33 protein-coding genes, 1 tRNA gene and 3 pseudogenes (1 of these 37 running past the window's edge) are annotated in these 42839 nt (G+C 38.1%); 19 read left to right on the forward strand and 18 right to left on the reverse strand.

Translation table 11 applies throughout. The features are described from left to right. Nucleotides 1-1226 carry the 5' portion of a M20/M25/M40 family metallo-hydrolase gene (locus Q4574_RS11300; protein ID WP_303474227.1) on the reverse strand. Its footprint begins 1111 nt before the window's first position, so the window shows 1226 of its 2337 coding nt (coding positions 1-1226); the start codon lies at nt 1224-1226; its stop codon lies off the left edge, out of view. Between the two features lie 233 nt (nt 1227-1459). Here Q4574_RS11300 and rpsO point away from each other — a divergent pair, with 233 nt between their 5' ends. After that, on the forward strand, nt 1460-1729 hold the full coding sequence (gene rpsO, locus Q4574_RS11305) for a 30S ribosomal protein S15 (RefSeq protein ID WP_216047418.1): 270 nt from the start codon (nt 1460-1462) through the stop codon (nt 1727-1729). Between the two features lie 70 nt (nt 1730-1799). Here rpsO and Q4574_RS11310 read toward each other — a convergent pair whose 3' ends face one another. The 4 genes from Q4574_RS11310 to Q4574_RS11325 all read right to left on the reverse strand — a co-directional run bounded on the left by Q4574_RS11310 (nt 1800) and on the right by Q4574_RS11325 (nt 5953). Continuing rightward, nucleotides 1800-2141, reverse strand: coding sequence for a hypothetical protein (locus Q4574_RS11310; RefSeq protein ID WP_303474228.1), 342 nt, complete (start codon nt 2139-2141; stop codon nt 1800-1802). A 30-nt stretch (nt 2142-2171) separates the two neighbouring features. After that, the gene (locus tag Q4574_RS11315) at nt 2172-2393 is read right to left on the reverse strand and encodes a DUF3820 family protein (RefSeq protein ID WP_303474229.1); all 222 of its coding nucleotides are present in this window, start codon (nt 2391-2393) and stop codon (nt 2172-2174) included. Nucleotides 2394-2407: 14 nt separating this feature from the next. Next, nucleotides 2408-4195: an ABC transporter ATP-binding protein/permease gene (locus Q4574_RS11320; RefSeq protein WP_303474230.1), complete on the reverse strand. Its 1788-nt coding sequence runs from the start codon at nt 4193-4195 to the stop codon at nt 2408-2410. Nucleotides 4196-4330: 135 nt separating this feature from the next. Next, nucleotides 4331-5953 carry a tetratricopeptide repeat-containing response regulator gene (locus tag Q4574_RS11325; RefSeq protein ID WP_303474231.1) on the reverse strand — a complete coding sequence of 541 codons (1623 nt, stop codon included), beginning with the start codon at nt 5951-5953 and terminating at the stop codon, nt 4331-4333. Nucleotides 5954-6406: 453 nt separating this feature from the next. Between Q4574_RS11325 and Q4574_RS11330 the strand changes: the two genes are divergently transcribed. From Q4574_RS11330 to Q4574_RS11350, 5 genes are all read left to right on the forward strand, one after another. Further along, a complete protein-coding gene (locus tag Q4574_RS11330; RefSeq protein ID WP_303474233.1) occupies nt 6407-8617 on the forward strand; it encodes a hypothetical protein in 2211 nt (736 codons plus the stop codon). Then, on the forward strand, nt 8602-10668 hold the full coding sequence (locus Q4574_RS11335) for a hypothetical protein (RefSeq protein ID WP_303474234.1): 2067 nt from the start codon (nt 8602-8604) through the stop codon (nt 10666-10668). Before Q4574_RS11330 ends, Q4574_RS11335 begins: the two co-directional genes overlap by 16 nt. Then, entirely contained in the window at nt 10601-11635 is a 1035-nt protein-coding gene (locus Q4574_RS11340; protein ID WP_303474235.1) for a hypothetical protein, read from the forward strand. Before Q4574_RS11335 ends, Q4574_RS11340 begins: the two co-directional genes overlap by 68 nt. Before the next feature lie 53 nt (nt 11636-11688). Then, on the forward strand, nt 11689-12480 hold the full coding sequence (locus tag Q4574_RS11345; protein ID WP_303474236.1) for a hypothetical protein: 792 nt from the start codon (nt 11689-11691) through the stop codon (nt 12478-12480). 311 nt (nt 12481-12791) lie between these two features. Next, nucleotides 12792-13016 (forward strand): DDE-type integrase/transposase/recombinase, encoded by a 225-nt coding sequence (locus tag Q4574_RS11350; RefSeq protein ID WP_303474237.1) that lies wholly within the window; start codon nt 12792-12794, stop codon nt 13014-13016. A gap of 590 nt (nt 13017-13606) precedes the next feature. Here Q4574_RS11350 and Q4574_RS11355 read toward each other — a convergent pair. Next, a complete protein-coding gene (locus Q4574_RS11355; RefSeq protein WP_303474239.1) occupies nt 13607-14272 on the reverse strand; it encodes a hypothetical protein in 666 nt (221 codons plus the stop codon). 745 nt (nt 14273-15017) lie between these two features. On the opposite strand from Q4574_RS11355, the gene Q4574_RS11360 reads away from it, so the two are divergent. From Q4574_RS11360 to aldA, 7 genes are all read left to right on the forward strand, one after another. Further along, nucleotides 15018-16172: a mandelate racemase/muconate lactonizing enzyme family protein gene (locus Q4574_RS11360; protein ID WP_303474240.1), complete on the forward strand. Its 1155-nt coding sequence runs from the start codon at nt 15018-15020 to the stop codon at nt 16170-16172. Between the two features lie 21 nt (nt 16173-16193). Beyond that, entirely contained in the window at nt 16194-17507 is a 1314-nt protein-coding gene (locus Q4574_RS11365) for an MFS transporter (protein WP_303474241.1), read from the forward strand. A gap of 50 nt (nt 17508-17557) precedes the next feature. Beyond that, nucleotides 17558-18220 (forward strand): bifunctional 4-hydroxy-2-oxoglutarate aldolase/2-dehydro-3-deoxy-phosphogluconate aldolase, encoded by a 663-nt coding sequence (locus Q4574_RS11370; RefSeq protein ID WP_303474242.1) that lies wholly within the window; start codon nt 17558-17560, stop codon nt 18218-18220. 234 nt (nt 18221-18454) lie between these two features. Next, a complete protein-coding gene (locus tag Q4574_RS11375; protein WP_303474263.1) occupies nt 18455-19579 on the forward strand; it encodes a mandelate racemase/muconate lactonizing enzyme family protein in 1125 nt (374 codons plus the stop codon). Between the two features lie 11 nt (nt 19580-19590). Then, nucleotides 19591-20613, forward strand: coding sequence for a zinc-binding dehydrogenase (locus tag Q4574_RS11380; RefSeq protein ID WP_303474243.1), 1023 nt, complete (start codon nt 19591-19593; stop codon nt 20611-20613). A gap of 36 nt (nt 20614-20649) precedes the next feature. After that, complete coding sequence (locus Q4574_RS11385; protein WP_303474264.1) at nt 20650-21414, forward strand: 2,5-didehydro-3-deoxy-L-galactonate 5-reductase; 765 nt, start codon at nt 20650-20652, stop codon at nt 21412-21414. A gap of 4 nt (nt 21415-21418) precedes the next feature. Continuing rightward, nucleotides 21419-22882, forward strand: a complete 1464-nt coding sequence (aldA, locus tag Q4574_RS11390) for an aldehyde dehydrogenase (RefSeq protein WP_303474244.1) — start codon at nt 21419-21421, stop codon at nt 22880-22882. Between the two features lie 79 nt (nt 22883-22961). Here aldA and Q4574_RS11395 read toward each other — a convergent pair. The 3 genes and pseudogenes from Q4574_RS11395 to Q4574_RS11405 all read right to left on the reverse strand — a co-directional run. After that, nucleotides 22962-23319 (reverse strand): annotated as a pseudogene (locus Q4574_RS11395) (IS3 family transposase); the annotation flags it as partial. A gap of 370 nt (nt 23320-23689) precedes the next feature. Further along, complete coding sequence (locus tag Q4574_RS11400; RefSeq protein ID WP_303474245.1) at nt 23690-24658, reverse strand: 2-dehydro-3-deoxygalactonokinase; 969 nt, start codon at nt 24656-24658, stop codon at nt 23690-23692. Between the two features lie 71 nt (nt 24659-24729). Then, nucleotides 24730-25392, reverse strand: coding sequence for a GntR family transcriptional regulator (locus Q4574_RS11405; RefSeq protein ID WP_303474246.1), 663 nt, complete (start codon nt 25390-25392; stop codon nt 24730-24732). A gap of 284 nt (nt 25393-25676) precedes the next feature. Here Q4574_RS11405 and Q4574_RS11410 point away from each other — a divergent pair, with 284 nt between their 5' ends. The 3 genes and pseudogenes from Q4574_RS11410 to Q4574_RS11420 all read left to right on the forward strand — a co-directional run. Next, the gene (locus tag Q4574_RS11410; protein WP_303474247.1) at nt 25677-28511 is read left to right on the forward strand and encodes a TonB-dependent receptor; all 2835 of its coding nucleotides are present in this window, start codon (nt 25677-25679) and stop codon (nt 28509-28511) included. Nucleotides 28512-28647: 136 nt separating this feature from the next. Then, on the forward strand, nt 28648-30102 hold the full coding sequence (locus Q4574_RS11415) for a sulfatase (RefSeq protein WP_303474248.1): 1455 nt from the start codon (nt 28648-28650) through the stop codon (nt 30100-30102). Nucleotides 30103-30271: 169 nt separating this feature from the next. Next, nucleotides 30272-30421, forward strand: a pseudogene (locus tag Q4574_RS11420) (IS3 family transposase); the annotation flags it as partial. A gap of 237 nt (nt 30422-30658) precedes the next feature. Here the strand turns inward: Q4574_RS11420 and Q4574_RS11425 are convergent. Beyond that, a complete protein-coding gene (locus Q4574_RS11425; RefSeq protein WP_303474249.1) occupies nt 30659-31084 on the reverse strand; it encodes a FadR/GntR family transcriptional regulator in 426 nt (141 codons plus the stop codon). A gap of 15 nt (nt 31085-31099) precedes the next feature. On the opposite strand from Q4574_RS11425, the gene Q4574_RS11430 reads away from it, so the two are divergent. Then, a complete protein-coding gene (locus Q4574_RS11430) occupies nt 31100-32347 on the forward strand; it encodes a sulfatase-like hydrolase/transferase (protein WP_303474250.1) in 1248 nt (415 codons plus the stop codon). On the opposite strand, the pseudogene Q4574_RS11435 reads toward Q4574_RS11430, so the two are convergent. The 4 genes and pseudogenes from Q4574_RS11435 to Q4574_RS11450 all read right to left on the reverse strand — a co-directional run bounded on the left by Q4574_RS11435 (nt 32340) and on the right by Q4574_RS11450 (nt 36876). Then, nucleotides 32340-33834 (reverse strand): annotated as a pseudogene (locus tag Q4574_RS11435) (IS66 family transposase). The gene Q4574_RS11430 and the pseudogene Q4574_RS11435 overlap by 8 nt on opposite strands. An 86-nt stretch (nt 33835-33920) precedes the next feature. Continuing rightward, on the reverse strand, nt 33921-34091 hold the full coding sequence (locus Q4574_RS11440; RefSeq protein WP_303474252.1) for a hypothetical protein: 171 nt from the start codon (nt 34089-34091) through the stop codon (nt 33921-33923). A 95-nt stretch (nt 34092-34186) separates the two neighbouring features. Next, a complete protein-coding gene (locus tag Q4574_RS11445) occupies nt 34187-34396 on the reverse strand; it encodes a hypothetical protein (protein ID WP_303474253.1) in 210 nt (69 codons plus the stop codon). A 233-nt stretch (nt 34397-34629) separates the two neighbouring features. Continuing rightward, a complete protein-coding gene (locus Q4574_RS11450) occupies nt 34630-36876 on the reverse strand; it encodes a multiheme c-type cytochrome (protein WP_303474254.1) in 2247 nt (748 codons plus the stop codon). 386 nt (nt 36877-37262) lie between these two features. Between Q4574_RS11450 and Q4574_RS11455 the strand changes: the two genes are divergently transcribed. Further along, nucleotides 37263-37466, forward strand: a complete 204-nt coding sequence (locus tag Q4574_RS11455; protein ID WP_303474255.1) for a hypothetical protein — start codon at nt 37263-37265, stop codon at nt 37464-37466. Continuing rightward, nucleotides 37450-38871, forward strand: coding sequence for a sulfatase-like hydrolase/transferase (locus Q4574_RS11460; RefSeq protein WP_303474256.1), 1422 nt, complete (start codon nt 37450-37452; stop codon nt 38869-38871). Before Q4574_RS11455 ends, Q4574_RS11460 begins: the two co-directional genes overlap by 17 nt. Before the next feature lie 330 nt (nt 38872-39201). Here the strand turns inward: Q4574_RS11460 and Q4574_RS11465 are convergent, their stop codons facing one another. The 4 genes from Q4574_RS11465 to Q4574_RS11480 all read right to left on the reverse strand — a co-directional run bounded on the left by Q4574_RS11465 (nt 39202) and on the right by Q4574_RS11480 (nt 42838). Beyond that, complete coding sequence (locus Q4574_RS11465) at nt 39202-39588, reverse strand: SRPBCC domain-containing protein (RefSeq protein ID WP_303474257.1); 387 nt, start codon at nt 39586-39588, stop codon at nt 39202-39204. Between the two features lie 326 nt (nt 39589-39914). Beyond that, nucleotides 39915-40538 (reverse strand): HDIG domain-containing metalloprotein, encoded by a 624-nt coding sequence (locus Q4574_RS11470; RefSeq protein WP_303474258.1) that lies wholly within the window; start codon nt 40536-40538, stop codon nt 39915-39917. 63 nt (nt 40539-40601) lie between these two features. After that, a complete protein-coding gene (locus Q4574_RS11475) occupies nt 40602-42227 on the reverse strand; it encodes an NACHT domain-containing NTPase (RefSeq protein WP_303474259.1) in 1626 nt (541 codons plus the stop codon). A gap of 535 nt (nt 42228-42762) precedes the next feature. Beyond that, nucleotides 42763-42838 (reverse strand) — tRNA-Val (locus Q4574_RS11480). Nucleotide 42839 lies beyond the last annotated feature (1 nt).

Raw genomic sequence — 42839 nt, forward strand, 5'->3', positions numbered from 1 at the left:
GGGAAACCTTGTTCAATGTCATTGAGCTGTGGGTAAAGCCAAAGCAAGCCGTGCCAAAGAATTAGTCCAAGTAATATGGCGAAGACGATATTTATGCACAGCGGGAGAGTCGCGATGAAAAGAGACTTAATGTTGATGTGCTTTTTGTTAATGGCGTTTACGCTCATCATCACAAACACAAATGCCACTAGAATACTCATTGGCAGTACCCATAGAAAGGGATATTCATATAAGGCAATGTTGGCGAAATTAAAATACACCATATCTTTGTTAGAGGTGAGTTGGTCTAAATTCGCCTTGGCAAAATAGGGCAGTAAAACGGACAAATAACTGATTTGATGATTTAAACTGGCTGCATCCAATCTATCCGGTGTATCTTGAGCAGAGTGATAATCAAAATGATCATCTATAAACGCAAAATTAATACCGTTGATATCCCTTTGTTCTCTAAATACCGTAAGATCAGTATCATTTGGTAACATTTTATAGATGCTATACATTAACGAATTCGCTGCTGGATAAACTACATTTGCATCTACCAAACTATCAATTAATTTTTTATTTCCTTGATTGGTTTCCAAAAGTACAAAGCTCGCCCCGCCGGAACCGCGAGCTTCAAAATTTAAAATCAAGCCAACCTTATCTGCTAACGGATGTCCTTTAACAATCGCTTCTGCGCCAAGTAATCCTTGCTCCTCTGCGTCAGTAAAAATAATGTAAATATCATTACTGTGCGCGATTCCGCTTGCCAGAAATGCACGTACTGATTCCAATATTACAGCTACGCCGCTACCCGCATCACTTGCACCGGGCGAATAACCATTAGCGGCATCATAGTGGCTCATCAGGGCAAGAGCTTTGGTTCTTCCTGAGGGAGCTGAGGCAGGGATTTTGGCAATAATGTTAGATACATTTGCAGCGACGAAATAGTTTGAAGACAGGGCTAGGGTGGTTTGCAGTTCCACTTCTAAACCTAACTCTTCCAACTGGTTAACTAAATAGTCGCGCACCTTGGGATGATTTGCTGACCCCGTGTAATGGGGGAACTCTGATATTTTAGCAAGATGAGCTTGTATGTTAGCTGCTGAAATACCCACATGGCCTATTGTGTATTGGGCGTCATTAGTGGGCTTTTGAGCATTCCATGTCCAAACAAGCGTAAATACAATAGCCATAACTACTAGGAAACTATAGAGTCTTGAAGCGGTCTTTTCGTAATGGGGCATAAACATTCCTTGCTCAAATTATCGTAGCGTTGCACGATTTTTTCGGAATTGATAATTAGTAGCTTAATGTAAAATAGAAAAGAAACAAATTTGTGTGGGATTTATTAGAGTCACTGCAATCAGTATTTATCGGTAATTTACCTTGATAAAAATAGCTACATCGCTATAATACGCGCTCTTTCGACTCCGCTGAATTAGTGATCGGCGAGTCTTTATTAAATTTGGAGAAAAATATGTCACTAACTACTCAAGAAACAGCACAAATTATTGCCGACTTCGGTGTTAAAGAAGGTGATACAGGTTCACCTGAAGTACAAGTTGCTTTATTGACGAACAACATCAATAAGTTGCAAGGTCACTTTGCTGATCATAAGAAAGACCATCATTCTCGTCGTGGTTTATTACGTATGGTTAGTCAACGTCGTAAGTTGCTTGATTACCTTAAAGGTAAGAACGTTGAGCGTTATCAAGATCTTATCAAACGTTTAGGTCTACGTCGTTAATTCGATTAGATATCACAGAAAAGGCGCTTAACAGCGCCTTTTTTGATCCTGTATAAAAAGTGCGATTGTTTTAGGTATGATTTTGCTGCTGTCTGAAAAATTCCTCGCGCTCAGCCTCCGTAAGAATGCCAACGAATGGCGAGTGACGTCGTATTTTATTCATTCGTTCACTTTCGACACAAAGTTGCGATATTAAAGTTGCCATATCATTTTTCAGTTCCAGTATTGACCACCAATCTAAATAAACTCCGCGATAAATCAGACCTTGTTTAAATCGAGATTCAAGTTTATCTTCAACTTGCTGAATTAAGTCAGGACATTGCAGCAGCTTTTCGCCTATACGTTTATGGATAGCTAATAAATTTTCATCAATGGCACTGGGTTGTTTAGGCTTGGTTCGTGGTGCTCTCATAGCTAATTCTCAAAAGGAATGTGTTGCTAGTTATTGGTTTTCATCTAATAACGGGGCAAGCATTGATTCTAGACCATTAAGTTTAATTTCATACATTAACGCCAGTTGCTCGCCTAATTTTCCTGCAGGAAAACCTTTTTGATGAAACCAAACTAAATAAGGCTCTGGTAAGTGCAGCAGTTTTCGGCCTGCGTACTTGCCAAACGGCATTGTTTGGTTTACTGCTTGTTTTATGACTGTTGGATCAAACATTCGCTTGTTTCATTCTAATTGTGTTGTATTGAGTTTTGTTGTGTATCCCAAAGTTTTTTATACAAACCTTGATGGCTTAAAAGTTCAGTATGTGTACCTTGTTCGGCGACTTTTCCCTTATCAAGTACCACAATTTTGTCGGCATCTATAATAGTGGAAAGGCGATGGGCAATGACCACACTTGTATGTCCTTGGGATACGTCTTTAATCGCGTCTAGGATCGCTTTTTCTGACTGACTATCCAACGAAGAGGTGGCTTCATCAAAAACTAAAATGGGGGGCTTTTTTAAAATGGTTCTGGCTATTGCTACCCGCTGCTTCTCACCACCTGATAGTTTCAGACCTCGTTCACCGACTTGAGTGTCTGATCCATTCGGTAAACTGCTTACAAATTTGCGTAAATGGGCTAAATCGATAGCTTGCTGTACTTCTTCATCGCTCGCTGTAGGTCGACCATAGCGCACATTCTCAAATATGCTGTCGTTAAATAAAACCGTATCTTGGGGCACAATGCCAATAGCTTTTCGTAAGGACTGTTGTGACACTTGACTGATATCCTGATCATCTATCAGTATCTTTCCCTTTGTCACATCATAAAAACGAAATAACAGTTTAACGATTGTCGATTTTCCAGCGCCACTTTCACCTACCACCGCGACTTTTTTGCCTGGGCCTATGCTGAATGATAAATCATCCAAAATAGGACGCTCATTGTGATAACTAAACCCCACGTTGGAAAAGGTGATTTCTGCGCCAGCCACTTTTAGAGCTTTATCTTGATGTTCATTTTTCACGCTGGCAGATTTCCCAAGCAAGCCAAATAAATTTTCAATGTTAGCTAGTGAACCGCGGATTTCTCGATAAACAAACCCTAAAAAATTCAGCGGCATAAATATTTGCATAGTGAATGCATTAATTAACACAAAATCACCTATGGTCATGCGTCCATCCGCAACCCCATAAGCCGCCATTGCCATCATCGACGTCATGGCAATGGCAATGATTAATGCCTGTCCACCATTTAGTGCAAACAATGACAGTCGATTTTTCCGTCTCGCTGTTTCCCAACCTGCTAAGTCACTATCATAGCGATTAGCTTCGTAGGCTTCGTTATTGAAATATTTAACCGTTTCATAATTGAGTAAGCTATCGATGGCTCTTGTATTGGTGCTGGAGTCAGCAAGATTGACTTCACGTACGTATTTAGTTCGCCAATCTGTAGCCTTCATGGAAAATGTGATGTAGATCACCACAGATAGCAGAATCACAATGGCAAAATTGAAACCATAATTGTAAAACAACAGGCTAACTACCATGGCGATTTCTATTAATGTTGGACCAATGTTAAAGACCATAAAGCGCATTAGGAAGCTGATCCCACTTGTGCCTCTTTCAATATCTCTAGTCAATCCGCCAGTTTGCCGATTAAGATGAAAATCTAAATCCAGACTGTGCAGATGTTCGAATACACGCAAACCCACTCGGCGCATGGCCCTTTCTGTGACTCTACCGAATAAGGTATCTCTAATCTCGCCGAATAACACATTGGCTAGGCGTAACGTGCCGTAGGCTACAATCAGCGCAATAGGCGCTGAAATGAGTTGTTCTGTTTTAGAATTTAAACTATCGACCGTGTGTTTTAGCACAAAAGGAAGGCCGACACTGGCTAGTTTAGCAGCCACCAAACAAACGAAGGCGAGAAAAACCCGCTGTTTGAATTCTAATAAATAAGGCCATAATTGTTTAAGAACCAGCCAATTAACTGGAGTATCGGGATCTATTGGTATTCTACGTGAACGCATATTATTGCTGCAGGGATAAAACGTGGGTCCAGTTTATCAGAAAAGCTGAGCAACTAATTGACGGTTTTTGATTAGAATATGGCTATTATTAGTTGGGGAAAGCCAAATTTAAGATTGAGAGTCAGTTATATTCCGTTAAGCACTTTCGTGTAACATCTCTCTTACTTTTTGATAGCGCTCGAATTGCTCATCATTGAGCTCACCGTTTTCAATCACCCGAATGCAATTATCGATTAGCTTTTTAATGGAAATGTCTGCTTTATTAGTATTTTCATTCATCGTGATAGCTTGTAGTAAATTTAAAGCGATTGCGATATTTTTGGGCATTACTGTAAAGGCTTGTCTGAAAACACGCAATGCATCTTCTAAATCACCTCGGCGATAAAAGGCTACGGCAGTATTATTAAGCTCTTTAGGCGTTTGCTTAATGGTTGAACGTTCTTGCTTTTCCTGTTTTACATAGTGCAAAAATAGACTACCTTGCTTTTCATCCTTTTTACACCTTTGTTCAATCACATCCAAAATATTATTCGATTTTTCATACAAGCCCAACTCGTGAAATGCTTTCGCTTTATCTAAAAGGGCATCCATACTTTCTAGTTCCCAATTTTCTTCCGCTAGCTGATCAAGTAAGGCTTTGGCATTTTCTTTTTCGTCTTGTAAATAAAGTAGTCGAGCATCGATCACTTTGATTTGATCGTGAAGCTCGGCTTTAGGAAATGCCGATTTAAATTGTTTGACGTACTCGTTTGCTTGTTTAAGCAAATTATAGGTTTCACTTTCATCTGCTGTCATGGCGAAGTCAATACCTGCGCGAGCTACATTTAAATAGTTTTCAGGTTTATCGTGAATTGAGTCTTTTGCGAAACGTACTATTTTTTTCGCAGCGTCAAATTGGGTTTCATAGTCATGGGTGATGCGAGACAAATCCAGCGCAGTTTTGTGGCGTCGAATATTTCGAGGAGATATTTCCGTCGCCATCACAACGCATTCTAAGGCCACATCAAAATCTTTTTGTTTAATATGTAGTGCAGATAATAAATCATAAGCTGCCAACTGCGAGTCGGATTTAAAGGCTAATTCAAGTACTAGCTTTTCAGCTTCATCATCTTCATTTAAACGAATATGGGCATTCACTAAGCCTAATTGTGCCCAGGTAAATGACTGAACATTAATAATGGCTTGATAAAATTCTTTTGCTTGATCATGATGGCCGCAAGCCAATAATAATTCTCCCTTGGTTTTTAGCGCTAAGGGGAAAAATTCTGCATTTTTCGGATCAGACAAGAACAACTCTACCTCAGCTAGTGCTTTGGAAAGTTGTCCTTTACCCATGAAACGATAGACTTTTTTAAGGGCACGTTTTCTCACTAACACTTTTGTTAAACGCTTGTCTAAATCATTTACAGTGAAAGGTTTGGCTAGAAAATCATCGGGTTGTAATTCTACTATGCTATGCACTAAATCAGAGGTGGTATCGGCACTTATAAAAATAAATGCGGTGCTTGGTTCGAGTTCGCCATTGTGTTTTAGCTGATCATAAAGGTGATAGCCGTCATGATCCTTTTTCAAGTTGTAAGAGCAGATGATCAGGTCATAGTGTTCATGCCGGATCATATTTAAGGCGTGCTGGGCTCTATCCACATAAGTAATTTTGTTAAAGCCAAGCTCTTCCAAAGAATATTTCATATATCCCTTAGCCAAAACTTGATCATCAACAACCAGTACTTTTGTATCTTTAGATATTTGCGGATTCATAAATTAATTATTTTGCGAACATATGCTTAGGTTATCGTACTTTAGCGCAATTTAATAAGGGCTTTTTGGTTTACGAGGTTAAAAATTTTGACCTATAGCACCGGAGCACCGTCATGGTAGTCAATCTAGTTAATGACAGAGTAGGGGGATAAGAACTAAAAGTATCGCTAACAGAGTTAAAACATGGGGAAAGTGGTGGACGCTACTGGGCTTGAACTCGCCTTGTAAGGCTCCGAGTATATTAATAATTGTAAATTACATTAAATCACATAAATTATATATATTAGTTTAAAGTTATATTTTTCAATGATTTATAAAAATTCAGTGTGACGTAGTGGCGATTTTGCGAATATAGTAACAGTCTATCAGTGTCACATGTCAATATTATAGTCTATATCTAAGGGGGAGGGTACTGCGTTTACTGCAGAATAGTTCTAACCTAGGATATAGATTGTGTCTTCCAAGCGACAATATAGTTTTAATACTGACCATGAAATTTTACCTAAGCTAACGAAAAAGCTGTCTACTGAAGAAAGGTTTTTATTCTTCGATATACTTGAGGCAATTCAGGTTCTTAGTGATCTACACAGCCTAGAAGAGGGTATTTATGCCCTAAAAGAGTGCTCTTCAATTACAGCAAAGTTCGTCAAAAACTTAATTGGTATACCCAAGTTTTTGTGTGATGAACTTGACGCAATATTTGATGTGTTAGAAATCGTATCAATAGAATTAGAAGGCTGCGAGTTACCAAAATGGAATCCTGTGAGAGGACAATATGAAAAGCACCCTCTTTTCGCGCTGCTGTGTACTAAACCTCATAAAGCTCTGCATGCCAGTCATGAAAACATCATCAAAATTATCACGTTCTTTTTGTTTCTTTCTTCACTGAAGCAACTAGTAGATAGTCGAAATTTTTATAAGCACAACTGCAGAGAGTTACGCCATTATTTAAAACGTGAAAAGTTACCTGGAAATGGCAAAGTTCATCAAAGTCGCAATTTTGATGATTTACATAAGGTGTTTTCCTCTATTCAATCTTTGGTGTTTCCGACTATTCAGAGCTCATTGCCAGAGATATTATTTTCAGCTGCGAAAGATAAATCTTTGTCTACAGTTTTTGATGATGTCGATGATAAAGAAGCTGTTAAGGATTGCGGTCCGTCATCAGATTCGAAGACTTCTCACGCAACATCTATTTCAAGAGAACATACACATTCTTCTCCTATTGCCAATATTAAGACCAGGTCAAAATACATCCAGACTCAAGACGAAGACGAACCGGCCTTCATTGAATGTGTAGATATTGATGTTGGTAATGAGGTACCCAAAAGTTCCAATCTCAATGAGCAATCTGTTCGATATGGCACACGACTTGATGTCTTGCAAAAGCTGTCACTTCAGCTTTGCTCACATATTCTGACTGAGACTGAATGGTCTATTGTTCGAGATTATTTAATCAGAAGCTTAGACGGCGATTTGGAGGAAAGTGTTATTAGTGTATTGCTACTTTTTACGTCCATCACATCTAAACAACTCAGTTATATATTGACGCTTGAGATTGGCTTTGACGATTTAGGGCAGAAAGAAGGAATTGATTTGAATCGTGGAGTGTGGCGTAGAGCTGACGTTCGGATGCCGAACGCTTACAGGGCTGACGAAACCTGTAAACAACTCCTAAAAAATCATCATCCTTTTCTCGACTTGCCGCTTCCAGAGCTAATTACAGATACACTCAAAAAACTAGACTTTTCAACGGGTAATCGCTCGTTTGGTAGCTGGATTAAAAACCCACCGGAACTGTTCAAATCGTATTTTCAAAAGATGAACACGGCTAACCCTGCACTTAACCGTTGGATAAGTATCGCATCAATCAGGTCTGTGATGTTTAATCGACTTTCATTACGTGAATCGGTCGGCATTGCCGGATTAACATTAGCCAACACTGAATATTTTAATCCTACTCACCTCTATTATCTAGCAGCACAGCAAGAAATCCTTCAAGTGAAGTTTCACTCTTCGTTAGTTTCTCTGGGTTTTCAAGCAAGTTTGAAACCCTGTGTCGAATACAAAAATAGATATTGCGGAAGTCAGCTGTTGTTAGATGAGCAACAATTAAAAACATTGATAGCAGCCAAGTATTCTGAGCTATTAGATGTTCAGAGCTACGACAATTTATTGATGGATGAACTGATAGGGCACCATAATCGATTCGTTAACTATACCATAATGTTGATCCTTATTTGCACAGGCTATCGACCAAGAAAGGAATACGCCGTTGAGTTTCTAAACCTAGATCTAGAAACTGGTCTGATAATGATTGCAGATAAGCTTAACTTTATCGATAGTGCTGTTAGATTTGTGCCCCTAGCAACGGCAATTCAAACTCAAATTCGGTCTTATTTGGCTCATCTTCGAATACTTGCTAAACATCTTTCGAGACACAATTCAGAGTTAGCCAGTGTTGTCAGTGCGAATAGCCATATTGATAGTAAGGTGGGCTATAGCCTATTTGGCATAATCAAAAATGAGAGATGGATCCCTGTGGGAGCAGGCCATGTTTTTGAGTACTTAAACGAACTAGGCGCTTTACCACATAATGTGTTTAGACATTTTTTTGTCAAAAGCTATATGAGGTGGGGGCGGGCAACGTGGCGTTCCAATTGATGGGGCATACAGGAAATGCAGAAGCGCCAATTGATTCATACTCATTGTCCACTTTGTCTGAAATTGCTCGTCTAAAACATTACACAGACACAATTGCGGATACGCTAGAAATAAAAACAGTTGAGTTGTCTTTTAAAAAGGGAAAACAGTACAGTCCCGCTAGAAAATTTTTACAAGACTCACCGTATCAACCAGAATATTTCAGTGAATATCAGGCCCGTGATGTCGACGCTAAACGTTTAGCTTCGGCTTGTTTACGAAAAAGTTTTGATTTAAACAAAACCGCTAATGGGGACCTCGATTTTGCAAAATTTGCGCAGCAGTGCACTGACTTGGCATTAGATGAAATCAATACGCTTAGTCTCAGAGCGAAAACAAGTGATGTGATGTTCCATGTTAACAGAGTACTCCACAGAGCAAGCCACTACATTGGTGACAGAGTTCAGCCCCTCACTTATGTAGCGCCATATTTAAATCGAGCTATTGATTTAAATATGCTTTATACATCAAGAGTGATTGAGCAATTTAGAAAAAACGCTTCACAATATCTGATCGACATGGTTACTAGTTCACTGCCACAGGATTTGGTGGGGCCACTCATTGTAATAAGTGCACTTGTACATAATCAGGCTGCTTATATTTCAAAACAGTCTCCCAACGGCAGACTAGAGTTAACGCTCGAAAGTAAAGGAGGCCTATTTTATTTGAAGTGGAGACAAGGAGGAGAAACTCAAACAGCGGTATTAGACTCTGTAACAGCGTTGATTGCTTATCAGTATTTATCACCTGGAAAGAAATACCTTTTTGAAAATCCAAATAAAAAGTGCAAGAAAATCTTTTCTGAATTGTGTCGCATATACGGCAAAGGCATATTGGACATACTTGGATTAGATTCCGCTCACAAAGACTCATTTAAGAATTTTTCTAGGCTGTTGCAAGACAATATGTCGATACATACCTCTGGACTGGTGATGGGATATCGAGCCCAACACTTCCAGACCACCAATCTAGAAAGCACATCACTATCTAGACTGCTGTCAGGAGTGGTTGAAGGTGGTGATGAAAAAACCGAAGATATTGCCCTCTCTATGCCACGTTTGACCAACTCAAAATATGCGGTGAATGAGGATAAACAAACACAAAATAAGTTGATGGATGGTCTATCAATGCTCCTCAAGCGTTTTGAAGGCAAATCCGCCGGTAATTCATTTAGGAGCGCTGTGCTCGCTATATGGCGGGAGAATATAGGCGCTCCTGACCAATCTACCAAAAGTCTCTTACGTTACTCTGACAAGCTTTCTGATCTAACCATTGCCGGACTCATCTACATTATCGATTTGACGCGAAGAGAGGAAAAACGTCGAAAGAATGTAGCAATAAGTACGGTTAAAACGTACATGTCTAAAATACTTTCACCCCTTCTAGAGCTATATAGTGACTGCGCTTTTCTTAGTCTTGATGAAGATGAATTTGAGGAAGTTTATAAATCGGTGCTGAGTTATCGAAAAACACAAGATAGAGCGGAAGGGGCAAAACGCTTAAGGGATTTTCATCGCGTTTTAGAAAAAAACTTTGGTGTTGAACATGTCAACTGGTATGAGATTGAGCCAAACATAAACCACGTAAATGAGAATGTGAATGCCAATCTGTTAACGCCAACTGAGTACAATAATGCATATCGCGTTATAACTCACAACGATGCTGAAATTAGTTATGACCAACGATGTAGCGCGATAATTCTTATGTTGAGTCATCGCGCAGGTCTTCGAATAGGTGAAATCTGCTCATTGAAAGTGAATGATATAGATATGACTGACTGGATGCTTCATGTTAGATCCAATAATTTACGTAGACTTAAAACTGTCCTCAGTAATAGACGGTTCCCATTGTTTCTATTTTTATCCGATGAGGAAAAGTCACTAATAATAGCGCAAGTGAGTATAGTACGACGATTACATCCGGACGCAGTCAACCCTCCACTTTTTGCTGGCTATTCTATGCAATGTTCATCAATCTGGGGTGTTAAAAGAGCACCTGCGTCAATGGTGTAGAGAAGACGATATTCAGGCTTTTATCGATGAAGTTAATAGGGTTACTGCTGGTCAAAGTTATGAGATTAGCATAAGACCTTTGTATCAGATTTCTCAACTTCTAGGCCATGCTTCCCCTAAAACCACCATGAAATATTACATGCATTTTATGGATATAGTTGCTGTTGCTGAATCAGAGCGTTGGATAGATAGTTACGTGAACTTATCTTCATTGGCCAAACTAGGAAATTTCAGCGCGATCCAGGTGAGAAAATGGAAGCAAAGGTATAAAGGCCGAAGTGCAGTAGGGGTAGAGGTGCTTAGACGATTATGTCTTCGAGATGGACTATTGATCGAGGCATTACCAAACATGTGCGTAAGTCACTTACCTACTTTTGAATCTATTGCTTCTGACCAGTATGCGATGATGTCTGACTTTATAAAGGTTGAGGGAATCATGCGCGATACATTTGCAAGGTATCCGCAGTTGGATGCAGCGGAGGTAAAGAATGTCAGTGATAGTAAATTTGATAAAATTATCTCAATCTTGCAAAGAATCTCTGAAGCTCAAATTGAAAATATAAAGGGGGATATTGACTGGACTTTATCAGCTGAATCGCGAGTTAGGCAGGCTAGGAGTTTTATTCACACGCCTTTTTTCAAATCTGTTCTCACGAAGTGGATCTCACTTAAAAGTGGAAATGCTGAAGCGTTTGCAACGTTTGTGTCAACAATGACTGAAGCAATGCAATTCGATGAATTCGTGGTGCACAAGTCTTCGCAATCCAATATCACTCTCGTTTGCAATAAACTGGAGTTAAACGTTAAGTATTCATCGATATCAAGGGTTAAAAAGAAATGGATGCAATTGAATGAACCGTGCAAAGTGGATTTTTACAAGGATGAGTCATCCGAGCGTAGTTGGAATAACAAGATTGCTCATATTCTGGTTATCGAAAATATTGCCCAAACACTGAGTTGTTCATAATTTGTACAATCTGTGGTAGTGTCGCACACATTTTGAGTAACCCGAGATAAAGTTTGAATACATTCACCATCAAGTTAAATGAACTTCATCTGTTGGCTGATGGCGCGATTAGCGCTGACGCACATGCGATCATAGATAACCAATTTCAAACTCTTCAAAAGCTTATTTATTTGTCTAGTGAAAGCAGTAAAGATAGTAAAACACTTGGTTATATTGCTTCGGAGGGAAAGCTTGAGTTGCGTTCATACAGCGATAACCTTGAGTTACTGGATGAAAGTGAGAGAGGGGAGGTTATTTTCAATGACCTTAAAAACTTGCTAGAGAGTGTCGATGACTATGGTGAATTACAAACTAAAGGGCAAACGCAGAAAGCAACAGAATTAAATAAAGAGAAAAATGGTGTCCCTCGAAAGGCGTGGGAAGTTCTTCGGAAGCTTAAGTCATCTATTCCGCTTTCTTTGTCCAAAGAATCAGCGACAGATACTATCGATATCACACCTAAACCAAAAATTCGGCACCTACCAAAGGAAAAAGGCGAGTTAATTTATTTGGAGGATTGTTTTATCGAGAACATCGACTATTACGAAAGAGATATAATCAGTTTTGTTTATTTCGACGAAGGGACAAAGAAAAGGGGTAAAGTTGAGATAACAGAAGAGCAATTACCCCTTCTGAGTCACTATGGATTAAATAGACAGAACGTAAATATTGAAATTAACGGAAGCCTAAAAACAACTAAGGAATATCGAGGTGTTCTTGAATCTGTTGTAGCATCTGAAAACAATGATACCATCGAGGAAGAGAGCTTGGCACTATTTGCTGACTTAGGCGACGAGGACAAGTAAAAAGTTGGATACTAGAGCTGTTTGGTACTGTCAACTTATCGACCTTATTCCAAATTGTGAGATAATCCGGACATGAAAACACCAAAATGTACTCCGGATATCGCTACCCATCTCAGGTCAGTAGCCATGCTGTGCGGCTTTACCATCGATTTACTCTAAGTTTTCGATATGTCGAAGAGCTATTGGCAGTCATAGGGCTCACTGTCAGCTAAGAAACCATCAGAAAATGATGTCTAAAATTCGGTCAACAATACTGCAGCCAAATAAGGAAAAATAGCGGTCAGTTAGGCGATACACGGCTCTTTGACAACGTGTTCATTAAAATAAATGATGCCATTCATTATCTATGGCGGGCAGTCGATCAAGATGGCGATGAATTCGATATTCTCGTTCAAAAACGTAAGGATAAACATGCTGCTGAGCGTTTTTTCAAAAAGTTATTAAAAGGCGAGCAAGCTGCGCCAATCAAGATAGTCACTGATAAATTGCGCAGTTATTCAGCATCAAAGAAAGAGCTGATACTCGGTGTAGAATAATCCACCCAGCATAACGAAAACACCCGATGTGAATTATATCATCAACTTCGTCGGCAACATGAGAGGCAGATGAGGAAATTTAAATCACAAGGCCAGGCTCAATGATTTCTCTTCTGTCATGGAGTGGTTAAAAATCTATTTCGGCAAGGTCGCCATTCCATTCATCCGAATTCGGTAACTTATGACTCATTTGCTATTGAAAACACGAAGACTATAATTGAAGAAACTCTGGTGGAAGTGATATTCATATGCAATCTTGGGCGATAATAGGATTTATATTAATAATTGTCATTTCGTTGGCAATGATGGTGTTAACTGAAATTTTTTATCCAGTGGATAAAAGTTCTCAGGTACGTCATTTTAAAAATCCTCTTTCAGCTAAGAAGCATCACACCACGCAATAACTTCAACTACAGCATCTCTCTCCAAGCCAAATATCGCCTTTGTGCCATTTTTAGAAGCTGAACTGAAGTGATCTGCTTTAATTAAACAGGACACTTTAATAATGGAATATAATCCAAGTATTGAGGTGTTAAAGGAACGTATCAGGTTCGACAATATGTTCTATAGCAGCATCTAAATTATATTGGTCAAAAATGGTCATGAGATAATGTTCCCACCATGCTTAAAGCAGTCTTAGTATCACCTTTACGCAATGTGCTTAAAATTGAGTCACCATCAAATTCTTCTAGAGGTAGTTCAATTTTGGTGCAGGCATCTACACCATCTACACCACTTTCAATAAATTTCAGGAGTACATCTTCAAGGCCAGATAATGGTTTTTTACCTTTAAATTGCCAGGCTGGAAGCATTAACTTTTTATCATCCTTGTAGCCTGCATACTTAAATGCCTTAACCCATGACTTAATAGTGTTTACTGCTTGCCCAGTGTGTTTTTTAACTTCAAATACTGTCAACATTTGCTCGTTATCTAGCTGTTGAAATTCTTCAAACTCTATTTTTTGAGGAAGGTAATTTGGAGTTCTATTAGTTGAGATATTTGCATCCCTAATGAATGACATTAAAAACTCTTCAGGCGATGTATCCTTTTTTTCAAGGGTCAAAAGCCTTTCTGTTTTCTCTATCCATCCGATTTTATTATCTACCGCATAAAAATGTTCGATTAAAATGTTTACCTTTTGATTAAGCACATCACGAAGCAACTGCTTGTATGGTTCAGCCTGCTGGTTGGATTGATTTTTGGGTACATTTTCATTCTTTATTTGAGCTGTCGATGAATGACGGTCTTCTAACACTATTATTCTCCAGTCGCACTATAGTTAATTCGAATACGTCTTAAAAATACGCCAAGCTTTATTTTGTGTCAATGACATGTCAGTGGCGCTTATTCGCATGTCACTGATATGTCATTTGTGTGTTGAGTTTTTGTTTTACAATCAGTTTGCCATATGTTTCGGGTGGGGTTGATGAAAAATTCTGATGAGTTATATAAAAATAATGACTGGCAGCTGAGTAACAAAAACGGTTCGACGAGTGGCAGTTGCCAAACAATTAAAATGGCTGGTTTTAGTCATTAAAGCTTGGTAGCCATACTTCTGTTTCTAATTTAACAGTGTCTATTGGTTTAGGGGAAGATCATACCCCGTTGTCGCAATACCTGCAGCAAAAAATTTCAATACAGAAATACGAGAAATATTCTCATCCATAATTGTGACTTACTTAAATTAACATCGACAATCCAAAATATTGCACAAATTGTAAACAATAAACATAATTGTTTCTTATCTTATTATTAATAAATTAATCATAGATAAAGCATCATTTATAAATATCCCCCCCCTAAGATAATAACTATCAACATTTACTTTTATAGGTACAAATCACTCAAATTTTTGATCTTTCATAAAAATAAATGTTTAATATAGGTTTAATTGTGTGTAATTTGTTGTATATTGGGTGGTATGTTGTTGCTCTATATTTATTTAACCAATAAACTTTGCCATTAAATCGTTAAATTTTATTTGGTTTTGAAGGAATTATATGAAAATTATAAATATAAAAGCCTATGGTTTTTGGGCTGGTTTCAGAAATGTTTGTTTAGTTAAAGTTGAGACAAATGACGGTTTCTACGGTTGGGGGGAATCAGGTTTGTCTGGACGCGAGCAAGCAGTAATAAGCACTATTGAGCATTTTAAAGAATTTTTGATAGGTAAAAACCCAATGCATATAGGTGCCCTTTGGCAGGAGATGTACAGGGGACAATATTTTGAAGGAGGTCGAGTACTTGCCGCTGCAATATCAGCAATTGATATCGCATTACATGATTTAGTAGGTAAAGCCCTAAATGTTCCAGTTCATCAATTATTAGGTGGTAAGCAAAGAAAGCATATTCCTTTATTTGCAACAGCAGTACAAACTATGGGTCCTGAACTCATTGATGAGATGCTACAACTTAAATCACAAGGATGGGATGTTATTAGAGCAACAACAGGTGTTCATGGAAATCCAAGAAAGCCAGAGTTATTTGAGCCTCGTCAATCAATTATAGAAGCTTCAACTTGGTTAACTAAAGCAAGAGACGCTTTAGGCAGTGAAGTTACTTTAGGCATTGATTATCACCATCGCTTATCTGTGCCTGAAACTGTTTCATTACTTCAACGTATGCCAATAGGTACTTTAGACTTTATTGAAGAGCCTATTCGAGATCAGTCTCCACAGGCATATAAAAGCTTAAGAAGTATGTGTGATGTACCTTTTGCAATCGGGGAAGAATTTACCAGTAAATGGGATTTTTCCCCTTATACCGAAAGTGCATTAACTAATTTTGCTCGTATTGATATATGCAATGCAGGCGGTTTTACAGAAGGCATGAAAATAGCAGCAATGTGTGAAACCCACTATATAGACATGATGCCTCATAATCCTCTTAGTCCTGTGTGTGCTGCTGCATCAATCCATTTTTGTGCAGCCATTAGCAACATGACTTGGTTAGAATTACCTCCTTATGATGGCGACATGAGTGATTACGACAAATTCTTTATTGGACGTCCTATAGTTGTTAATAATGTATTTAAAGTTCCAGACTCTCCAGGTTTAGGTATCGATGTTAATGAGTCCCTCATTAAAGACCTTTCATTCAAATATTGGGAACCACCTCGTCTGCACAAAAACGATGGTTCTTATACAAACTGGTAGATGAATTAGGGGGCAATTTTTATGATAACTAATGAGCAAACTACATCAATGAAAAAATTAAATAAGCCAACAAGAAAACGATTTCAAATATTAGCATTAATATTCATAAGTGTTGTGATTAATTATATGGATAGAACTAATTTATCCGTCGCTGCTGCCGCATTATCTGATGAATTAAGCTTAAGCGCTATTCAAATGGGGCTCTTATTTTCTGCTTTTGGCTGGACATATTCTATTTTACAAATTCCTGGTGGTATGGCCGTGGATTTAGTAAAAACACGTTTATTATACCCTTTCATATTAACTGCTTGGTCATTGGCTACATTAGTGCAGGGATTTGTATCATCTTTTTCTGCATTGATTGGTTGTCGGCTTGCCATTGGAGTATTCGAGGCGCCCTCTTACCCTTGTAATAACAAAATAGTGACCGCATGGTTTCCTGAAAATGAAAGAGCGTCAGCGATTGCTGTTTATACTTCTGGACAATTTATCGGTTTAGCTTTTCTTATGCCCGTCTTAGCGCTTATTCAAAATAGTTTTGGTTGGAGAGGTTTATTTATTATTTCGGGGGGGGGCGGTATTCTTTGGGCCTTTATTTGGTATGTCTTTTATCGTGATCCCCAAGACCATAATTCAATTAACATAGAAGAATTAGCACTAATTGAAGGTAAACAAACGGAGCAACCAAAAGAGCCTAAGAAAAAATATACGAAAGATGATTTTAAATCAGTTTTTACAAACAAAAAACTATGGGGTATTTACATAGCTCAATTCTGTGTAGGTGGAATACTCATGTTTTTCTTAACATGGTTTCCAACTTACCTTGTTGAATATCGAGGATTAGATTTTATTAAATCTGGGTTTTTAGCATCTGTACCATTTTTAGCTGCTTTTTGCGGTGTATTGATTTCTGGGTTTACCTCAGACTACCTAGTAAAAAAAGGCGTTTCTAAAGAATTTTCTCGCAAGGCGCCTATCGTTATAGGAATGGCTTTATCAACCTGTATTGTTGGCGCAAATTACACTAATGATACTTTTTGGGTTATCACTTTTTTATCTATTGCTTTTTTTGGTAATGGTTTAGCTTCAATTACGTGGGTGTTTGTATCTTTATTAGCCCCTAAAAACTTGGTTGGTTTAGTTGGAGGGTGTTTCAACGCAATTAGTGGCCTTTCGGCAGTATGTATTCCTGTAATTATTGGACTACTCGTTAACGATGGCGATTTTAAACCAGCGCTTATATTTATTGCAGGCTTAGCCGTTGTAGGCTCATGCTCTTATCTTTTTCTTGTTGGAAAAATTGAGCAAATAGAGACCGTTTCAACCCCCAATTAATACCAAAGTTAGTGTGAAAATTAAGTTTAATCTCTATTTTAGGATGCACAATGAGTAAAAAACGAAATGACGAAGATAAACTGAGAGCCAATACAGCTGAGAAAATAGCTGCTAGTCAACTTGTTGCTATTATTCGTTTACCCCATCAGAGTGAGGTGACTAATGTTGTTCAATGTTTAGTGATTGGCGGTGTGAGTACACTTGAAATCACGTCAAATACACCAGGATTTGCAACAGAAATAACTAGCGCAAGAGAAAAACACCCCAACGTTTTGATTGGCGCAGGCACGATCATTAATTCAACATTAGCTAAAGAAGCTATTAAAGCTGGCGCACAATTTTTAGTAACACCAAATACCGAAAAATCCGTAATAAAAACAGCGCATAAACATGGCATTCCGGTATTAATGGGGGCATTGACACCAACCGATATTGCTAACTGTATCAAGTATAAAGCTGATTTTATAAAAGTTTTTCCTGCTGGTTCTTTAGGTCTAACTTACTTTAAAGGCTTGCAAGGCCCTTTTTCAAATACCCATCTCATGCCAGTTGGAGGGGTTAACATTAACAACATTGAAGAGTGGTTTGAAGCCGGTGCCATCGGTGTGGGTGTGGGTAACGATCTAACACGTGCTGCAAACACAGTTGCAGAACAAAAAACATTGATTGAATTAGTAAAAAAATATGTTTCTAAATTACCTAAAAACAAATAAGTAATCGACCTCTAGCTAGTTTAGTTGATCATTAGAAAAATTAGGTAACGTAAAATACGTAACTAGTTATTCAATATATCGCAACATCTTATGATCGCAAGGACAATAATTGGTATGAGATAGTCTCATACTTAACTGATTTGTGAGATGTCCTAATAACTAAAAGTGAACTTTTAAAAAAAGCCTTTAGTGAAAGTTATTAATAATCAATTATTTAAATAACATAGGCTTATGATGGATTTATTAATGAATATTACCCCCAATAAAATAAAAACATTAGCAATTGAATATTATCAAGTGCCTTTAGCTGAAATATTGTCTGATGCTAAGCACGGCGATCACACTCACTTTGAACTAATTCTTTGTAAGGTCGGCTGTGAAGATGGAACTGAAGGTGTTGGCTATACCTACACTGGCGGAAAAGGCGGTCGGGCTATTTATTCTCTTTTAAATGATGAGTTTAAACCTTTGCTCTTGAATCAAGACGCTTCTCAAATTGAAAATATTTGGGACGAAATGGAGTGGCACTTACATTATGTCGGTCGCGGTGGTTTAGTCAGTTTTGCTATGTCTGCAGTCGATATCGCTTTATGGGATGTGCGTTGTAAACGTTTAAATAAACCGCTTTGGCAAGTAGCTGGTGGCGCAAATAATACAACGGCATGTTACGCCGGTGGTATTGATCTTAACTTTTCGCAAGACAAGCTATTAAGCAACATTCAAGGTTACCTTAATAAAGGTTTTAAAGCTGTTAAAATTAAGGTAGGTAAAGAGAATTACCTTGAAGATGTTGAGCGTGTTGCTGCGGTTAGAGATCTTATCGGTTCTGATGTTGTATTTATGGTAGATGCAAACTATTCGTTATCGGTAGAACAAGCCATTGTTTTTGGTAAAGCAATTGAACAATACAATATTACGTGGTTTGAAGAGCCCACAATACCTGACGATTATTTAGGCTTCGCCAAAATTGCAGACAATATTAATATTCCACTCGCAATGGGCGAAAATTTACATACAACACATGAATTTGGTTATGCCATCGCACAAGCTAAGTTGAGCTTTTTACAACCCGATGCTTCAAACATTGGTGGTATTACTGGATTTTTAAGGGTTGCAAAAATGGCTAAGGAAAATAACTTACCTCTATGTAGCCATGGTATGCATGAATTACATGTGTCTTTGTTAGCTTCTCAAGCTCACTCAGGCTACTTAGAAGTACATTCGTTTCCAATCGATCAATACACAAAGCATCCTCTTCAGTTAGATGAAAATGGAAGAGCTATTGCTCCAGATGTAGCAGGAACAGGCGTTGTATTCGACGACGCGTTACTTGGTCAATATTTAATTAAACATTCTTAAGGGTAAAAAAAATGGTTGCTGCTCGTTATATAGGTAATAAAGGTTTTGATTTAGTGGCTGGTGAAGAACTAGCCCCTCAAGCTGGTGAAGTACGTTTAAACGTAGGTTATGTAGGTATCTGTGGTACAGATATGCATATTTATCACGGTGTAATGGATCAACGTGTTTCTATTCCACAAACCATAGGTCACGAAATTTCAGGTGTTGTTGCTGAAATTGGTGCCGGTGTTACTGGTTTTACTGTGGGTGAAAAAGTTGTTGTTCGTCCTCTTGATTGGTGTGGTGATTGTCCTACTTGTAATGCGGGACACACGCATATTTGTCAAAACCTTAAATTTATGGGTATTGATACTCCTGGTGCTTTCCAGTCAAGCTGGACAGTAAAATCGCGTACATTACATAAGTTACCTGCTGGCGTTGATTTAAAACAAGGCGCATTAGTTGAGCCTTTATCTGTAGCTTGCCATGACGTACGTCGTTCACGTTTAGTTGCGGGCGAAAAAGTTGTTGTATTAGGTGGTGGCCCCATTGGTCAATTGGTTGCTGCTGTTGCAAAAAGTGTTGGTGCAGAAGTATTAGTGTCTGAACCTAATGAAAGTCGTCGTGCATTTGCTGACGAATTAGGGGTTAAATCAGTTAACCCTATCGAACAAGACCTAGCAGCTTACGTTGATGAATGGACAGCAACTAAAGGTGCTGACGTAGTATTTGAAGTGTCAGGCGTTAAACCTGTAATAGATGCAATGACTCAAATAGCAGGACGTCGCGGACGTATTGTTATGGTTGCTATTCATAGCACTAAACCTGAAATTGATTTATTCCAATTTTTCTGGAAAGAGCTTGAGTTACTAGGTGCTCGTGTATACGAAGCCGCAGACTTTGATTGGGCAATTGAATTAATTGCTTCAGGTCAAATTGATCTTAAGCCATTTATTAGTTCAGTCAGTCCATTAGCTGAAATTGGTACTGCATTCGCTAGTATGGATGGTAATCCAGAAGGCATGAAAGCGCTTGTTGAATGTAACGCAGAATAGTTTGATATTAGAGACAAGGTTTTAATAATGAATAACATGTTTGAAAAATTTAGTTTAGAAGGCAAAGTAGCCTTAGTTACCGGTTGTAAACGTGGTATTGGTAAAGGTATTGCTTTAGGTTTAGCAGAAGCAGGAGCTGACATTATTGGTGTTTCAGCCTCGTTAGAACTTGAAGGTTCTGACGTTGAAAAAGAAGTAAAAGCACTCGGTAAAAACTTTAAAGGTTACCAATGTGATTTTTCTGATCGTGATTCTTTATATGCATTCATCAAAGAAGTAAAAGCTGACTTCCCTAAAATTGATATTTTAGTGAACAACGCAGGCACTATCTTACGTGCTCCTGCAGCTGAACATGGTGATGACTTATGGGATAAAGTGATTGATGTTAATCTTAATTCACAATTTATTCTTAGCCGCGAAATTGGTAAAGAAATGGTTAACCGTGGTTCAGGTAAAATCATCTTTACGGCTTCTTTATTAACATTCCAAGGTGGTATTACCGTTCCAGGCTATGCTGCGAGTAAAGGCGCTATTGGCCAATTGGTCATGGCTTTGTCTAACGAATGGGCTGGTAAAGGCGTAAACGTAAATGCTATTGCACCGGGTTATATCGACACTGATAACACGGAAGCACTTCGTGCAGATGCAGAACGTAATGCGGCTATATTAGGTCGTATTCCACAAGGTCGTTGGGGTAATCCTGAAGACTTTAAGGGACCAGCAGTATTTTTAGCTTCTGAAGCTGCTAGTTATGTTAACGGCGCTATCTTATTGGTAGACGGCGGCTGGATGGGGAGATAATTCCATGACACCGCAAAATTTTAAATTTCAAAACAATGTAAATTTCATTAATGGTGAATATATTTCATCAAAAGTAGACGGTAAAATTGATATTTTAAGCCCGTCTACCGGTGAAGTGATTGGCGCTATTCCAAAAGGTTGCGCTGAAGATGCACAACACGCGCTAGAACTTGCAGATGTTGCTCAAAAAAAATGGGCTAAATTAACAGCGCGCACACGTCAAAATATTCTTCGTAACTTTGCGAATAAAATTCGTGAAAATAAAGATATTCTTGCGCCAATGTTAGTAGCTGAACAAGGTAAGTTATTATCTGTTGCGCAAATGGAAGTAGACGTTACGGCTACTTTTATTGATTATGCATGTGATAATGCGTTAACGATTGAAGGTGATATTCTTCCTTCTGATAACGAAGACGAAAAAATTTATATCCACAAGGTACCACGCGGTGTTGTAGTAGGGATTACTGCTTGGAACTTTCCGTTGGCGCTTGCCGGTCGTAAAATTGGTCCAGCATTAATCACTGGTAATACTATTGTACTAAAGCCAACACAAGAAACACCATTGGCTACAACAGAGCTAGGTAGAATAGCGAACGAAGCGGGCATTCCAGCTGGTGTACTTAACGTCATTAATGGTTCTGGCTCAGTTGTTGGCCAAGCATTGTGTGACAGCCCAATTACTAAAATGATCACCATGACAGGTTCTACTGCTGCAGGTAAGCAAATTTACAAAACGTCTGCTGAATTTATGACTCCAGTAATGTTAGAGCTAGGTGGTAAAGCACCTATGGTTGTAATGGAAGATGCTGACTTAGACGCAGCCGTTGAAGGCGCTCTTTGGGGGCGTTTTGCTAACTGTGGTCAGGTTTGTACTTGTGTTGAACGTTTATATGTTCAAGAAAGCGTTTATGAAAAATTCATGGATAAATTCTTACCGGCTGTTAAAGCGCTTCGAGTTGGCGACCCTATGAATCCTGATACACAAATGGGTCCTAAGTGTAACCAACGTGAAATTGAAAATATTGATCATATTGTTCAAGAAAGTATTAAGCAGGGCGCAACCCTAGCTACGGGTGGTAAAACTGCTAATGTTGCTGGCTTTGAGGGTGGTTGTTGGTATGAGCCAACGTTATTAGTTGATGTGGCACAAGACAATATTGCTGTTCACGAAGAAACCTTTGGTCCAATTTTACCTATCATTAAAGTTAAAAATATGGCTCAAGCCATAGCATTTTGTAACGACAGTATATATGGTTTAAGTGCTTATATTTACACTGAAAACTTCTTCGACATTAATAAAGCAATTAATGAGTTGGAAGTAGGTGAAGTTTATGTAAACCGTGGTATGGGTGAGCAGCACCAAGGTTTTCACAACGGCTGGAAGCAAAGTGGCTTTGGTGGTGAAGACGGAAAATTTGGACTTGAGCAATATTTAGAAAAGAAAACAGTTTATATGATGGAAAAATAATTTTATTGTCATTTTTTTATAAAATCTTTTTTATAAAATTCTTTTGTTGTTTGTCCCGTCCTAAAATAAGTTGCCGGTTTTAATGGAAGGTCAGTAGCTTTTGCTCCTGGCCGTTTTTGTGTACTTGGTATGTTGTTTTCATTCCCAAACTCAAGTAGGGCTTCATTTATTGTATATTAATAGTGATTCATCAACGAGTGGATTCAGTTCTTCTAGGTTTTGGTATTTATATAACCAAACTATTGCTTCAATATGCCTATTCACACGTTCAGCTTGTGCATTTTAATAACAATCATAGATGGAATTATACCATTTTTATTAAGCTTTACTTGGCATACCTGCAACCCTCTATCTGAATGATGAATCGCACTAAATTGATACTGACGATTATTGATTGTCATATCCAATGCTTTAATAACATCAGTCGCCTTCATTTTACACTGAGTTCATAGTCCATATCGCGTTCGGGGCGTAGTAACTGCTAAAAGGTAAGTTGTTTCCACAAGATAACTCGGCTAAAAAAGTTATTTTCTTAGCTATTAAACAGGCATCGGAAAAATGGACGATGCCGATAATAAATTGGTAAACGGCCTTGAATCGGTTTACGATTAAATTCCAAGACCGTTTGAAAGATGTTATTTAAACTTGGCAATTACATAAAATGCGTTACAGAGTATAAAGAAAGAAGATTTTGTTTGACTGCTCACCATGAGCTACGAAGTTTAGCGTTAAAATAACCAACTAAACTAAATATATCACCGTTAGTAACTAGTTATTAGCGGTGATTTTTAGAAATGACAACGACTACTAACAATTATTTCTAGAAGTAATGTTTTGTTTCAATTTTACCATCCCCGCTAGAAAGCAATCGTCACCATCAACTATGGTTACAGGTATTGCCAGAGCTTCACAGGCAAGTTGATATTTACTGCAAAGGTTAGGGCTACCTATTAAGAAGGTATGCTGTTTTTTTACTAATTGAAGTTCATTTCCTATTAATAAACCTGATAGGTAACTTTTGATATATGTCGCTCCAATGCTATTAAATAATTTGTGTGTTCTTGTTTGAAATAACATCTGTGTTAACTGCGTTGTTTGTCCTTCTCGGACACCTAAATCAAAGGCGTCAGTATTAAATTGTTGTGGCGGGAGATCTTTGCCAAGTATTGTATGTTGGCTAATAACAGAAAATAACTCACCAGTCATGAAAGAGGATAATTCGGTAATTGTTTTGTTAACTACCTTAACGTGTTTACTGTGCGTACCAGGCAATATAATGTTTAAATTACTAGCGTAGGTGTTGTTATTAAGCTCTTTAACGAAAATATCACTATAATATTTCTCAACTAAGCCAAATACCTGTACTTCTTCACCACGCATAACGTCTTTAGTTTTTTTACTCTTATCGACGTGTAATACACCAGAAATAATTGTTGCTGGTGCCAACCATGGTAATTCAAAATGAAAACTTCTCTGACTTAGTTTTGCCACATTAACGTATGTTTCAACATAATCAACAGAATGCCAACCGTTAACTGACCCAACCATACCAGCCATAAAAACGGGAAGCTTTTTAAAATTTAGTAACCAAGGCGATAATATTTTTTCAAGAGCAGCTGCAAAATCCGCATTTTCTACTCTTAATAGCCCCATGGCGGATTCTGTTTTTTTGATTAATTGATCATCATGGCTCATTAAGAAAATGCGAAGGTTGCTAGTGCCCCAATCAACAATTAAATAGTTGCTAGTGTTTGTTTTTTGAATGTTATTGTTCATATTTTTCCTATTCAGTGTGTGGCTGAGATAAGAAAGTAAATAGTTATTAACGAAATGAAGAATTGCTAGTGTTAAGAATGTCTAGACCAATATTTTCCACTATTAGAAATATGTTTTCTTAATATTGATAACGACAGTTCAACATCTCGTTTTTCAATAGCAGACATAATTTCTCTGTGCTCAAGTAAACTTTGTTGAACACGTGCTTCGCTTATGGGTAAATTGACATGCATAATTTGTAATATGAGCCTTTTTTGTCGCCATAAATCTACCGCACTTTTATTATAGTGTTGACTATACATAGTCCAATGAAAATAAGTATCTAAATTGCGATAGGCAGCATGATCACCAGTTTCAATGTTATCCATATCATTCAATATTTCATAAAGCGTTTTTATTTGCTCCTTCGAGTGTTCTAAAACAAACCATTCTATAAGGTAAGGATCAAGTAACTGCAATATTTCAAAAACATCACGCATAGTATTGTGTTCAAATTTAGTGACGTTTGCACCACTGTTAGGGCTAACAGTTACAAATCCCTCTCCTTGAAGTTGTTTTAGAGCTTCTCTGATAGGATTAACACTTGTGCGATATCTTTTAGCCAGCTTTGTTGTGACTAATCTATCACCTGCAACAAAAACGCCATCTGCGATATCTTTGATTATCAAAGTATATATTGATTTGTCATCAAACAATAATGGTGATAACAAATCTTGATTCTTAGTTAAGCTCATACTTTTAAATACCGTATTTTTAAACATATAGTTTGATTATGGATATTAATATTCTAACAAATTAGTCAATTTAACAACTATTAACTTTGTTTTATCCCTTATTAAATATAATTAATTATTGATTTATAGCACATAAATAAAACACGTAACACAATAAAATGTTTATTTTGGTGGTTGATCTATGTGAAATTGTGTGCAATATTTCGTTTAGTTAAATATAGTTTACTTATAATTTACTTATAGTTTACTTATTCATATCAAAAAACATAAATAACGGGGTAATTGTGAAAAATTGTAATAAAATACTTAAATATAACAAGGTAGCGTCTGCGATGGCGTTAGTGATGTTGGGGGCAATCGCGCCATCGTCTTATGCGTTTAATGAAAACAGTCAAGAGAATGAAGTTATTGAAGTACGCGGTATTCGTGGCGCTTTAGCGAGTGCAGCTAATATTAAACGTGAATCGAGCGGTGTGGTTGACGCTATTACTGCTGAAGATATAGGTAAATTTCCAGATACCAATTTAGCAGAATCTTTACAACGCATCACGGGCGTTTCTATTGACCGTGCTAATAATGAAGGGAATCAAGTGTCCGTACGTGGCTTCGGTCCAACCTTTAATTTAGTAACATTAAACAACAGACAAATGCCAACCTCGTCAACTTTATTATCAAATGGCATTAATCGCAGCTTTAATTTTAGAGAAATCGCAGCAGAAAGTGTCTCTGGTGTTGAAGTTTACAAAACAGGTAAAGCCCATGTAGCCTCGGGTGGTATTGGTGCCACAATTAACGTGCAAACGGCTAAACCGTTTAATTATGATGGTTTTAAAGCTGTTGCAAGTGTTAAAGGGGTTGTTGATACCAGTGTAGATAAAGGTGATAGCGTAACACCTGAGTTGTCTGGCATGATAAGCAATACATTCATGGACGGTAAGTTTGGTGTTTTACTTGCTCTATCTCATGCTGAAAGAGATAGTCATAAAGAAAGAGTTGGTTCACAGGGGTGGATTCCTGAACGTGGTTCAAATGTCAATAAAAGTGGTATCGATTCTTCTTTAAATCCAAATGGAACCCATTGGGCGCCATTGACTATGGATGCTGATAATCATGATTACGAACGCGAAAGACAAAACGGTCAACTAGTACTTCAATATGCACCTACTCATACGTTAACAGCAACAGTAGATTATACAATGTCTCGTTTCAAAGAAATAGACAATATGACGCGAACTAGCTTTTGGTTGGATGGTGATACAGGGGGCGATGCGGATGCAAATGGCACCGTAACTAATCCATTTAGAAATGATGATGAATTAAACTTTTGGGCGTTTCACTTTCTTAATGAAACAGAGAATGATTCAATTGGTTTAAATTTAGAGTGGATTGCCTCTGATTCATTGAGCTTTAATTTTGATTATCACGACTCAACATCGCATGCTCAACCTGATGGACAAAATTCAGAATTTATTATTAATTTAAAAAATCCACGCGTCAACGATACCAATAATGACGGAATACCAGATAGAGGTGGTGTTGATGTTGGTTATACAACAAGTCCTGATGGTCGTCCGAATGTTTTTTTTGATGCTGCAGATTTAACAGGACAGGATCCCTTTGCAAAAGAAAATATTGAATTTGATTTATTCCAGAATCGTGGTTTAGAAATTGAAAATAATATTAAGCAATTTCAACTGCATGGCGAATGGGTTAATAACGGTGATGGTGCCCTGGCTAAAATTAGCTTTGGTGTAATGAATACTGATTATCAAATTGACACTAAAAGGAGGAAAACAAGTGCATTTGTACCAGTAGATATATCGACACTCGATCTTCAGTTTAGATCAAGTGAGGGATTTGGAAGTCAAATTGGAGGAAACCAAAACCTTTTTCCTTTACTTGCTGATTTTAATGCACTTGAGGCGTTGGATTTAGTCAAAGAACAAGGTTACTTTTTTGAATTAGACCCAACATTTAACTCTGTGCAAGAAGAAACTTTCTCAGCCTTTGTCGCCTTTGATTTTATCGGGGATTTCAATAATATACCATTCACTCTCAATGTTGGTGTACGTTGGGAAGATACCGATGTTAAAGCCGTGTCATTGCAACGTGAAAGAATAGCACTTAATTATGTGAATACTGCCGGTAGGTTTCATGAAGTCTTTGCACCCGATGTAAATAATGTGAGCCTTGAAGGAGGCTATACACGTTTATTGCCGAATGTTGATTTCAGCTTAGAACTTACCGATGAAATAATGGCAAGATTTTCTTATAGTACAACGTTAAGTCGACCGGATATATCGTCTCTGTTCCCATCAACAACTATCGATGCTCGTCCTACCGGACCTTATAATGCTTCTATCGGTAATCCTAATTTAAAACCGTTAGAATCTCAGAATCTAGATTTAAGTCTTGAGTGGTATTACGACGAAGGAAGCTATATTTCTGCGGGGTATTTTATTAAATACGTAGAAAACTTTATTGGAGTTACGACTAGAGAAGGCACAATGCCTGATGTCAATGGTAATCCGTTAACTGATCCGAGTATTAATCCTCGTACTGGTTGTCCAGATGAAGTGGTAGGTGGTAACCCTGCTTGTTTCTCGACCCAAGATGATCCTGCTATAAACTTTCAAATTGCAACACCGGGTAATCTAGATGATGCCCAAATTGATGGTTGGGAATTGAACTTACAGCATATGTTCGGAGAATCGGGCTTTGGTGTTGTTGCAAACTATACCGCGGTTGAAGGTGATGTTGTATACGACGTATATGATGTTAATAATACTTTTGCTTTAACTGGTTTAAGTGACTCAGCTAACCTTATTGGTTTTTATGAAAAAAATGGATTGCAAATTAGGCTTGCCTATAACTGGCGAGATGATTTTTTATTAGCTTTATATCAGCCACAACGAGCTGGCGAACCCACATTTGTTGAAGAATATGGCCAATGGGATATCAATGCGAGTTATGAGGTATCTGAAGCAGTGTCTGTTTTTGTCGAAGGGATAAATATTACGGAAGAAGTTACAAGACAGCATGGACGTTTTAAAGATCAATTATTAAGTTATGATCAATACGGTGCTCGTTATAACGTAGGTGTTACAGTTAAATTTTAATAGTTAGCTTATAGCATGTGCCCTAGCATGTTTTTTTTAGGTTACTACATTGGTGTAGTAACCTCTTTTTTACTCAATTACGACTACCAACGTTGTACCATTATTTCTAATGTACGCAGTAAATAGGACAATGAATATGAATAAAAAGCCTTATACATTTCGAACCTTATTAAAACTTGTTAGCTTGTTAAGTTTTGTTTTTATTTTTTCAATTCAGGCACAAACACAACCAAATATCATACTAGTAATTGCTGATGATTTAAGTTGGGATGATTTAGGTGCGTATGGTCATGAAACTGTAAAAACACCTAATTTAGATAAAATGGCTGAAAAAGGAATGAAATTTGACAACGCCTACTTGACTGCTAGTTCATGTAGCCCTAGCCGTTCAAGTATCATCACAGGCAGATATCCTCATAATACTGATGCAGAACAGCTACATTGGGCGTTACCTGCTGCACAAATAACCTTTAGTGAAAAGTTACAAGAGGTGGGTTATTGGACTGCTGCTGCAGGTAAATGGCACTTGGGTGATGAAGTTGTTGACCGGTTTGATGTTGTTCATGAATCTCGTTTCGGTAAAGATGAACCTTCAGGAACTGATAAGTGGTTAGGTTTACTTGATGAACGCCCTAAAGATAAACCATTCTTTCTTTGGTTAGCTTCTTGGGATGCACACAGACCCTTTTTTGAAGGGGAACATCCGGTTAAGTACGCTCAAGAGGATGTAAGAATGCCACCTTATTATCCTGCAACTGAATTATATCTAAATGACTTTGCCGCTTATTATAATGAAGTGTCTCGTTTAGATTATGTTGTTGGTCAAATTGTTAAAAAATTAGAAAGCCAAGGAATAGCGGATAATACATTAATTGTATTTATTGCTGATAACGGCAGGCCATATGCTCGAGATAAAGCAACATTATATGATTCAGGTGTAAAAACACCTTTTATTGCTTATTGGCCTGATGGGATCTCTGCTGGTATAGTCAGCAAAAGTATCATTAGTTCAATTGATATTGCGCCTACCTTTCTTACTTTAGCGAATGCTGAGCTACCTTCTACACTCGAAGGTAAAACACTAACGCCATTATTTAAAGCTCCTAATACACCTTTTAGAAAATATGCATTTTCTGAACGTAATTGGCATGACTTTGAAGATCATGGTCGCTCTGTTCGATCAGAAAAATATCGTTACATTCGCAATAATTATAACGATTTACCTGCAACTCCAAGTGCAGACACTGTATATCATAAAACATGGGCAGAACTTGTTAGATTAAATAAGCAAGGAGCTTTAACTAACGCCCAGTCAAGACCATTCTTAGCACCTCGTCCTAAAGAAGAGCTATACGATCTTACAAGTGATCCTTATGAATTAAATAACTTAGCAAGCAATAAAGAATATTCAAATATTTTAATGGAGCATAGCGAAGCGCTAGAACAATGGATAAAACAAACAAATGATTTTATTCCAAGCTTCAGAACCCATGATGATTTTGATAGAGAGACGGGGGCTATAACTAAATATAGAAAGAGGAATCCTCGCCCATCAAAAATGGAGATGTATAACGCATCAGGAAAATACTAAGTTATTGTCATGATCATAAACTAATTTTAATTATGTTAAATTGGAGGTTTAGCGCTGTTAGCTAAAATAATTACTTTAGTGAGAGTACTAGGTTAAAGACATTAGCCGATTGTTAATCGAAGAAATTAGCAATGGGCTATTTTATTTATCTTAAAATACATGCTGTACATTTTCGATCAGTGAAACCTGTTGTCGTTAACAGCAAAAACTAAGTCGTGATAATGAACTCATCGCAGACTTGCTGCTAGGTTTAGTGCAAAATCAGCGTAACTGGGGATTTGGCTTGTGCTTTTTGTATTTACGCAATGTGAAAGGTTATCTGAGGAGCCGTGTCATCTATCAAACTGAATAATATTAAATAGACATCAATTAGATCACAAATTTACTTTAATTTATATTACCTTAAAATCTTTTATATGCATCAAGATACTAAGAGTGCTCGAAACACCCTAAATATTAATATGAACTAAGAATAATATTAAGCCGTTTTTTCTTCCGACAACACTTCATCATAGCTAATAAATACCAGAGATAATTGCTATTCAAAGTCTCAGATCTAGATGAGAAATTCCGTGAAATTGGCCTGTTTCAATTGTTTTTCTATAGAACATAATACAATATTACGCATCTGTTCTCGGGCTTCTTCAGGCTTTCTTAAGCGGACAGATTCGAATACATTAAAATGCTCTTGTAGTGCTACGTTATGTGGAGATAATTCTTCTTCTAACGTTGCATCGAAGGCTACAAGCATGACTGATGACAGAAGATCTCCTAACGCAATCATAAAAGAATTATGGGAGGCTTTTAGTAGCGCTCTATGAAACAATAAATCGTGATTATTAAATAATTGGCGAGCTTTGTTGTTAGCACCTTCTTTCATTTTTAAATAATGTTTTTCAATATCAGCTAGATCCTGTGCAGTGGCATTTAGTGCCGCTAATGCTGTTGCACCAGGTTCTATACTTCGCCAATGTGTTCGCAAACAAGAGCCGGATTTATGACAGGGCGATATCTTTTTCGATTTGGTTTGGCACGGGCAGTAATTTCCCCTTGGCTGCCCTATGGAGTACCAAAATCAGAAATTACTCTCGGTGAACGACTCGCAAAACTAGGGTATGAATCAAGAGGAGCATTCGGAAAGTGGCATTTAGGACACCTTCAGCCTGAATGGCATCCATTGAATCAGGGGTTTACTGACTTCGAGGGACAATATAACGGAATGGCTTACTATTGGACTCGGCACCGAGTAGGGGAGCCGGACTGGCATGTTGCAGATAAGCCAACCGAAATTACGGGATATACAATTGATCTCGTGGGTTCTGCTGTATCAGAGTTCATTCGGAATCATGCTGCGGATGACAGCCCCTTTTTTGCTTACGTGCCTTTCACCGCCCCACACCTTCCTTTGCAGGCACTTCAGGAGCTAGTTACAAAATACCGCAGCCTAGCAAACGATTCGGATGAGCTGGGACGCATGTCTAAACCTACTCTGGCGGCGATGATTGATAGTTTAGATGTAAACATAGGCAAGATCCTGTCCCCAGTTGACGAGGCCGGAATTCGAGAAAATACTGCAATATGGTTTTTCAGCGATAACGGGGGAATCGGAGCTATTCCAGATAACAATGCTCCGTTACGTGGAGAAAAGAGGACTACTTGGGAAGGCGGCATACGAGTTCCTGCTGCAGTGATGTGGCCAGGGAGTATTCGTGGTGGACGAGTACTGAACCAGCCAGTGATTAATACTGATCTCTTGCCAACGTTGTTGGCGGTAGCTGGACATGTATCAGAAAAAGATGAAGCACTGGACGGACTGAATATTATCGATTCACTATTGGATCCGGATAAAAAACTACCAGCCCGCAAACTGTTTTTTTACCGTGGTAAAGGCGGACCTGAAAATGAGTGGGGTGGAGTCATTTCTGAGAGTGATTGGAAACTTGTTGTAAGGGGGCCAGATGTACGACGAAAAGTCCGATGGCAGTCAAAAAGTCACGAGGTTGGTTTGTACAACCTTAAAACAGACCCAAACGAAACTACAGACCTGTCATCTTTGTACCCCGATATTGTGGAAGAACTGGGGGGAGAGTTAGTCGAATTTCGGAGATTGCAGCCAGCTAACGGTATTCCTGCAACAGGGGGAATAATGCCCGATGTTTATATTCCTCCAAAAAAATGGGAACGTCACTTGAAACGACTGGAGTCACTAAATGACCGTGAAGGTCTGGGTAAAGCACTTAACTAAGTTTTACATTCCAGGGTAATAATGTGTCGATATCAAGTGCAGGTTTGGTCAATTGCTCTAGGCAATACATGAGATAGTCGAATGGTATTAATCCATTCGCTTTTGCCGTTTCTATTATCTAGTACAGTATGGCACTGGATCTTGCACCACATGCTGTATTTGAGAACATCCAGTTCTTGCGGCCGATAACAAACGCTTTAACCGCTTGCTCTGCTCGGTTGTTGTCGATATTAAGGTCGTATCTTCAATATAGCGACTGAGCTTATGCCATTGATTTTTATAATATTGGATTGCTTTACCTAAGGCTGTTTTTTGTGGTTCGTTCGCTTTCTCTAACTATTGACAAAATTGTGCTAACAAGGGCTTCGCTTTTTCTTGGCGACCTTGGTATTTTTGCGTTGGAGTTTACCTTTTAATGCTATTTCTAACCGATACAATTTTTGAATCTGATTAAGCGCCATATTCGCTTAACCCTTTTTACCTTTAGGGGGGGCGATTTCTGCCTCTTTAAATTTTCGACTTACATGTGCCCAACAACCCGCTAACGTTTCTGCTGTTTTTTCATAGCTCACGTAACCATCAACTAGCAAATAACCCGTGTAGCCGTCGAGATAATCTACCGCACATTGCCCCGCACGACCGGATTGGTAATCATATAAAACAATATTGGGGATATCATTTTGTGTAGGTGCATCACTGCTCGTGCAGTAGAGCCACATATAGCACTTAGCTTTTTCTTCGTTAATGACTTTAAGCGTCGTTTCATCTGCTTGAATAACATGCTGCTGAAAGAGGGTTTTCTGCAATTGCGCATAAAGTGCCTTAAACAGCTCACTTCATTTCATCATCCACTCACTCATCGTCTTTCGACTCAAGGCAATACCGTATTGCTTAAATAAGCTTTTCTGTCGATAAAGTAGCAGCGCATACTGATATTTACTGGTAATTATTTGGCTTAGCAATGAAGGTGTAGCAAATCCTTTAGGGATTGGGCTGGGTGGAACAGGTGCACTCTTTACTTTAGTGCTAATGCATTCTTTTTCACACGTTCGGCAACTGTACTTTAATCGAACATGCTCCATGACTTTAACTTTCGCGGGGATAAATTCAAGTTTTTCACTGCGCGATTCACCCATTTGATGTAGTTGATAACCAAAACAAACACAGGATTTTTCTTCATCACTCAAATCATGAACGATAACTTCACGCTCAAGGTCTTTGGGGAGCCTTTGTCGAATAGGCTTTTTCTTAACTGTGGTTGGTGTTAATTCAACCACGTCTTCAATAATATCAAGCTCTACTTCTGCTTTGTTAAATAAATTACCTTGCGAGGGGTGACTTTCACTCTGTGCACCAAAGAGTTGCTGCTGAGCAAGACGAAACTGCTCTTCGAGAAACACTAATCTAGCCGCTTGCTCTCGTTCAGCTAAGAGCATCGCTTTTAGCTTTTCAATATCATTGGGTAGGGATTTCTCATCATCAGTCAAAAAGCTATTTTGTCAATAATTCACGCTAACTAATTGGCTTTATATAGATTATTTGGTGATCAATAAATGCTACTTATGATCACAGGTTATAAGGAAACGGTTTCATAACTAATCGCTTGATGCCCAAGTACATCGAACCCGTCAAACAGCCAATGCAATTGCTGCTCGACAATCACCACTAAACCATTTATCGATTTCCTAATATCAACAAAATCACGATAAAGAAAACCCTCGGGAACATCACTAAGCATCTTCATACGTTAGCCCATTGAGCAGCTCAGCTATAAAGGCAGGAGAAATATCACGAGGAAATGATAATTTACCAACGGGTAAATTCAGTTTGATGGGGTATTCAACGGGTTTTGTGATGAAAGTAGTTTGTTTGGTAATAATGTTTTTTTTTGATAAAACCAACATTATTGTCTTTAGCTATAATGGCTTTAAGCGCATAAAAATACTTAGTGCTTAATTGGTGCTGGTCACAGAACTTAGGTACTGATAGACCGCTAGTGATTTGTTGCTCTACAAGGTTTTTCCACTCACCAGAAGTTTTACGGCTCATACATTGCTCCTTTTATTACGTTGGAGCAAGTCTAGGGTTAATGCTTAGCTTAGGATATGTGCATTTGGCTAGACGTTCACATTACAAATCCTACTTTGTCCCAAGAAACAATTTACTAGCTTAGAATTAAGGACATCAATCGTCGTTTTATCGCCATAGAAACTTATGGGACAAAAAGTTTCTATAGCGATAAAATCTAAGGCGGAATCGCCCCCAAAGCTTGTTATAAATACTTATAGTTTCATAAACCAATTGTATTCTGCTCTCAAATTCAGTTTCTGTGATAAATACAACCCCAACTCTTTTAGTTGAGCATTATCTTGGTAATTTATTATTAACGTTTTTAATTCTGTTAATGCTTGATTACTCTGTCCTGCACTATCTAATGCTAGAATATAAGTATAAGCATATTGAGCATCATCCGGCATTAATGTCATTGATTTATCAAAAAGGACAAGCGCTTTTTCAATTTTTTTCTGACGGACAAAATGTAATCCATAGGAATAGTGCAACGCAGCTGAATTAGGATTGTTTTTAATGCCTTTTAATAAGACTGATGCAACCTGAAATGGACGTTGTTGTGCTCGATAAATATCAGCTAAATTGATATAGCCTGATTCAAAATAAGGCTCTATGTTTATTGCCTTTTTAAATGATTTTTCTGCTTGTGTTAAATCATTCATTTCAATTGCTAACACGCCTTGGTTAGCAGCACCTTCACCACGCCAACTATTCACTTCATTAGTATGAATTAGCTCTTTAAACGCTTTATCGAAAAGTGATTGGTCTTTTTTAGCTATATCACTGGTAACCAAACTACGTGCAGCAGCCACTCTTATTGCTTTATATCGGTCATTTAATAAAGGACTTATAACTTTTATTTTATCAGCTGATGGTAACTGCGTTGCAACAGTAACAGCGCTTAACCTAAATAGTGGCTCGGCATGTGTTAAATAAGGTGTTAGTGACCTAGCTAATAACACCTCTGAATTAGGTGATTGGGTTGTGTAACTTAATAACTGAATAGCGGTCGCTCTGCTGATAACATCAAGCTTATCATCGCCAATAATCGATAAGTGTTGTTTTAACGTGAGAGTTTGTCCTGAGTTTAAAGCCATCAAATATTCTTTGTTAACATTTAAATGAGCTGGTTTACCATGCCATTTTTCTAGATTGGTACTTGCCCATTGATTAGATTTACCATCATGACAGATTACACAAGCATTAGGGGTACCAAAGGCTTGAGAAATATCAGGTCGAGGAATTTTAAAACTATGATCACGTCTATCGTCCACCCCCATATACCTATTTTCAGGCATATGACAATTAACACACTGAGCGCCAGAAGAGTCTTCATTATGTTGATGATGCTCTTTTACATTATAAACCTCAGCTCCATGACACTGAAGACACAAACCATTTCCTTCAATCTTGAGTTTCATTGTGTGCTTGTCATGACAATCTAAACAATTAACATCAGCTGTATACATTTTACTTTGTAGAAAAGAGCCATAAACATAGACCTCCTCTTTTATCTGACCATCAGCATGATAATTAGGGAATTCGAGGAATTGCGGCGTAAACTGATCCAAAAAAGGCACTTTAGGTTGAATACCATCGGTCAGTGGCCCTCGAAGTGAATGGCACGCAAAGCAACCATCCATAAAGTCATTATCTCTCTTATCACCTTGCCAATGTGCTGTTTTTTCGCCAATACTGCGTAGCCATTGCCCTGTTGGGGACTTTATAGACGTCACATCACCTATGGCTGTTCGTTTAGTTTTTGTGTCTGAACTTATAATCGAATTTGTATTTACATGCTCTGACATATCACCATGACAAGAGAAACAGCCAACATTAATATTATCAAATTGACTACTAAAACTGTTTTTCTCAGCATTATATTCTCGAACCAAACCATCTGAATGACAATCAGCGCACATGCCATTCCAGTTTTGTAATGGTTGACGCCAATGTAATCTATCTTCAGGGCGAATTTCTTCGTGGCTATAGTTATGATACCAACGCTGACCTCCAACGGCTTTTGTTCGGCTGTCCCATGCAAAAGGTAAAACTTGTAGCTTTCCTGGCTCAGTTTCAACTAAATACTGTTGTAGCGGGAAATGACCAAAGGTGTATTTAATCGGGTAAGTATCAGCTTTACTGTCAGCACTAGAATCATATGAAATGGTCACTTGATAGCGATTATCTTTAATAAAAAAATGGGCTTTTTGGCCATAATGCTCAACATCTACATTATAAAAATCAGCAAGCACCGATTGTTTATCTGCAATAGCCATCGATTTTGCGTGATCTGATTTTTTCCAATCATGTTGAGATTGCTCATGACAAGAAATACACTGTTGATTATTTACCGATTGACCTTTTTGAAACTCATGCATAGCTATTTCAACAGCTTGGACAGGTAAAATAGCAAGAAAACAACTAAAAGCTAAACTACATAAATAAAAAAACTTCAAAATTTATATTTACCTTAAAGAACTAAATTAATGATTTGCTTCGCATAATAGTTAACTTCCTAATATTAATTGATTATAAACTTTCACGTGAGGAAAACTCTATTGAAATTTGATCTATAAATGGGGTGGTTACACATCAACATTAACACACAAACAACAAATAATAAACACAAAGCATTAGATAATAACCATTGATTTAATTTAAATTGTGTGTGATATTTTTAAAGTGTCACTTTATATCTTATTAATAGAATATTATTTAGTGGTAAATGAAAATGAGATAAAACGATTAAAATGGGGTAATAATGAAAAATTTATATGTCAAAATTAAACTAAGTAAAATATCACGCTAGCTTTATATAAGTATTGCTCTAGGAGCATTATATATGAAATCAAGATTACTTTTTGGCAGCTTGCTGCTAGTACTATTTAACATATCAACTCAGGCTGGCGTTACCTGTAATAAAAGTGAGCCCTGTCAGATAACAGGCATTCGGCAAGCTGAGGGGATTAATATCGGAGAAGTGACTGACGTTCAAGCATTGCGTCTTACTTTGAATCAGGAGAGAGTAAATGCCCCAGAAAAATAATATGAAACATACACTATTAATACTTTTAGTTACTTTTATTATAACAGGGTGTTCCGTAAAAGGAGACAGTCCAAATATTGTAAAAGGAGACAGGCCAAATATTTTATTGATCATGGCTGATGATATAGGGATAGAAGGTTTTGGGAGTTATGGCGGAACAGATTATAAAACCCCCCATATTGATAAATTAGCTGCTGAGGGTATCCGGTATACACATGCTTATTCACAACCCTTGTGTACACCCACCCGGATACAAATTATGACGGGAAAATATAATCACAGGAATTGGCAGTATTTCGGGATATTACCTAAAGGTGAGAAAACATTTGGACATTTGATGAGTGACCTAGGTTATAAAACACTATTGGCAGGAAAATGGCAATTGACCTCTTACGATCCGCTGGATTTTCCAAATGCTGAAAAAAGAAGAGGTACGGGGACACATCCTAGAGATGCAGGGTTTGACGAATACTCTTTATATCATTCCGAAGAAACCGAAGACAAAGGATCCAGGTATGCTGACCCTACTTATATGAGAAATGGTGAATTAATAAAAGAAGTGAAAGGAGAATACGGCGATGATATTACTGTTGACTATATATTAGATTTTATGAAACGAAACAAAGAAGAGGATATGTTTGTTTATTATCCGCTAGCCCTTCCTCATAGACCCATGGTGCCTACTCCTGATTCTAAAGATTGGTCAGACCCAGCAAAAAGAATTGGTATTGAAGACCCAAAGTATTTTCCTGATATGGTCCAGTATATGGACAAACTTGTGGGGAGATTAGTATCCGGGCTTGAAGATTTGGGACTAAGAGACAATACCATTATCCTTTTTTATTCTGATAATGGGACTGATGAATTAATTACCTCCACAATGAATGGAAAAAAAATTACTGGTGGAAAGGCTGCCCCTACTCAAACCGGTATCAGAGTACCACTGATTATTAATTGCCCGGATATGATTAAGCCAAGTATCAACTCAGATTTGATTGATGCTACTGATTTTTTACCTACACTCGCAGAATTAACGGGCGGGAAAGTCCCTTCCAGCTGGGAGCCTGATGGTATCAGTTTTGCACCCGGCATTTTGGGGAAACAAGGCGAAAAACGAGATTCGGCTTTTTTCTGGTATGATCCAAGACCAGGCTGGGGGAAGGATAAGTTTGAACGACATATTTTTGCCCTTGATCATGAATATAAATTATTCTCTGATGGTCGGTTATATAGTATTGATGGTGTAGAGATGAAGGAAAAACTGATAAAGCTATCTGAATACACGGAAAAAGAGATTGAAGCAAAAAATAAACTAGAGAAAGTTATCGCGAAAATGATGAGTGGAAAGAAATCCCATGCTGCTTTAAATGAAGTAGATGGATTTGGCAACCCTGTTAAAAAATAGCATAGGGTTTTTCTGGCAGGCCTGATTTAACAGAACCCTTCTTTAGGAATATTCAGCTCTCAGGTTAATTATAATTAACCTGAGAGCTACTTGGGACCGCCATCGAGCTAATTCTCTTTGGTGGCCAGCCTGTGTAAAAATTCATCGTTGCATGTATAGATTTAAAAGTACGTTCTATCTCTAAGTTTGTTTATATTTGATTAGGTCTGTATTTATGGTTCTGTCGCAAATAGATGTGTTGGGGACTTTTTGTCCCCAATTTTTCTAGGTAATGTCGATACCAAATTATTTAAGTAAGGAGATAATTTGATTTATTTTCTATTCTGAATGTTAAATGCCTGCATTCTCAGTTCGTCCTTTTAGAGATTTATTCATTAACTTAAATCCTGCTCTTGTATCGTTATCAAGACCTTTCCAAAGTAATGGAGCTAGCAAGCCACTAAAGTTTTCTTTTTGTATAAGCAGACAGCCATCGTCTTTTGGCTCAATAATGAATATATGTTCCCCGTCAAAAATACCTGAAAATAAAAAACGCCCAAGCCAACTAAACTCCTTGTTTACAATAATTGATTTCACCGTAGGTTTAAAAATCATTCCTTTGCCATCTGGAGGTGCAATTAAGACCTCTAACTTTTCACCTACTTCCGTTCGCCCCTGAGCCTTTTTAATAAAAGGATTCCATTCAGAGTACTTTTGAAGGTCAGTAATATTGCTCACACCTTTTCCGGGCTAGCTGATATCTAAATTTCAGTTTCCAATGTCTTCATGTTGCCTCCTGTTTATTTTGCGCATAAGCTTATTTTAAGTATATAAGTTAATTTATATTTGTAATCAAATGCTTACCTTTAGTGTTAAATTAAATGTAGACGTAATGTATACATTTAAAATGGCAACGCGTGACCACTCGAAGCACTTCCAATCTGACAGTCAGTCATCACAATCAAAAGCGCAAGTTCGAGCAGTAGTCTCTTGTTATATTTTTTAGCTATTATTGGCAAATTTAGAGTGATGACTTTATAAGTGAGTAGCTTTCTTTTACTCATTTACATACTGCTCATATTTAGTTTGTCTATTTGTTTTATAAAGGCCGAATTACCAGTTTTTGCATTTTGATTGTCAGCCCTTCGAAGTTGCCTGGCAACTCGAGTCTTGGCTTTGAATCCATATCTTGCGTTCGGAGAAGCACATGTCCACGCGTGACGCAGTTGATTTGCTATATGTGGATGTTCACGTGACAGGCTTGCTAATGGCTCTGCACATATCTCAAGCGTTAATGCATCGTGATCAGCAAGACTCCCAATAGCGGTACGGCTTAGGTTATCTGAAAGGGTTTGCGTTTTACCAATATCGTGAAGCAAAGCGGCTGCTTTGACGATATCACATTCAATAGTGCCTCTAGTGAACTCTTTGGTAATTAAATTGACGACTGCAAAGCTGTGAGATAATAATCCTCCTAGCGAATTGTGATGAAATCTCAAGCTGGCCGGGTTTCTAACAAACGGCACCATTACCTTACTTTGTAAAAGCACGCGCTCAATAAATTGACGTAAGGGACTAAAATCTATATTCGCTACACAATCAATTAACTGGGTTAAATCATTAGCATTTATTGCAGCAGAGTAGGGGATAAGACTTACCCGTCTTGTTTTTGCTGGAATGTCACTCACAGGATTTACCTCGTTGGTTTTTGATATCATACCTCCAACAAAGTGTTTTGAATAATTAGACCATTACACGCCTTTGGCGGAGAGCATAAGGCCCTCGACATGAAAGGATGCATACCACTCCTGAAATTGCTGGTGTTGAAATGAAAGAGCACCATCGGTATCGGAGCGAATTAAGGTGTGCAGGTTTACGAACGCATTTAGGGCTGCTGCTGGTTCAATAGGTGATGCAAGCTGGCCTTGCTCGATCAGGCTGTCCGTTGCTGATTTGCATAGACTTCGAGCCCTAGATTCTGAAATGGCGGTTGTTATTTCGTAAGTTGCTTCTGCGGCAAGTTTGTAAAGGATGTCTCTATGAACACCCAAGAATATTTTTCTTAGCTCAGTTGCTTTTTCTGTGTCTTGCTCATGATTGTCTAAAAATAATCGTAATATTTCTTCTTTGTTAGTGGGAAGTGCTTCGCCAGATGTTTGTGATAATAACACTGTAAGATATAGGGGAATAGAAATAAGGTCCTTTATACCTGGCGTCCTCCATGCATGATCAAGAAGGCGTTCGCCCTCATTACCGCGTAATGATACAGCCATTTCCTTTTGTTGATCTTCACTTAAAGCGTCTATTTTTACGATTGGCCCCGTAAGCGGGATATCCAGATCATTTTGGCGGGTACTCAGATTTATTCGAATACCCGGATAGTCTCGTCTTAGAGCTTTGATCTCATAAGAGACTCTTAGCTTTGCACCTTCGTTGAGTTCGTTCCAACCATCTATAATTAAAGATAAACGACCGTTATGCGCCATAAGCGCAAAGTGCTCGGCCTTGAACCCCGCAAAAGCGCTTCGGCCGGATAAGGACTGAAAGAAACCTGTTGACTGGACAGCCCACTCGCTTAGCGAGATATACGCAGCAACATTCGCATTACTTTCTAGGATGCACTCGGTAAATTGATATAATGTTGTTGTCTTTCCTGTTCCTGGTGGGGCAATTACTATTATTTCGTTAAAGTTATTGTTTGCTTCCGCAAGACTTGAAGCACTAAATGACCTTGCTTCATCTCCATTTACAAGTTTAAGTCCAAGAAGCACAGGATGCTTTGGCCATGATATTGCGCTCTTAAAGGCACATATATCATTTTTAGCAGCTTTGATTAGATTTAAAGTGCAGGATTCAATGTCATCTGTAGCAGGCAGGCCCAATCTTCTTGCAAAAGCTAAATCCGTAACGATGGAGAATGCTGGTGTTTTCAACTCATCAGAAAGCGCATATGCAATCGATTCAAAAGCTTGCTTTTCTGCATCAATCTTCCATGCGAGCAGTGTTTCTACCGTGAAGTGAGCATCATCTACATCAACTAATCTTCCACATCCTGGGCATAACCATATGCCGTTTGATTCGTGCTTTCGTTCATCTGATGTTAGCGTTGTATCGTAACGAGGGCCTCGTTTAGATGCGGCTGTAATATGAGCGGCAGTGCCAACACGCATAAAGCCACTACCGTCTGCTTTCGCCCCAATTGTCGGTTTTCTACAATCAGGTTTAGAGCAAAGGTAGCGAACTTTCTTTGCCATGATTTCTTTTGTTTTCTCTGTAAAATCATCTCTGTTTGTCACAGTAGCTACCGACTTAATCTTATCAAACTCTTGGCTCCAATAGAAAAATTGGTCAAAGGCGTTAAAAATTGAATCTCCCATCGCCTAAAACCTGCCTTTGAATGCTTATGCTTCGTTTTAACATCCTAGCAATTCTATGGAACCACTTACTCAATTAATGTCCGCTTTGGGTCGATATTTGACCTAGATTGAGGTTATCAGACAATTTTTCGATTGTCTCTTTTTCGCTCTTTATTGTCTGCCGATATCTGAATCGATATATAATCTACTAGGCATCTTTGACTTTGACTTTTTGGGTTTATATTGGCAAGGAACTTCGTAGAGGGGCTTTCAGTATTAATCTTCTTAACCAGTGAATAAAGCAAACAGTTCACTCTGACTATCTTTGCGAATAAACTCAATTTTTGCGATTTTGCGTGTATATTAGTGTGCAAATTGGAAAGGGCTGAAAGGCTTTAATACAGTGGGGGGCGGAGATACTGGTTGTCGGATTTGCCACATTTTCGGCACGGATTCGGCACGGATTCGCCACACATTTTGACACCTAACCCGAATTCGCTCGAATAGCATTTGGAAATAAACGGGTAAAGTGTATATAAAACATGAAGATAAGAAGTGGTGGACGCTACTGGGCTTGAACCAGTGACCCTCGCCTTGTAAGGGCGATGCTCTCCCAACTGAGCTAAGCGTCCA

It is taken from the genome of Aliiglaciecola sp. 3_MG-2023 (assembly GCF_030548205.1).
GTDB lineage: Bacteria > Pseudomonadota > Gammaproteobacteria > Enterobacterales > Alteromonadaceae > Aliiglaciecola.

Excerpts from the sequence above, each read along its gene's own strand:
- Q4574_RS11460 (WP_303474256.1), top strand. The coding sequence starts at position 37,450 with ATGCCCCAGAAAAATAATATGAAACATACACTATTAATACTTTTAGTT.
- Q4574_RS11445 (WP_303474253.1), bottom strand. The coding sequence starts at position 34,396 with ATGAGCCGTAAAACTTCTGGTGAGTGGAAAAACCTTGTAGAGCAACAA.
- Q4574_RS11320 (WP_303474230.1), bottom strand. The coding sequence starts at position 4,195 with ATGCGTTCACGTAGAATACCAATAGATCCCGATACTCCAGTTAATTGG.
- Q4574_RS11400 (WP_303474245.1), bottom strand. The coding sequence starts at position 24,658 with ATGAACAATAACATTCAAAAAACAAACACTAGCAACTATTTAATTGTT.
- Q4574_RS11360 (WP_303474240.1), top strand. The coding sequence starts at position 15,018 with ATGAAAATTATAAATATAAAAGCCTATGGTTTTTGGGCTGGTTTCAGA.
- Q4574_RS11430 (WP_303474250.1), top strand. The coding sequence starts at position 31,100 with ATGACAGGGCGATATCTTTTTCGATTTGGTTTGGCACGGGCAGTAATT.
- Q4574_RS11405 (WP_303474246.1), bottom strand. The coding sequence starts at position 25,392 with ATGAGCTTAACTAAGAATCAAGATTTGTTATCACCATTATTGTTTGAT.
- rpsO (WP_216047418.1), top strand. The coding sequence starts at position 1,460 with ATGTCACTAACTACTCAAGAAACAGCACAAATTATTGCCGACTTCGGT.
- aldA (WP_303474244.1), top strand. The coding sequence starts at position 21,419 with ATGACACCGCAAAATTTTAAATTTCAAAACAATGTAAATTTCATTAAT.
- Q4574_RS11455 (WP_303474255.1), top strand. The coding sequence starts at position 37,263 with ATGAAATCAAGATTACTTTTTGGCAGCTTGCTGCTAGTACTATTTAAC.
- Q4574_RS11375 (WP_303474263.1), top strand. The coding sequence starts at position 18,455 with ATGGATTTATTAATGAATATTACCCCCAATAAAATAAAAACATTAGCA.
- Q4574_RS11385 (WP_303474264.1), top strand. The coding sequence starts at position 20,650 with ATGTTTGAAAAATTTAGTTTAGAAGGCAAAGTAGCCTTAGTTACCGGT.
- Q4574_RS11325 (WP_303474231.1), bottom strand. The coding sequence starts at position 5,953 with ATGAATCCGCAAATATCTAAAGATACAAAAGTACTGGTTGTTGATGAT.
- Q4574_RS11315 (WP_303474229.1), bottom strand. The coding sequence starts at position 2,393 with ATGTTTGATCCAACAGTCATAAAACAAGCAGTAAACCAAACAATGCCG.
- Q4574_RS11365 (WP_303474241.1), top strand. The coding sequence starts at position 16,194 with ATGATAACTAATGAGCAAACTACATCAATGAAAAAATTAAATAAGCCA.
- Q4574_RS11415 (WP_303474248.1), top strand. The coding sequence starts at position 28,648 with ATGAATAAAAAGCCTTATACATTTCGAACCTTATTAAAACTTGTTAGC.
- Q4574_RS11440 (WP_303474252.1), bottom strand. The coding sequence starts at position 34,091 with ATGAAGATGCTTAGTGATGTTCCCGAGGGTTTTCTTTATCGTGATTTT.
- Q4574_RS11475 (WP_303474259.1), bottom strand. The coding sequence starts at position 42,227 with ATGGGAGATTCAATTTTTAACGCCTTTGACCAATTTTTCTATTGGAGC.
- Q4574_RS11370 (WP_303474242.1), top strand. The coding sequence starts at position 17,558 with ATGAGTAAAAAACGAAATGACGAAGATAAACTGAGAGCCAATACAGCT.
- Q4574_RS11380 (WP_303474243.1), top strand. The coding sequence starts at position 19,591 with ATGGTTGCTGCTCGTTATATAGGTAATAAAGGTTTTGATTTAGTGGCT.
- Q4574_RS11310 (WP_303474228.1), bottom strand. The coding sequence starts at position 2,141 with ATGAGAGCACCACGAACCAAGCCTAAACAACCCAGTGCCATTGATGAA.